This is a genomic window from Rhizobium sp. FG113, assembly GCF_057809895.1.
The window spans coordinates 1-57,671 of the sequence record NZ_JBMDKV010000005.1 but is presented as its reverse complement, the minus strand read 5'-3'; the positions used below and the strand labels follow the sequence as shown (position 1 = coordinate 57,671).

Annotated in this window: 50 protein-coding genes and 1 other RNA gene (1 of these 51 running past the window's edge); 35 read left to right on the top strand and 16 right to left on the bottom strand. The window is 62.4% G+C overall.

Annotation, left to right across the window (positions count from 1 at the left end):
- The 3 genes from ACODTZ_RS15100 to ACODTZ_RS15090 all read right to left on the bottom strand — a co-directional run.
- Positions 1-737, bottom strand: the 5' portion of a protein-coding gene (locus ACODTZ_RS15100; protein ID WP_026282822.1) for a glycoside hydrolase family 25 protein. The gene continues 61 nt to the left of window position 1, outside the view; only the first 737 of its 798 coding nucleotides appear in the window; the start codon lies at positions 735-737; its stop codon lies off the left edge, out of view.
- Between the two features lie 130 nt (positions 738-867).
- Complete coding sequence (locus tag ACODTZ_RS15095; protein ID WP_489026646.1) at positions 868-1,542, bottom strand: class I SAM-dependent methyltransferase; 675 nt, start codon at positions 1,540-1,542, stop codon at positions 868-870.
- On the bottom strand, positions 1,539-2,783 hold the full coding sequence (locus ACODTZ_RS15090) for a BtaA family protein (RefSeq protein ID WP_112944311.1): 1,245 nt from the start codon (positions 2,781-2,783) through the stop codon (positions 1,539-1,541). Before ACODTZ_RS15090 ends, ACODTZ_RS15095 begins: the two co-directional genes overlap by 4 nt.
- Before the next feature lie 179 nt (positions 2,784-2,962).
- On the opposite strand from ACODTZ_RS15090, the gene ACODTZ_RS15085 reads away from it, so the two are divergent.
- Entirely contained in the window at positions 2,963-4,354 is a 1,392-nt protein-coding gene (locus ACODTZ_RS15085) for a serine hydrolase domain-containing protein (protein WP_489026645.1), read from the top strand.
- A 20-nt stretch (positions 4,355-4,374) separates the two neighbouring features.
- Here ACODTZ_RS15085 and ACODTZ_RS15080 read toward each other — a convergent pair whose 3' ends face one another.
- From ACODTZ_RS15080 to ACODTZ_RS15070, 3 genes are all read right to left on the bottom strand, one after another.
- On the bottom strand, positions 4,375-5,289 hold the full coding sequence (locus ACODTZ_RS15080; RefSeq protein ID WP_489026644.1) for a transglycosylase SLT domain-containing protein: 915 nt from the start codon (positions 5,287-5,289) through the stop codon (positions 4,375-4,377).
- 148 nt (positions 5,290-5,437) lie between these two features.
- On the bottom strand, positions 5,438-6,073 hold the full coding sequence (locus tag ACODTZ_RS15075; RefSeq protein ID WP_111562118.1) for a LysE family translocator: 636 nt from the start codon (positions 6,071-6,073) through the stop codon (positions 5,438-5,440).
- A 59-nt stretch (positions 6,074-6,132) separates the two neighbouring features.
- A complete protein-coding gene (locus ACODTZ_RS15070) occupies positions 6,133-7,344 on the bottom strand; it encodes a pyrophosphate--fructose-6-phosphate 1-phosphotransferase (RefSeq protein ID WP_489026643.1) in 1,212 nt (403 codons plus the stop codon).
- Positions 7,345-7,745: 401 nt separating this feature from the next.
- Between ACODTZ_RS15070 and ACODTZ_RS15065 the strand changes: the two genes are divergently transcribed.
- The 18 genes from ACODTZ_RS15065 (at position 7,746) to murB (ending at position 27,740) form a co-directional block, all read left to right on the top strand.
- Positions 7,746-8,453, top strand: a complete 708-nt coding sequence (locus ACODTZ_RS15065) for a J domain-containing protein (RefSeq protein ID WP_111562117.1) — start codon at positions 7,746-7,748, stop codon at positions 8,451-8,453.
- Entirely contained in the window at positions 8,450-9,214 is a 765-nt protein-coding gene (locus ACODTZ_RS15060; RefSeq protein WP_489026642.1) for an N-acetylmuramoyl-L-alanine amidase, read from the top strand. The genes ACODTZ_RS15065 and ACODTZ_RS15060 overlap by 4 nt, the downstream gene beginning before the upstream one ends.
- Before the next feature lie 259 nt (positions 9,215-9,473).
- Complete coding sequence (locus tag ACODTZ_RS15055; RefSeq protein ID WP_489026641.1) at positions 9,474-10,145, top strand: lytic transglycosylase domain-containing protein; 672 nt, start codon at positions 9,474-9,476, stop codon at positions 10,143-10,145.
- Positions 10,146-10,263: 118 nt separating this feature from the next.
- The gene (locus ACODTZ_RS15050; protein WP_489026640.1) at positions 10,264-11,451 is read left to right on the top strand and encodes an NAD(P)/FAD-dependent oxidoreductase; all 1,188 of its coding nucleotides are present in this window, start codon (positions 10,264-10,266) and stop codon (positions 11,449-11,451) included.
- 12 nt (positions 11,452-11,463) lie between these two features.
- Positions 11,464-12,660, top strand: coding sequence for an NAD(P)/FAD-dependent oxidoreductase (locus ACODTZ_RS15045; protein WP_489026639.1), 1,197 nt, complete (start codon positions 11,464-11,466; stop codon positions 12,658-12,660).
- Between the two features lie 49 nt (positions 12,661-12,709).
- Positions 12,710-13,105, top strand: an RNA gene (rnpB, locus tag ACODTZ_RS15040) — RNase P RNA component class A.
- 823 nt (positions 13,106-13,928) lie between these two features.
- Complete coding sequence (gene mraZ / locus ACODTZ_RS15035) at positions 13,929-14,369, top strand: division/cell wall cluster transcriptional repressor MraZ (protein ID WP_489026638.1); 441 nt, start codon at positions 13,929-13,931, stop codon at positions 14,367-14,369.
- 14 nt (positions 14,370-14,383) lie between these two features.
- Complete coding sequence (gene rsmH / locus ACODTZ_RS15030) at positions 14,384-15,409, top strand: 16S rRNA (cytosine(1402)-N(4))-methyltransferase RsmH (RefSeq protein WP_489026637.1); 1,026 nt, start codon at positions 14,384-14,386, stop codon at positions 15,407-15,409.
- 1 nt (position 15,410) lies between these two features.
- On the top strand, positions 15,411-15,809 hold the full coding sequence (gene ftsL, locus ACODTZ_RS15025) for a cell division protein FtsL (RefSeq protein WP_018897561.1): 399 nt from the start codon (positions 15,411-15,413) through the stop codon (positions 15,807-15,809).
- A 2-nt stretch (positions 15,810-15,811) separates the two neighbouring features.
- Positions 15,812-17,563: a peptidoglycan D,D-transpeptidase FtsI family protein gene (locus ACODTZ_RS15020; protein ID WP_047505809.1), complete on the top strand. Its 1,752-nt coding sequence runs from the start codon at positions 15,812-15,814 to the stop codon at positions 17,561-17,563.
- Positions 17,564-17,630: 67 nt separating this feature from the next.
- Positions 17,631-19,091, top strand: a complete 1,461-nt coding sequence (locus ACODTZ_RS15015; protein WP_489026636.1) for a UDP-N-acetylmuramoyl-L-alanyl-D-glutamate--2,6-diaminopimelate ligase — start codon at positions 17,631-17,633, stop codon at positions 19,089-19,091.
- Complete coding sequence (locus ACODTZ_RS15010) at positions 19,088-20,521, top strand: UDP-N-acetylmuramoylalanyl-D-glutamyl-2,6-diaminopimelate--D-alanyl-D-alanine ligase (protein WP_047505805.1); 1,434 nt, start codon at positions 19,088-19,090, stop codon at positions 20,519-20,521. Before ACODTZ_RS15015 ends, ACODTZ_RS15010 begins: the two co-directional genes overlap by 4 nt.
- A 22-nt stretch (positions 20,522-20,543) precedes the next feature.
- Positions 20,544-21,644: a phospho-N-acetylmuramoyl-pentapeptide-transferase gene (mraY, locus tag ACODTZ_RS15005; protein ID WP_047505803.1), complete on the top strand. Its 1,101-nt coding sequence runs from the start codon at positions 20,544-20,546 to the stop codon at positions 21,642-21,644.
- 7 nt (positions 21,645-21,651) lie between these two features.
- Entirely contained in the window at positions 21,652-23,064 is a 1,413-nt protein-coding gene (murD, locus tag ACODTZ_RS15000) for a UDP-N-acetylmuramoyl-L-alanine--D-glutamate ligase (protein ID WP_489026635.1), read from the top strand.
- A gap of 1 nt (position 23,065) precedes the next feature.
- The gene (gene ftsW, locus ACODTZ_RS14995; RefSeq protein WP_026282825.1) at positions 23,066-24,220 is read left to right on the top strand and encodes a putative lipid II flippase FtsW; all 1,155 of its coding nucleotides are present in this window, start codon (positions 23,066-23,068) and stop codon (positions 24,218-24,220) included.
- A 6-nt stretch (positions 24,221-24,226) separates the two neighbouring features.
- On the top strand, positions 24,227-25,357 hold the full coding sequence (gene murG / locus ACODTZ_RS14990) for an undecaprenyldiphospho-muramoylpentapeptide beta-N-acetylglucosaminyltransferase (protein WP_489026634.1): 1,131 nt from the start codon (positions 24,227-24,229) through the stop codon (positions 25,355-25,357).
- Positions 25,354-26,769 (top strand): UDP-N-acetylmuramate--L-alanine ligase, encoded by a 1,416-nt coding sequence (gene murC / locus ACODTZ_RS14985; RefSeq protein ID WP_413395741.1) that lies wholly within the window; start codon positions 25,354-25,356, stop codon positions 26,767-26,769. The genes murG and murC overlap by 4 nt, the downstream gene beginning before the upstream one ends.
- Positions 26,766-27,740 (top strand): UDP-N-acetylmuramate dehydrogenase, encoded by a 975-nt coding sequence (gene murB / locus ACODTZ_RS14980; protein ID WP_111562107.1) that lies wholly within the window; start codon positions 26,766-26,768, stop codon positions 27,738-27,740. The genes murC and murB overlap by 4 nt, the downstream gene beginning before the upstream one ends.
- A gap of 57 nt (positions 27,741-27,797) precedes the next feature.
- On the opposite strand, the gene ACODTZ_RS14975 is transcribed toward murB, so the two are convergent.
- Both ACODTZ_RS14975 and ACODTZ_RS14970 read right to left on the bottom strand, forming a co-directional pair.
- Positions 27,798-28,895 (bottom strand): metallophosphoesterase, encoded by a 1,098-nt coding sequence (locus tag ACODTZ_RS14975; RefSeq protein WP_489026633.1) that lies wholly within the window; start codon positions 28,893-28,895, stop codon positions 27,798-27,800.
- 117 nt (positions 28,896-29,012) lie between these two features.
- On the bottom strand, positions 29,013-30,317 hold the full coding sequence (locus ACODTZ_RS14970; protein WP_111562105.1) for an MFS transporter: 1,305 nt from the start codon (positions 30,315-30,317) through the stop codon (positions 29,013-29,015).
- Between the two features lie 499 nt (positions 30,318-30,816).
- On the opposite strand from ACODTZ_RS14970, the gene ACODTZ_RS14965 reads away from it, so the two are divergent.
- From ACODTZ_RS14965 to ligA, 8 genes are all read left to right on the top strand, one after another.
- Positions 30,817-31,743: a D-alanine--D-alanine ligase gene (locus ACODTZ_RS14965; protein WP_489026801.1), complete on the top strand. Its 927-nt coding sequence runs from the start codon at positions 30,817-30,819 to the stop codon at positions 31,741-31,743.
- Complete coding sequence (locus ACODTZ_RS14960) at positions 31,731-32,663, top strand: cell division protein FtsQ/DivIB (protein ID WP_489026632.1); 933 nt, start codon at positions 31,731-31,733, stop codon at positions 32,661-32,663. Before ACODTZ_RS14965 ends, ACODTZ_RS14960 begins: the two co-directional genes overlap by 13 nt.
- Positions 32,660-33,991, top strand: a complete 1,332-nt coding sequence (ftsA, locus tag ACODTZ_RS14955; RefSeq protein ID WP_018897575.1) for a cell division protein FtsA — start codon at positions 32,660-32,662, stop codon at positions 33,989-33,991. Before ACODTZ_RS14960 ends, ftsA begins: the two co-directional genes overlap by 4 nt.
- 57 nt (positions 33,992-34,048) lie before the next feature.
- On the top strand, positions 34,049-35,770 hold the full coding sequence (ftsZ, locus tag ACODTZ_RS14950; RefSeq protein WP_111562103.1) for a cell division protein FtsZ: 1,722 nt from the start codon (positions 34,049-34,051) through the stop codon (positions 35,768-35,770).
- A 288-nt stretch (positions 35,771-36,058) separates the two neighbouring features.
- Entirely contained in the window at positions 36,059-37,015 is a 957-nt protein-coding gene (lpxC, locus tag ACODTZ_RS14945; RefSeq protein WP_111562102.1) for a UDP-3-O-acyl-N-acetylglucosamine deacetylase, read from the top strand.
- Between the two features lie 273 nt (positions 37,016-37,288).
- Complete coding sequence (locus ACODTZ_RS14940) at positions 37,289-38,155, top strand: outer membrane protein assembly factor BamD (RefSeq protein WP_026282828.1); 867 nt, start codon at positions 37,289-37,291, stop codon at positions 38,153-38,155.
- 5 nt (positions 38,156-38,160) lie between these two features.
- A complete protein-coding gene (gene recN, locus ACODTZ_RS14935) occupies positions 38,161-39,834 on the top strand; it encodes a DNA repair protein RecN (protein WP_112980921.1) in 1,674 nt (557 codons plus the stop codon).
- Between the two features lie 142 nt (positions 39,835-39,976).
- Entirely contained in the window at positions 39,977-42,139 is a 2,163-nt protein-coding gene (gene ligA / locus ACODTZ_RS14930) for an NAD-dependent DNA ligase LigA (RefSeq protein ID WP_489026631.1), read from the top strand.
- A 52-nt stretch (positions 42,140-42,191) separates the two neighbouring features.
- Here the strand turns inward: ligA and ACODTZ_RS14925 are convergent, their stop codons facing one another.
- Positions 42,192-42,725, bottom strand: coding sequence for a GNAT family N-acetyltransferase (locus tag ACODTZ_RS14925; protein WP_489026630.1), 534 nt, complete (start codon positions 42,723-42,725; stop codon positions 42,192-42,194).
- Between the two features lie 271 nt (positions 42,726-42,996).
- Between ACODTZ_RS14925 and ACODTZ_RS14920 the strand changes: the two genes are divergently transcribed.
- The 3 genes from ACODTZ_RS14920 to ACODTZ_RS14910 all read left to right on the top strand — a co-directional run bounded on the left by ACODTZ_RS14920 (position 42,997) and on the right by ACODTZ_RS14910 (position 45,206).
- Positions 42,997-43,587, top strand: a complete 591-nt coding sequence (locus ACODTZ_RS14920; RefSeq protein ID WP_489026629.1) for a 3'-5' exonuclease — start codon at positions 42,997-42,999, stop codon at positions 43,585-43,587.
- Positions 43,588-43,733: 146 nt separating this feature from the next.
- Positions 43,734-44,228, top strand: coding sequence for a CreA family protein (locus ACODTZ_RS14915; protein WP_047505780.1), 495 nt, complete (start codon positions 43,734-43,736; stop codon positions 44,226-44,228).
- Between the two features lie 108 nt (positions 44,229-44,336).
- Complete coding sequence (locus tag ACODTZ_RS14910; protein WP_489026628.1) at positions 44,337-45,206, top strand: aldose 1-epimerase family protein; 870 nt, start codon at positions 44,337-44,339, stop codon at positions 45,204-45,206.
- 85 nt (positions 45,207-45,291) lie between these two features.
- Here ACODTZ_RS14910 and ACODTZ_RS14905 read toward each other — a convergent pair whose 3' ends face one another.
- Both ACODTZ_RS14905 and ACODTZ_RS14900 read right to left on the bottom strand, forming a co-directional pair.
- Positions 45,292-45,762 carry a chemotaxis protein CheW gene (locus ACODTZ_RS14905; protein ID WP_037110830.1) on the bottom strand — a complete coding sequence of 157 codons (471 nt, stop codon included), beginning with the start codon at positions 45,760-45,762 and terminating at the stop codon, positions 45,292-45,294.
- 2 nt (positions 45,763-45,764) lie between these two features.
- Complete coding sequence (locus tag ACODTZ_RS14900) at positions 45,765-47,729, bottom strand: methyl-accepting chemotaxis protein (RefSeq protein ID WP_489026627.1); 1,965 nt, start codon at positions 47,727-47,729, stop codon at positions 45,765-45,767.
- Positions 47,730-48,033: 304 nt separating this feature from the next.
- Here ACODTZ_RS14900 and ACODTZ_RS14895 point away from each other — a divergent pair, with 304 nt between their 5' ends.
- From ACODTZ_RS14895 to ACODTZ_RS14885, 3 genes are read left to right on the top strand one after another with little or no spacing between them, the layout of a single operon-like run.
- Positions 48,034-48,636: an SCO family protein gene (locus ACODTZ_RS14895; RefSeq protein WP_209234862.1), complete on the top strand. Its 603-nt coding sequence runs from the start codon at positions 48,034-48,036 to the stop codon at positions 48,634-48,636.
- 4 nt (positions 48,637-48,640) lie between these two features.
- Positions 48,641-49,765 (top strand): FAD-dependent oxidoreductase, encoded by a 1,125-nt coding sequence (locus tag ACODTZ_RS14890; RefSeq protein WP_489026626.1) that lies wholly within the window; start codon positions 48,641-48,643, stop codon positions 49,763-49,765.
- Between the two features lie 15 nt (positions 49,766-49,780).
- Complete coding sequence (locus ACODTZ_RS14885; protein WP_489026625.1) at positions 49,781-50,659, top strand: 50S ribosomal protein L11 methyltransferase; 879 nt, start codon at positions 49,781-49,783, stop codon at positions 50,657-50,659.
- Between the two features lie 233 nt (positions 50,660-50,892).
- On the opposite strand, the gene ACODTZ_RS14880 is transcribed toward ACODTZ_RS14885, so the two are convergent.
- On the bottom strand, positions 50,893-51,042 hold the full coding sequence (locus ACODTZ_RS14880) for a hypothetical protein (RefSeq protein ID WP_018897591.1): 150 nt from the start codon (positions 51,040-51,042) through the stop codon (positions 50,893-50,895).
- Between the two features lie 285 nt (positions 51,043-51,327).
- On the opposite strand from ACODTZ_RS14880, the gene ACODTZ_RS14875 reads away from it, so the two are divergent.
- A complete protein-coding gene (locus ACODTZ_RS14875; protein WP_489026624.1) occupies positions 51,328-53,163 on the top strand; it encodes an aminopeptidase P family protein in 1,836 nt (611 codons plus the stop codon).
- Between the two features lie 47 nt (positions 53,164-53,210).
- Here the strand turns inward: ACODTZ_RS14875 and ACODTZ_RS14870 are convergent, their stop codons facing one another.
- A complete protein-coding gene (locus ACODTZ_RS14870) occupies positions 53,211-53,519 on the bottom strand; it encodes an AzlD family protein (RefSeq protein WP_018897593.1) in 309 nt (102 codons plus the stop codon).
- Between the two features lies 1 nt (position 53,520).
- Positions 53,521-54,237, bottom strand: a complete 717-nt coding sequence (locus tag ACODTZ_RS14865; protein ID WP_018897594.1) for an AzlC family ABC transporter permease — start codon at positions 54,235-54,237, stop codon at positions 53,521-53,523.
- A 133-nt stretch (positions 54,238-54,370) separates the two neighbouring features.
- On the opposite strand from ACODTZ_RS14865, the gene ACODTZ_RS14860 reads away from it, so the two are divergent.
- The gene (locus ACODTZ_RS14860; protein ID WP_477926618.1) at positions 54,371-54,619 is read left to right on the top strand and encodes a DUF2164 domain-containing protein; all 249 of its coding nucleotides are present in this window, start codon (positions 54,371-54,373) and stop codon (positions 54,617-54,619) included.
- A gap of 60 nt (positions 54,620-54,679) precedes the next feature.
- Here the strand turns inward: ACODTZ_RS14860 and pncA are convergent, their stop codons facing one another.
- Both pncA and ACODTZ_RS14850 read right to left on the bottom strand, forming a co-directional pair.
- Positions 54,680-55,309 (bottom strand): bifunctional nicotinamidase/pyrazinamidase, encoded by a 630-nt coding sequence (gene pncA, locus ACODTZ_RS14855; protein ID WP_489026623.1) that lies wholly within the window; start codon positions 55,307-55,309, stop codon positions 54,680-54,682.
- A gap of 103 nt (positions 55,310-55,412) precedes the next feature.
- Positions 55,413-56,711 carry a sugar MFS transporter gene (locus tag ACODTZ_RS14850; protein WP_489026622.1) on the bottom strand — a complete coding sequence of 433 codons (1,299 nt, stop codon included), beginning with the start codon at positions 56,709-56,711 and terminating at the stop codon, positions 55,413-55,415.
- Positions 56,712-57,671: the final 960 nt, after the last annotated feature.

Genomic DNA, 57,671 nt, shown 5'->3' with positions numbered 1-57,671 from the left:
GCGAACACGTTAATGTCAGTCGGGCCCTTGATCCCGGGGATCACGCCGGTCGAGGTGTACTGCCAGAAGGCCCAGCGACGGTTGGCGTAGGTGACCTCGGGGTGTTTCGCGACGGAACGGACCCAGAAGTGATAATCCTGGAAATAGCCGTCGAGATTTTCGCGGTGGAAATCGACCGAGGTGTAGATGATCGGGCGCTTGCCGTAATAGGCCTCGAGCCTGTCCATGAAGCGCTTGATCTCCGAGCGCACGGTCTCGGGATCGGGGCGCGTGCGGCATGTCTTCGATTCCCCGTTCCACTCGACATCGAGCACCGGCGGCAGCTTCATGGATTCCTTCGGCACGTTGCTGATGAACCAGTCCGCCTGTTCGTCGGCGGACGAGCAGAAATAATAGAAATGATAGGGGGCGTGCGGAATGCCGACCTGGCGGGCTTCCTGCCAGTATTCGCTGAAGCGCGGGTCGATGCGGTCCTTGCCTTCGGTCGCCTTGATGAAGGCGAAGTCGACGCCCGACTTGCGCACCGTCTGCCAGTCAATATCGCCCTGCCACTTGGAGATGTCGATGCCGTGGATGGCGTTTTGCTGCGGATGCTTAGGCCCGAAATCCTGCGGATCGGTGTCCTGGAAGCGCATCTTCGGCTTTATCGAGGCGGTGGAGAGATAGTCATAGCCCGAGGAGGTGCAGCCAGCGAGCATGAGGGCCAAGGGCAATACGCATAACAGAAGCCGGCGCATGGATGTTCCGTCGTGAACCGAATGATCTTTTTGCCCCACAGCCTGACCTTCGAATTGACGCGTCCAGCGCTTAGATGCCCTCTCTATTCACCATATCAACGTAAAAAATCGGTTAGTTTCAAGCTAAATATTAGCGGGCCTTAATTATTATCGCGCGCCAGGCATAGCCGCCGCCGATCGTCTTGAAGATCAGCTGCGCATTTTCCTGGTCAGCCTTGGCCTGCAGGACGTCTCGCAGCGTCGCGCGCGGCGTGACGTGGAACTTGTCGAGCCAGGAGCGCAGCAGGGCACGGAACCAGCCGGGCAGGCCTTCCTGCTGGCCGAAATCGACGATGTGCAGCTGGCCGCCGGGGGCGAGTGCCGCGAGCGATGCGTCGATCGCGCGCTCCCAATCGGGGATCATCGACAGCGCGTAGGAGATCATCACCCGGTCGAAACCATCGACGCCGAAATCCCCGGCGTCAAAAGCCGTGGCGTCGGCGACGCGGAAATCGGCCGAGGTGTTCAGCCCCGCGAAGGTCTTGCGGGCCGAGATCAGCATTTCCTGCGAGATGTCGAGGCCGTAAAGCCTGGCCTCAGGATAATGCCTGTGGGCCAGCGCCAGATTGCGACCGGTGCCGCAGCCGACCTCGAGCAGCGTGGCGCCCTTGATAAGATCGAGATTGCGGATCGTCTGGTCGCGGCCGAGGAGATAGTATTTGCGCGTCAGGTCATAGATATGGCGCTGGTAGCGATACATGCCGTCCATGAGGTCGGCATGTTTCTCCGAGGGCGCGTCCACCGGGCTCATATCCGTCCGGCTCATGGCTTCTTCACATAGATGTGGAAGCCGCCGTAGATGGCCGAGCGGTCGAGCGCGGTCAGTTCGAGCGAGCGGTCCTCGAGATAGGTCCACTGGTCGCGGATGGCGGGCGAAAGGCGGCCTTCGATGATGCTCTTTTCGGCGGCGGTGCGGAAGATGACGCGGGCGCCGTCGCGGGCGGTGCGCGAAATTTCCGACCAGACGTCGTTCAGCTGCTGATCCGTCATCCAGTCCTGCGCGTCGAGCAGGATGTAGCGGTCGCGCGAGGCGGCGGGCTCGCCGGCAAGCAGTTCGGTGAAGCTTGCATGGTGGACGCTGACGCGGTCGACATTGGCGCGGATCGCCTCGTAGTGCTCCGCCTTCAGGTAGGTCGGCAGCGGACCTTCGCCTTCATCGGCATAGCGGCGGGCGAAAGCCTGCCAGGCGAAGTAGTTTTCCTGCATCGGGAAATGACAGGTGAGCTTTTCCAGACGATGGCGCAGAACCGGCGCGATCGAATTGTCGGCGGCGAGGCTTGCGAGCTCGTCATATTGCTGCGGCGGGATGCCGAGGCCGAAGAGCGAGCTCTTGCGGCTGGTGATCCAGCGCACGACAGGCTTTTCGAACAGAGGCGCGATCTTCTCGTCGAAGAGCTGGCGCTGTTCTTCCATCGTCTTCGCCTTGGCGACGCCGGTGAGATCGATGCCATGGACGCGGGCGAGAAGGTGGGCGGCGCCGATGAAGCGGCCGAGCAGGCCCGTCTTGTAGATGTTGCGATCGAAGACGGTGACGCGGCGGCGGCCGAACTTGCGGCCGTTCCAGTAATTGCTCGTCGCTTCATCCAGATTGGCCGACAGGAAGCGATCGAAGGCCTGGCTGTTGGCGGACTGGTTCGGCCTTGCCAGGAAGCGAACGAGATCGGCGTGAGCGGGAAGGTGGCGGAAGGCGCCGAGCTTCAGCTTGTTCAGCGCGATATGGTGCGGGTTGAGATCGACGACGTCGATCGAAGCAGGGCTCTGCGAGAGATAGGCGAGCATGTTGCAGCCGCCGGAGCCGATGGTGACGATGCGGTGATGCGGCTCGAGCTCCATCGCCTTCATGTCGAGATCGGGATCTTCCCAGATCTGCGGATAGACGAGGCCGGAAAAGAGCAGCCCGAAAAGACGTTCGGACAGGCCCTCTTTCGAAAAGGCCTTGTGGCGGAGAAGAGCTGCCTTGAGTTTCCGGTTCTTGCGGAAGCCGGCATCCGGGGCAAATTCCGTCATAAGTGAGTCTCTCAACATTTAGCGTTCAGGGCGTTTAACGCGGCGGCGCTACAGTTTGATGACGTTGCCTGTGGGCGGCCTTGGCTGTGGACACCTCGCGCAATTGGGAATGGCGAGCACTTGACGGGGCTTTCTAAACGACAATTTTCCTGCTTCTCTATCGGTTCGGAGGGGCGCTTATGGGACGTGTTCTGCGTATCTTGAAGACGGCGGCTGCAGGCGTTGCCGTCATCGTCGTTGCGGGTGCGGGCTGGCTTTATGTCAGGCCGCCGGAGTTGCTGAGGATCGGCGACGGCTATGCGGCGAAGATCGTCTGCTCGAATGTCTTCCTGGCCGGACGCGACGCGAATGCCGTGCTTGCCGAAGACGTCCAGGCGCCCGGAAATCCCTTGCTGCGGTTGATTCGCGTGCATGTCGATGAGGCCGGCAAGCAGGTGACGGCGCGCATCCTCGGCCTGTTTGCCGCCAATTATGCGATCTACCGCGATGGCCTCGGCTGCACGGCCGTGCCGGATGGCGATTTCGCCGCCGCTAGGAAGGCGGTGCCCGAGCCCGTCGTCACGAAGCCTTCCGAGGACGCAACCGTGCTGCCGATCGAAAACGATGCGGCGATCTCAGCGCTGCTCGCCGATCCCCGTCTGACCGGTGAAAACATGCGCGCGGTCGTCGTCGTCCATGATGGCAAGATCGTCGCGGAGAGTTACGGCAAGGGGTTTTGTCCGCAAACGCCATTGATCGGCTGGTCGATGACGAAGACGGTCAACGCCGCGCTCGTCGGCCGGTTGATGCTCGACGGCAAGATCGATGCCGGTGATGCCGGGCTGTTTGCGCAATGGCGCGACGACAAGCGGTCGCAGATCACGCTTGGGCAACTGCTGGGGATGGAGAGCGGCCTCAGGTTCAACGAGAACTACGGCACGGTGGCTGACGTCACCCGGATGCTCTATCTCGACGCGGACCAGACGGCGCTGCCCGCAAGCCTTGATCTCGACGACGATCCCGGCACGCAGTTCAACTATTCCAGCGGAACATCCGTCCTGATCTCCCGCATCTGGATGGATCGCCTGGGCGACGAGAAGCAGGCGATCGATTATCCGAGGACGGCCCTGTTCGATCCGCTCGGCATGTCGAGCGCGGTGTTCGAGGTCGATGCGCGCGGCACTTTCGCCGGCAGCTCCTATCTCTATGCGACGGCGCGTGATTGGGTGCGGTTCGGGCAGTTCCTGTTGCAGGATGGGGTCTGGAATGGCGAGCGGCTGCTGCCCGAGAGCTTCATGAGCATGATGCGCACGCCGACGGCATCTTCCGGCGGCATGTATTCGCATGGTCAGGCCTGGCTTCGCCCGCCCGGCAGCGGCAGGAGCGGGGAGACCGGCATTCCGGCCGACGCCTTCTGGCTGGAAGGGCATGACGGGCAGAGCATGGTGATCGTGCCCTCGGCCAGTCTCGTCATGGTCAGGCTCGGCCTGACGCCGAGCTGGCTCAGATACCGGCCGGAAATTCTGCTGAAGGAGATACTGGCGACGCTGCCGTCGCCGACCCGATCGGCGTCGGCCGATCCCGCTCATTAGAGCCTTTGGGGCTGTAGGGCTTAGTAGTTGCCGTGGGCGATGTCGTCCATGCCCTTGCGCTTGGCGTCGTAGTAGTAGCCGCGGGCGTAGAGCCTGACGGCGTTGTCTTCGCTGTTGTCGGACACCAGCCATGCGCCGCGCAGATACTTCGCGGCATATTTGATGTTGGTTTCGGCGTCGAACAGGCCCTCAGGCTGGCCGTCGTAACCCATCGACTTGGCGGTGTTGTACTTGATCTGCATGAGGCCGAAGTAGCCGCGCTTGTTGTAGGCCTTCGGGTTGTACCGGCTTTCGCGATGAACGACGCGGTGAAGCAGCGTCGCGGGAACCTTGTAGATCTGCGAATATTTATCGATGATCTTGGTGATCGCGCTCTTTTCGACCGTCGGCGCGCCATCGTCGTCGCTGTCATTGTCGCTGAACATCGGCGGCGCGGTCGGCGGGTCCATCGGGCCCGATGTGTCGAAGCCGTAGTCCATCATCGAATGCGGCGTGGTGTCGATCGCCGAAAGGGCGGCAATGGCATTGTTCTGCGGGCTGGCGGCGAAAGCGAGCTCGGTCGACGGTGCGCCCGGTCGTGGTGTCGGCACCACGGACTGGATCGCGGTCATTTCAGGCGTCAGCGGGATCTGGCCGTAAGCGGCTGGCTGCAACTGCGCTGTCTGCTGTGCCGAATCGACTGCTGGCATTGCGGCGGTTGCGACGGACGCAGCGGTCTGGTCGCCGCCGATCTGTGTTTCCGGTGTGCCTTCGCCGGCTGGAATGGCCGCGAACATCGCGTCTTCGCCGGGCTTCGGGGTAGGGACGACGACCTGTTCGGCCATCAAATCCGCCTGGGATGTGTATTCGACGCTCGAGCAGCCAGCAGCAACGCAGCACAGCATCGTGGATACGATGAGATTGCGTTTCAAGCCGGAAAAACCGATCGCTGCCATACTCTCACTCTCGTGAAAACGCGCCACCCCGGCAGCGTCAAAAGTTACCAAAAACCTTAAGCCCTGAATTGCCAATTAACCTATTCGTTGCTTTGCGGCAACCCACGGAAAATTTCTTGAGCTTTTCGCGGTCGGTAACCTGAGATTTTCAGGCGGCGATGCGGCGATATCCGGCGGTCACGGCGCCGGCTGCAATGAGCAATGTGCCGCCAGTGCGATTGACCGCGCGCTGCACGGCGGCCTTGCGAATCAGGCCCCGCGCGGCGTGCGCGGCAAGGGCGTAAGTGGAGGCGTTGATGGTCGCGAGCACGAGGAAGGTGGCTTCCATGATCAGCATCTGGCCGAAGAAGGGAAGCGCAGGATTCAAGAACTGTGGCACGAAGGCGACGAAGAACACGATGCTCTTCGGGTTGAGCGCGGTCACCACATAGGCGTGGAGGAAAATCTTCAGCGATTTTTCCTCGGGCAGATTGTCATTGTCGGCCATCGGGCCGTCAATGATGGGTGCCCGCCAGAGCTTGATGCCGAGCCAGATCAGATAGGCGCCGCCGATGAACTTCAGGACGGTGAACAGCGTCGCCGATGCGGCCAGCAGCGCGCCGAGGCCGAACAGCGATGCCGTCATCGCGGTGAAGTCGCCGAGTGCCACGCCGCTCACGGTCGCAAAGGCTGTCTTGCGGCCGTGGCCGAGCGCATAAGATACGACGAGGAGAATCGTCGGCCCTGGGATAGCCAGCATGATTGCCGATGCGGCAGCAAATGCTAGCCAAGCTTCGAGCGACATGGAATCTCCTCCTCTTTCATTAGAGGACAAGCAAAGACATCATATCTCGCCTGCGTCAATCATGCGTCTTCGTATTTCTGGCCGATCTCGTCCATCAGTTCCCCGAACCACTTGACCGAGGTGTCGAAAGCCTTGCCGCCCTTGATGCGCGGGAATTCGATGGTGCGCAGCTTGCCGTTCTGGCCTTCGTCGTGGCCGGTCACGCCAGAGACCTTATTCAGCGCGCTCTCGACGGCGAGGTCGGTCATGCTCTGGATCAGACGCAGATCGTCGCCGTTTGCGGGTGCGGAGCGGGCGAAGTAGCCGGATTTCTGCACCAGCGAACGCTCGGCGTTCAACAGGCTCGCGAACTGCTTCTGGAACCAGCCGCCGACATTGATGGTGTCGATCTTCACGTGGCCAAAGGCGTCGCGCTTCACCGTTTCGCCGGCTGCCTCGCGCTCGGCGACGATGGCGTCCAGGCACGCACCTTCCGAGACGAAGACGGTCGCGTGGCCGGTGCGGTCCATGATCTCCTTCAGGCGCGCCGATTCTTCGTCGAGGTCGAACAGCGTTTCGGGGAGATAAACCGCGTCGATGCTCTTCATGCCGGCATTGGTCATCATGCCGTCTACATATTCATTGTTGCGGGTGCGCTTCAGATAGGCGCGGGCGGTTGCCGCCGTCAGCCAGCCGCAGTGGCGGCCCATGACTTCATGGATAATGAGCGTGCGCGGAGCGGCTGTCTGCTCGTTGCTGACGTTGTCGAAGAAGTGCGCGCCGACTTCGGCCGCCGTCCAGGCGCCGAGCGACTGGCGGATGGGGACAACGTCGTTGTCGACGGTCTTCGGCAGACCCACGACCGTCAGGTCGTAGCCGTTGGCGGCGAGATAGGCGGCGAGGTCGGCGGCCGTCGTGTTGGTGTCGTCGCCGCCGATCGTGTGGAGAATGCTGACGCCATCATTGGCGAGGCGCTCGGCTGCGACCCGCAGCGGGTTTTCGCCTTCCTTGACGAGGCCGCGCTTGACGCAGTCGGCGGCGTTGGTGAGCTTGACGCGGCTGTTGCCGATCGGCGAGCCGCCGTAGCGGTGCAGCAGATAGGCCTTCTCGCGCATCTCAGGCGTGATCTTGATGCTGTCGCCCTGAAGTACGCCCTGGTAGCCGGAGCGGTAGGCGATAAGTTCATGATCGGGAGCAATGTCGGTGTAGCGTTCGATCAACCCGCCGACGGCCGAAGAGAGGCAAGGCGCAAGGCCTCCTGCCGTGAGCATTGCGACTTTTTTCTTGGCCATGGGTGTCTCCGCTATCCGTGTCTAAACTTGGTTCGGTCGTGCATGGATGCGGCAGAGAAGGGATGGTGTAAAGTGTTGTTTCTGTGAAAAATGCGTGTTGCAGCGCGGTCAAGCAAGCAAGTCGCCCGTAGGCGCTGATCTAATCGGTTCAGGCAGCAATCACGGTTTGCATGGGATTGTGGAAATCGTCTGCGGGTCTGCCTGAAGGCGTCTCGATGCGGCGCGACAAAGCGTCACGAGGCCGTCGGGCTTGGGGGGCGGCAAAGAGCGCAAATGTTTCGGTTACATGCGACCATTACCGAATTGTGAAAGGTGTTTTCAACCCTGCGGCCAATCCCCGTCTTGCAAAGGCAACCTTTATTTGTTCAAGGTGTTTCTCCTTTTATTAGACGAGAGACCTGATGTCCTTCTGGGAAAAACTGCTGAACGCCATAGGCAACGCCGCGGGAAATGCGCTTTCCGCCGTGGTCGAGGCTGTTCGCACGGTCTTTGAAGGCGACCCCGAGACGCGGCGCAAGGTGGCGTTTTCGGTGGCCATCATCGCGCTGTCGGCGAAGATGGCGAAGGCCGACGGGATCGTCAGCGAGAAGGAGGTCCAGGCCTTCCGCGAGATTTTCGAATTCCCCGACGATCAGGCCGCCAACGTCGCGCGTCTCTATAATCTCGCTCGCCAGGACGTGGCCGGCTACGAGGCCTATGCGGAGCGGCTTTCGACGCTCTGCGTGACCTGTGCGGCCAACTGCCCGGTTCTGGAAGAAGTGCTCGACGGCCTGTTCCATATCGCCAAGGCCGACGGCGTCATCCACGAGAAGGAATTTGCGTTCCTGGCGCATGTGGCCGAAATCTTCCACATGAGCGAGCAGCGCTTCGAGCAGATCGCCGCGCGGCACGTGTCGATCGGCGGCGATCCCTACAAGGTGCTCGGCGTTTCGCCGTCGGACGATTTCCCGACGATCCGCCGCCGTTACCATGGTCTCGTGAGCGAGCATCATCCGGACCGGTTGATCTCACGCGGCGTGCCGGCCGAGTTTCATGCGATTGCCAATGAACGCATGGCGGCGCTCAATGCCGCCTACGAGGCGATCGAGAAGGAACGCCGCGCCGCATGACCGCCTTTGAGGCAGACTACGCCAAAGCCAGCGTACGGCCGTCGCCGAACCATGGCGAGCGCGTCGATGGGCGAAAGCCCGATATGATCATTCTCCACTATACCGGCATGCCGACCGCGGACGGAGCGCTGGACTGGCTCTGTCGCGAAGAGAGCCAGGTCTCGTGCCATTACTTCGTGCATGAGAATGGCGACGTCGTGCAGCTCGTTCCGGAGGCGCGGCGCGCCTGGCACGCCGGCAAGAGCATCTGGCAGGGCGAAACCGATATCAACTCGTCGTCGATCGGCATCGAGATCGCCAATGCGGGACATCCGGGCGGTTGCCCCGAGTATCCGCAGGCGCAGGTCGAGGCGGTGATCGAATTGTGTCGCGACTGCGGCGAACGTTGGTCCATCGTGCCGGAAAGGGTGCTCGGACACTCCGATGTCGCCCCTCGGCGCAAGCTTGATCCGGGTGAAAACTTCCCCTGGGGATTGTTGCACTCCAGGGGCGTCGGCCACTGGGTGGCGCCGGCCGCGATCACCGGCGGGCGCTTCTTCCAGCGCGGCGACCAGGGGCAGCCGGTCGAAGCCCTGCAGTCTATGCTGTCGCTCTACGGTTACGGCACTGAGATCACAGGCGAATTTTCCGACAAGATGGCCGGCGAGATCGAAGCCTTCCAGCGTCATTTCCGCCCGGAGAGGGTCGATGGGATCGCCGATTTCTCGACGATCGACACGCTGCATCGCCTGCTATCGGCCCTGCCGCGCTACGGCGCCTGAGACCGGGCGATTTGCCGGCATATACCCCTAGATTTTACGGGTTTGCCGCGCTGCCACATGTTTTCCCTATTATCTCCTCAATGCGATGGTCTAACCGCAGTCGCTAAACGGCGCCGGTTGTTTTGTTGTGTGTTGTCGACCGTCGTCAATTGAAACAGAAAAGAAATATCGCTGATACTTTGAGTATTGATGCGAATTTATGCTGCGTTCGGATTTCATTTATACGCAGCTTTTCTTTTGCTTGGAGTATCTGGACTACATGAGAAAGATTTTTTCTGCTGTGGTGTGCGCCAGCACACTGCTGATGGGATTCAATTGCGCAAACGCAGGCGAATGGGGCAATAGAGCGCAAGCGACAGAGACGACGCAGACACTCAAGACGCAAAAGACAGACAAGGCCAAAACGGCCGAAGTGGCCTCGAAGAAGGCTCCGAAAGTTCACAAGACCCAGAGGGTGCAGAAGGTCGCCAAGACCGATAATTCTCGGAAGACCGGGGCCCCGAAGACCGTGGCACTCAACACCGTCGACCGTACGTCCGGTTTCGCGATGCCCGACATGCCCGGCAGCAAGTATGCGGCGATCATCGTCAAGTACGCGAGAGAGTACAACGTTCCGGTCGAACTCGCGCATGCCGTGGTTCGTGTCGAGAGCAACTACAATCCGAATGCCCGCGGCAGCGCCGGCGAAATCGGCCTCATGCAGATCAAGCCGGCGACGGCTCGGATGATGGGTTACTCGGGTTCCAGCAAGGGTCTCTTCGATCCGGATACCAACATCAAGTACGGCATGAAGTATCTGGCGGCTGCCCACACGCTTGGTGGCGGCGAGACCTGCGATACCATCCTCAAGTACAATGCCGGCCACGCGGCGACCCGCATGAATCCGGTTTCCAAGGCCTATTGCGGCAAGGTGCTGGCGATGATCAACTGATCGCCAGCGTGGGATAGCCACGGGCGAAAGCGCTTGTGGCTGAATCACCTGAGGGCATGACTTAACAATATGATTCAACTTGCAGATCGTGCTATCTCACCGTGAAACGAGGTGAGACATGGCATGTGATTTCAAGGCGATCATAATCGGGCGCGGAATGATGGGCGCGGCTGCGGCCCGGCATCTCAGCGCGATGATCGAAGGGGTGGCGCTGATCGGCCCGAGCGAGCCTGTCGAGCGCAAGAGCCACCACGGCGTGTTCGCGAGCCACTATGACGAGGCGCGCATTACCCGCACCTTCGACGACAATATCGTCTGGGCGACGTTTGCCGCCCGTTCGCTCGACCGTTACGCCGAGATCGAGGCGAAGAGCGGCATCTCCTTCTTCACCGAAGCCGGGTGCCTGTTCGCAGGCCCGGTGCCGCAACCGGGGCAGGGCTATCTCGGACGCGCGATCGAGGTCTCCGATGGGCTCGGCGTCGAGTATGAGGTGCTGGATCCCTCTGCCTTGCGCCAGCGCTTTCCGGAGTTCACCCTGAGGAACAGCTTCAGCGGCTATTACGAGAAGCGCCGCGCCGGCCATGTCAATCCGCGCGCCCTGGTGCGCGCGCAGACGGCGCTTGCAGAGGTGGGCGGCGTCACCATCATCGATGCTGTAGTCACCAGCGTTCGGGATGCCGGCTCGCATGTCGAGGTGAGCGTCGGCGACCGCACCTATACGGCCGAGCGCGTGCTTGTCGCGGCCGGCGGTTTCAGCAATTTCAATCAGCTTCTTCCCGCGCCCGTGGACACCCGCGTCGCGGCGCGCACAGTCGTGTTCTACGAACTCGGCGAGCGCGAAAAGGCGATCTTCGGCGGCATGCCGTCGAGCATCGTCTTCGGCGATCGCGACGAGGACCATGTCTATATTCTTCCGCCGGTGCTTTATCCCGACGGCAAGACCTATCTGAAGCTTGGCGGCGATACCGAGACGCGCAGTTTCGATACGCTTCAGGATGCCGGGGCCTGGTTCCGGTCGGATGGCGACCCCGCCGAGCGCGATCTGCTGGTGGCAACTGCCCTGGAGTTGATGCCTGATCTCGCCGGTTGCCCGGTGACATCGGCGCCCTGCGTCGCGACCTTCACGCCGACCGCCTATCCCTATGCCGGTTTCACCTCCTCGCCACGCATCGCGGTGCTGACGGGCGGCAATTTCGTTGCCGCGAAGTCGTCGGACGAGCTTGGGCGGCTGGGTGCGGTGCTGCTTGCGGAAGGCGCGCTTGGCGAGGCCGATTTCGGCCCGCAGCTGACGCCTTCTTTTCAATAGATCGGGACGGTCATGAGCGTGGATTTCAAATATATCATCGTCGGCCGTGGCATGATGGGCGCTGCCGCCGCCCGGCATCTGGCGAAATCGACCGATGGCGTTGCCGTCATCGGCCCGGACGAGCCTGAGGATCGCAAGCGGCATGACGGCGTTTTCGCCAGCCATTACGACGAGGGCCGCATCACCCGCACCATCGATCCAGACCGCGACTGGGCCTTGCTCGCCAATCGCTCGATCGGCCGCTACGCCGAGATCGAGCGGGAGAGCGGCGTTTCCTTCTATTCGCCCGCCGGCTGCCTTGTGGTCGGTCCCAAGCGCGGCGGGGCGGACACCTATGTCGAGCGGACATCGTCTGCTGCCCGGTCGCTTGGTGTCGAGACGGCGCTGCTTGACGATGCCGGCCTGAAGGAGCGGTTTCCGTTCTTCGCCTTTGCCGACGGCACCGAGGGTGTTCATGAGCCGACGGGTGCCGGCTACATCAGCCCGCGCAATCTGGTCAGGGCGCAGTCGATCGCCGCCGAGAGGGCCGGGGCTTCCGTCATCCGCGAGGTCGCGGTGTCGATCCGCGACGAGGGCGGTCTGGTTGCCGTCGAGACGGCCGATGGGAGGATATACCGGGCCGAGAAGGTGCTGCTCGCCGCCGGCGGTTTTTCTATTGCGGAGAATCTCTTGCCGCAGCCTGTTGATCTGAAGGTTTATGCGCGCACCATCGCCTTCTACGAGGTCGATGAGGCGGCCGCCGCGCGGTTTGTCGGCATGCCGTCGCTGATCTCGCACGGCGTCGATGGTCTCGACGATTTCTACATGCTGCCGCCGATCCGCTATCCCGACGGCAGGTTCTACATGAAGATCGGCGGCGATCCCGATGATGTCAGGCTGGAGCGTGAGCCGGAGCTGCGGGACTGGTTCAAGACCGATGGGCGAGACAGCGTCCAGTCGCATTTGACGCGGCTGATCGAACAGGCTGTGCCGGAGCTGCGGCCGGTCTCGACATCAAGCGGCTCCTGCGTCGTCTCGTATACGCCGAGCGGGCATCCGATGATCGGCTATACCGCGTCGCCGCGCATCGGCGTTTTGACGGGCGGTTGCGGCACGGCCGCCAAGAGTTCGGACGAGATCGGCCGGCTCGGCGCGTTGCTGCTGCTCGAAGGTCGAATCAACGGACAGGGCTACGCGACGGATTTCAAACCGTATTTCCGCGAAGCCTGACGCGATATTTTGTTGGCATTCGCTCCCAGTCTCGGTTAAGGGAGCCGGGCCAGTTGGCCGGGCAGCCGCGCTTTACCAATGTCGAAAGACGGTAGGGTGAGGAAAGTCCGGGCTCCACGGAAACACGGTGCCGGATAACGTCCGGCGAGGGCGACCTCAGGGAAAGTGCCACAGAAAGCAAACCGCCTGCTTCGGCAGGTAAGGGTGAAAGGGTGGGGTAAGAGCCCACCGCGTCTCCGGCAACGGCGATGGCAAGGTAAACCCCACCGGGAGCAAGACCGAATAGGGATGACGCGGACGGCGCAAGCCGTCCGGCTGGTTTCCAGGCCAGTCATCCGGGTGGGTTGCGAGAGGCAACGTGCAAACGTTGTCCCAGAGGAATGGCTGCCACGTTCCGGTTTCGGCCGGAGCCATACAGAACCCGGCTTACAGGCCAACTGGCGATTGTCTTTTCATCGACGTCCATACGATTTCACTGGCCCTTTGGGGCTCAGTGAGACGTTGGCGGCTGGCGAAGGCACTCCTCGCAAACGGTGCTGCTCAGCGAAAGTGCCGACCATCGCTTGAGTAGTTTTCCACAGTTTACACACTGAATTTCAGAAGTCATGCCGACTTTCTTCAGTGGAGGCTGAGTATTCGGCGACTTCATTCCAGCCAACATTCCCTTGAAGCTAAAACTCGCCATGGATTTTCTCCGTGCTTTCTTAGTTTGTTCTGCAAATGGATATGTTTTTGTCTTTGTGTATGCATTATATCTAAAATACATTATTTTCCGTTAACGACATAGTAGGCATAACACGTCGGATGAACACATGCGGGTGAACGGGGAGGTGGCTCGAGGTATTCACGGCCAGATGTGCATTTAAAGTTGAGTTTTGTGATTTTCACCTGCGCGGCGTGTTCGAATTCATTTTCCGCAACCGGGGATGTTTTTCGCCACACGCTGCGGTGTCGCTCTAGGGCGCTTTGGACGCCGAGAATTCGGGCGTTCATAACCCTTTGTTAAACTTAACAGCTTATAAATTTTCGATACTGCGCTCATCGTGAGACGGGCGTTTCCCATTGACGCCCATATGGTCCCATGTTATCCCATTCCTGCACTGCGCAAGGGCAATCAAGTGCCCACCAATCGCAAAGTAAAGGCGTACTCCTCACCGGAGGCGCTGGATGGAATGTCGTCCATCCGGCTGGCGAAGCTGTGTCTGAGAAATGGGGTTCGGGGCGCCTAATCGCTGTCCGGGCTCTTTCGGGAACGGATGTTTCGTGTCATGGGCCGCTTCCTTTCACATGCGACCAACAGGATCGATTCCAAGGGCAGGGTCTCCGTGCCCGCGGCGTTTCGATCGGTGATGGCGCAGAGCAACATCCAGGATTTGTACTGCTTCCAGGATTTTGTGTTTCCGGCGATCAGCGTCGGCGGTTCGGACCTTCTCGAAAGGTTCGAGCGGCAGATCGCTGCGGAAGATCCGTTTTCGCCGGAAGCGAACGAGATGTCGCTTCTCATTCATGGGGGCGGGGTCTTCATGAAGCTCGACGCCGAGGGGCGGTTGATGGTCACGGATTTCATTCGCGACTTCACCGGTATCTCGGACGAAGTGACCTTCGTCGGTCGGGCGGATCATTTTCAGCTGTGGCAGCCGAAGGAATTTCAGGCGGTGCAGCAACGAGCACGAGAGGAGCGCAGGCTGGCGGGCAGGCGTTCTTCGTAACACGAGGGAACGGAATGGCGGCGAATCCTGACGAAGGTTCAACTGATGCCGGTGGCGGACCGGTTCGCCACATTCCGGTTCTTCTCAACGAGGTGCTGACGGCGCTCGAGCCTGCTGCCGGCAAGGTCATTCTCGACGGCACGTTTGGCGCGGGCGGCTATACGTCGGCCATTCTGTCCGCCGGTGCCGAGGTCATCGCGCTCGATCGCGATCCGACGGCGATCGCGGGCGGGCAGGCGCTGGTCGATGCACATGGCGGTCGCCTGAAGCTCATTCACTCGCAATTCTCGCGGTTGGCCGATCATGCGCCGGCCGGTGGCCTTGATGGTGTCGTGCTCGATATCGGCGTGTCGTCGATGCAGATCGACGAGGCCGATCGCGGCTTCTCGTTCCAGAAGAACGGGCCGCTCGACATGCGCATGTCGGCATCCGGCGTTTCGGCCGCAGACGTCGTCAATCGCGCCAAGGTGGCCGAGCTCATTCGCATCTTCCATTTCCTCGGCGAAGAGAGCCAGTCGCCGCGCATCGCGCATGCGATCGAAAAGCGCCGCGCCGAGAAGCCGTTCGAGACGACGCGCGATCTGGCGGGCCTGATCGAGATCGTCACGCCGCGCAAGATGAAAGACAAGATCCATCCGGCGACGCGGGTGTTCCAGGCGTTGCGCATCTTCGTCAATGACGAACTCGGCGAGCTGGCGCAGGCGCTGTTTGCGGCCGAGCAGGCGTTGAAGCCGGGCGGCCGTCTCGTGGTCGTCACCTTCCATTCGCTGGAAGACCGCATCGTCAAGACCTTCTTCTCCGATCGCGCCGGCAAGGCATCCGGCTCGCGCCACATGCCGATCGCTCACGAGCGCGCCGCGACCTTCGACCGGATCGGCAAGCCGATGGTGTCGGCGAGCGACGCGGAAGCGGAGATCAATCCGCGCGCGCGTTCCGCCAAGCTGCGTGCGGGTCTCAGAACCACGGCACCTGCGGAAGCCGCCGACATGTCGATCTTCGGACTGCCCAACCTCGCAAGCCTCGGAAAGCTCGGAGCCTGATATGCTGAGAACCTTCGACCTCGTACTTGTTGGCGTCATGACGGCCGCGGCCGCCGTGACCTATACGATCAAGCATCGGGCCGAACTCAAGCTCGAGGAGGTTCACCGCCTCGAAGCGGAGATCAAGCTCGAGAAGGACACGATCGACCTCCTGAAGGCCGACTGGGCGCTGCAATCGCAGCCGAACCGGCTGGAGCGGCTGGTCAACAACTACAATAGCGAGCTGCAGCTGCAGCCGACCGTCTCGACCTCGCTGGTGCACGCCAAGGAGCTGCCGATGCTGAAGGCGCAGGTGCCGGTGCCGGAGATTGCCGACGCCAAGACCGGCAAGCCGAAGCCGAAGGTCGTGGCGAAGCCTGTCGAGGAAGAAGACGAAATGACAACCGGATCTGTGGAGTAGAGATGTCCTTTCTTTCACGCATCATGGTTGCCAAGAGCCAGGCCCATTTCTCTTCCGGCGTCTACAGCCGGTTCGGCGGTCCATCAGGCAGCGTGTCGATCCAGGGCTCGCGCAAGAAGCGCAGCGGCCAGGCCAAGAGCCGCGTCGGCCTTCTGGCCTTCGCCTTCGTCTGCGTCTACTGCGTCATCGGCGGACGTCTCGTCGAATACGCCGTGCGCGATCCCGACGTCGTGTCCAGCATCCTGCCGCCCGATCGCCTGCTGGCGTCGCGTCCCGATATTCTCGATCGCAACGGTGAGGTGCTGGCGACCGACATTCGCACCGTCTCGCTGTTTGCCGAGCCGAACAAGATCGTCGATGCCGACGAGGCCGTCGAAAAGCTGACGACCGTTCTGCCCGATCTCGACATGAAGGGCACCTACAAGAAGCTCGCCAACCGCAATTCGCACTTCGCCTGGCTGCGCCGCCAGCTGTCGCCGAAGCAGCAGAGCCAGATCCTGGCGCTCGGCATTCCCGGTATCGGCTTCCGTCCGGAGAAGCGCCGCTTCTATCCCGGCGGTGCCACCGCCGCCCATATCCTCGGCTACGTCAACATCGACAATCGCGGCGTTGCCGGCATGGAGAAATATATCGACGACCAGGGGCTGGCCGATCTCGCCATGGTCGGCATGACCAGCGATCAGCCGCTGGAGCCGGTCAAGCTGTCGATCGATATCCGCGTCCAGAACATCGTGCGCGATATCGTCGTCAACGCGGTGAAGAATTACGAGGCCAAGGGTGCTGGCGCCGTCGTCCTCGACATCCACACGGGCGAAGTGCTCGCCATGGCATCGGCGCCGGATTTCGATCCGAACAACCCGCTCGAAGGCGCCAAGGAAGGCTGGCTGAACCGCATGTCGAACGGCACGTTCGAGATGGGCTCGACCTTCAAGACCTTCTCGCTCGCCATGGCGCTCGATACCGGCAAGGTCAACCTCAACTCCAGCTTCGACGCGACGCAGCCCTTGCATATCGGCGGCTTCACCATCCACGACTTCCACGGCCAGCGCCGCTGGCTGACGCTGCCTGAAGTCTTCCAGTATTCCTCCAACGTCGGCACGGCCCGCATCATCGACATCGTCGGCATCGATGCGCAGAAGGATTATCTGACGAAGCTTGGCCTGCTCACCAAGATGAAGACCGAGCTGCCCGAGGTGAAGATGCCGAGCCAGCCGAAGGTCTGGAAGAAGATCAACTCGGTGACCATCTCCTTCGGTCACGGTGTTTCGACGACGCCGCTGCAGACGGCTGTGGCCGGTGCCGCACTCGTCAATGGCGGCAAGCTGATCGAGCCGACCTTCCTGCCGCGCAATCGCGACCAGGCTGATGAAGTGGCCGAGGTGGTCGTCAAGAAGAGCACCAGCGACGACGTGCGCTATCTCTTCAAGGTCAACGGCGTGAAGGGCTCCGGCCGCAACGCCGATGTTCCCGGCTTCAACGTCGGCGGCAAGACCGGTACGGCCGACAAGGTCGTCAACGGCCGCTACGCCACCAACCTCAATTTCAACGCCTTCCTGGCGGCATTTCCGATCGAGAACCCGCAGTATGTCGTGCTGACCTTCTGCGACGAGCCGCACAATGGCGAAAAGGGCCAGAACATCGCGGCTTATACCGCCGCGCCGATGGTCAAGAACATCATCTCCCGTGCGGCGCCAATCCTCGGTGTGGAACCGAAGTTCGGTGACGACGGATCGGCCATGTTGGTGTCTTATTGAGTCTGGATGAATGTCGCAGCCGATTCGCCATGGGGGCTCGACGGCTCGAGAGAAAAGTGTGCGTTCGATGAAACTGAGGGACATCGCCGGAAATGCGTTTCCGGAATTGAAGGAAGAACTGAACGGCCCGGTGGGCGCGCTGGAGATTTCCGGCCTTTCCGCCGACAGCCGCAAGATCGCGCCCGGCATGGCCTTCGTCGCCGTCGCCGGCACCAAGGCTGACGGCGCGGGCTTTATCGCCGATGCCGCCGCGCGCGGTGCCGCGGTCGCGATCGCCTCGCATCCGACCGAAGCCTCCATTCCCGTTCTCGTCGTCAAAGAACCGCGCCGCTTCCTGTCGCTCGCAGCCGCGAATTTCTACGGCAAGCAGCCGGAGACCATGGTCGCGGTCACAGGAACAGCCGGCAAGACGTCGGTCGCCTCCTTCACCCGCCAGATCTGGGCCTTTGCCGGCCACCCGGCCGCGATGATCGGCACGACCGGCGTCGTCTCGCCGACCCGCAACGATTACGGCTCGCTCACCACGCCCGACCCGGTGTCGCTGCATGCGCTGCTGGCTGAGCTGACCGATGAAGGCGTGACGCATGCCTCGATGGAGGCGTCCAGCCATGGTCTCGACCAGTCGCGCCTCGATGGCGTGAAGCTTGCCGCTGCCGCCTTCACCAATCTCGGCCGCGATCACATGGATTATCATCCGACGATCGAGGACTACATGGCCGCCAAGATGCGGCTCTTCGATACGCTGCTGCCAAAGGGCAACCCCGCCGTGATCTTTGCCGACGACGCATGGTCGGAGCAGGCGATCAAGGCGGCGATCGATGCCGGCCATGTGGTGCGCACGGTCGGCCGTAAGGGCGAGTATCTGACGCTGAAGCGCGTCGAGCATTTCCGCCACAAGCAGGTCGCCGAAATCCACGCCGAGGGACAGATCTTCGAGGTCGACATTCCGCTTGCCGGCGATTTCCAGGTGGCCAATGCGCTTGTCGCCGCAGGTCTTGCCATGTCCACCGGCGTTCCGGCCAAGGTCGCCATGGCCGCGCTTGAAAAGCTGCAAGGCGCCTCAGGGCGCCTCGAGCTCGTCGGCCACACCAAGGACGGCGCGCTCGCCTATGTCGATTACGCCCATAAGCCGGACGCGCTGTCGAATGTGCTGGAATCCGTGCGTCCCTTCACGACGGGCCGCGTTATCGTCGTCTTCGGCTGCGGCGGAGATCGCGACCGCGGCAAGCGGCCGATCATGGGCGAGATCGCCTGCCGGCTCGCCGATGTCGTTGTCGTCACCGACGACAATCCGCGCTCGGAAGAGCCCGCATCGATCCGCGCCGAGATCATGGCGGCGGCTACGTGCGCCACCGAGATACCCGATCGCGCCCAGGCGATCCGCGAGGCGGTTGCCATGCTCAACTCCGGCGACACGCTGATCGTGGCCGGCAAGGGACATGAAGAGGGGCAGACGATCGGTGGCGTCACGCTGCCGTTTTCGGATCACGCCGAATTGCGCAAGGCTTTGGAGGAGCTGAAATCGTGAATTGGCTTTGGACAACGCAGGACATGATCACGGCCATGGCCGGGCGCCCGTTCGGCACCTTGCCTGAAGGGATTACCGGGATCGCGATCGACAGCCGCTCGATCCAGCCGGGTGAGGCCTTCTTCGCGATCAAGGGCGATCGGGTCGACGGTCATGACTACGCGTCGATGGCGATGGCCAATGGCGCTGCGCTGCTCGTCGTCAGCGAGGCGCGGCTGCCGGCGATGGGGCGCCTGACCGTGCCGATGATCGTCGTCGAGGACGTGCTGGTGGCACTCGGCAAGCTCGGGCTTGCGGCGCGGGCTCGGTCTCGTGCCCAGATCATCGCCGTTACCGGCTCCGTCGGCAAGACCACCACCAAGGAGATGCTGCGCCGGGTTCTGGCGCCATCTGGCAAGGTGCATGCGTCGGTCGCATCCTTCAACAATCACTGGGGCGTGCCGCTCACCTTGGCGCGCATGCCGCTCGACACCTATTTCGGTGTCTTCGAAGTCGGCATGAACCACCCGGACGAAATCCGTCCGCTGGTCAAGATGATCGAGCCGCATGTCGCGGTCATCACCACGATCGCGCCGGCGCATCTCGGCAATTTCAAGAGCATCAAGGAAATCGCGACCGCCAAGGCCGAGATCTTCGAGGGCGTCGTGCCCGGCGGCCATGCCGTGCTCAATCGCGACAACGACCAGTTCAATTTCCTCGACCGCACGGCGCAGGCCTGCGGCATCCAGCATATCCATTCCTTCGGGCAGCACGCCAAGGCCGATTTCCGCATGGCGGAGTTCAACGGCGGCGACCAGAGCTCGACCTTGTGGATCACCATCGACGGCGAAACCCATGAGGTCGCAATCGGCGCGCCCGGACGGCACATCGCCGAGAACGCGCTGGCGGCACTCGGCGTCGCCCGGATCGTCGGCGCAGACATGCAGTCGGCGATCGCGGCACTGGCAACGCTGCAGGCCGAAAAGGGCAGGGGGCGTCGCCACAAGCTCTCGATCGGCCATGGCAGCTTCACAGTCATCGACGAAAGCTACAACGCCAATCCGACATCGATGCGCGCGGCGATCGCGCTGCTTGCGAGCTCCATGCCGACAGGATCGGGACGGCGGATCGCCGTGCTCGGCGACATGCTCGAAATGGGCGACTATTCGCAGAAGGTCCACACCGATCTCGCCGGGCCGCTGCTTGCCGCCGGCATCGAACATGTCTGGCTCGCCGGCCACGAGATGCTGGCGCTGAAGGAATCACTTCCCGAGAGCGTTTCGGTCGTGCATCGCGCGCAGACCGACGAACTCATCGACCACGTACTGAACTCTGTCGCGGTAGGCGACGTGCTGATGGTAAAATCGTCATTGGGCATCGGTTTCGGCAAGATTATTGCCGCGCTCCTTGACAAGTTCCCGCCATTTGCCGACACGCAACGCGAATTTTGAGCGGGTAAACAAGGGGCCCTGAATGCTGATTTGGCTAGTCGAACTGTCGGAACACCTGAAATTTCTGAACCTGTTCAGATACATTACGTTCCGCACGGGCGCCTCTCTCTTCACCTCCGCGCTGATCGTTTTCCTGTTCGGACCGATGATCATCAATTCGCTGCGCATTCGCCAGGGCAAGGGTCAGCCGATCCGCGCCGACGGACCGCAGACGCACTTCAAGAAGGCCGGTACGCCGACCATGGGCGGCCTTATGATCCTGGCCGGTATCGTCGGTTCGTCGCTTCTGTGGGCGGATCTGTCGAACGTCTATGTCGTGGCGACGCTGCTCGTCACCCTCGGCTTCGGCGCGATTGGTTTCTATGACGACTATCTCAAGGTCAGCAAGCAGAGCCACAAGGGCTTCTCCGGCAAGGCGCGTCTCGGCATCGAATTCGTCATTGCCGGCATCGCCGTCTATTTCATGATGCGGGCGTCGCTGGCCTCGGGCCCTGCGGGCTCCACCTTCGGTTCGTCGATCGCATTCCCGTTCTTCAAGGATTTCCTGATCAACCTCGGCATCATGTTCGTGGTCTTCGGCGGCTTCGTCATCGTCGGCGCCGGCAATGCGGTCAATCTGACCGATGGTCTCGATGGTCTCGCCATCGTGCCCGTCATGATCGCGGCGGCCTCCTTCGGCGTCATCGCCTATCTCGCCGGTAACGCCGTCTTCGCGAACTACCTGCAGATCAACTTCGTCCCCGGCACGGGCGAGCTCTCCGTCGTCCTCGGTGCCGTCATCGGCGCCGGCCTCGGCTTCCTGTGGTTCAACGCGCCGCCCGCCGCCATCTTCATGGGCGACACCGGTTCGCTGGCGCTCGGCGGCACGATCGGCACGGTTGCCGTCGCCACCAAGCACGAGATCGTCATGGCGATCATCGGCGGCCTGTTCGTCATGGAAACGCTGTCCGTCATCATCCAGGTCGGCTTCTTCAAGATGACCGGACGCCGCGTGTTCCTGATGGCGCCGATCCACCACCATTTCGAGAAGAAGGGCTGGACCGAAAGCCAGGTCGTGATCCGCTTCTGGATCATCGCCGTCGGCCTTGCCATGCTTGGCCTCTCGACGCTGAAGCTGCGGTAAGACGATCATGATCCCGGTCACCACGCTCTCTGGAAAAAAGGTCGCGCTCTTCGGGCTCGGCGGTTCCGGCTTCGCCACGGCGCGCGCCCTGATCCTTGGGGGCGCGGAGGTGACGGCGTGGGACGACAATCCCGACAGCGTGACCAAGGCCGCGGCCGAGGGCATCCACACTGCCGATCTCAGGACGATCGACTGGAACGCGCAGTCGCTGTTCGTGCTGTCGCCGGGCGTTCCCTTGACGCATCCGAAGCCGCACTGGACGGTCGATCTGGCGCGTGCCGCCGGCGTCGATATCGTCGGCGATGTCGAGCTTTTCGTGCGCGAGCGCCGGGCGCATGCGCCCGATGCGCCGTTCATCGCCATCACCGGCACCAACGGAAAGTCGACCACCACGGCGCTGATCGCCCATATCCTTAAATCGAGCGGCCGCGACACGCAGCTCGGCGGCAATATCGGGACGGCGGTGCTGACGCTGGAGCCGCCGAAGGCTGGGCGCTTCTACGTCGTCGAGTGCTCGTCCTACCAGATCGATCTCGCGCCGACGCTCAATCCGTCGGCCGGTATCCTGCTCAACCTCACGCCCGACCATCTCGACCGCCATGGCACGATGCAGCACTATGCTGACGTCAAGGAGCGGCTGGTCGCCGGCAGCGACGTCGCCATCGTCGGCGTCGACGACAGCCATTGCGAAATGATCGCCGACCGCATCGAGCGGGCAGGCGGCAAGGTCACGCGCATCTCCCGCCGCCAGGTGCTTGCCGACGGCATTTATGCCGAGGGCACGAAGCTCATCCAGGCGCAGGCGGGTGCCGCACTGCCGATCGCCGACCTCGACGGTATCCCGACGCTTCGCGGCAGCCACAACGCGCAGAACGCGGCGGCAGCCGTGGCGGCCTGCCTTGCGGCCGGTGTCTCGGTCGAGGATATCCGCGAGGGGCTAGCGTCCTTCCCGGGGCTGAAGCACCGCATGCAGCCGGTTGGCCGGCGCGGTAATGTGGTGTTCGTCAACGATTCCAAGGCGACCAACGCCGATGCGGCTGCACCGGCTCTATCGAGCTACGATCGCATCTACTGGATCGCCGGCGGCCTGCCGAAGGCTGGCGGGATCACGACGCTCGCGCCGTTCTTCCCGCGCATCGCCAAGGCCTATCTGATCGGCGAGGCGGCCGCGGAATTCGCGGCCACGCTCGGCGAGGCGGTGCCCTACGAGATCTCGGGAACGCTGGACCAGGCGGTCGCGCATGCGGCCGAGGATGCGGCAAAGGACGAGAGCGGGCCATTGGCGGTCATGTTAGCACCGGCTTGCGCAAGCTTCGACCAATATAAGAACTTCGAAGTCAGGGGCGATGCATTTGTGAGCCATGTGGCAGCGCTCGACGGAATCACCATGCTGATCGGTTCGGCAACAGGAGAGAAGTGACATGGTAAGTCGTGCGGAACGCGGGGCATTGGCCGATTGGTTCTGGACCATCGACCGGTTCTTCCTGGCGATGTTCATCTTCCTGATGGGCATTGGCTTCATGCTGTCCTTCGCCGCATCGCCGGCGGTGGCCGAGCGCATCGGGCTTGAACCGTTCCACTTCGTCAAGCGCCACGCGGCCTTCATGATCCCGTCGCTGGCGGTGATGATCGGCCTGTCGTTCCTGACGCCGCGGCAGGTGCGCCGTACCGCGATCCTTCTCCTGATCGTCGCGATCGCCATGATGCTGCTCGCGCTGTTCTTCGGCGTCGAGGTCAAGGGTTCGCGCCGTTGGGTGACGCTGGCCGGTATCTCGATCCAGCCGTCGGAGTTCATGAAGCCGGCCTTCGTGGTGGTCTGCGCCTGGCTGTTTGCAGAGCATGCGCGCCAGCCGGAAATTCCGGGCAATCTCTTCGCCATCATCCTCTTCGGCATGGTCGCGGCGCTTCTCGTGGCGCAGCCCGACCTTGGTCAGACCATCCTGACGACAGCGGTGTGGGGCGGCATGTTCTTCATGGCCGGCATGCCGTGGCTTTGGATCATCGTGCTCGGCGCCGGTGGCGTCGGCGGTCTTGTCAGCGCCTATTACGTCTTCCCGCACGTGGCGCTGCGTATCGACAAGTTCATGACCGGTGAGGGCGATACGTTCCAGATCGACACGGCGCGCGAAGCGATCATCCGTGGCGACTGGTTCGGCCAGGGACCGGGCGAGGGCATCGTCAAGCGCATCATTCCGGACGCGCACACCGACTTCATCTTCTCGGTCGCGGCAGAGGAATTCGGCATCATCTTCTGCATCGCTCTGGTCTTGCTGTTTTCGGCGCTCGTTCTGCGCGGTCTGTCGCATGCCTACAAGGAGCGCAACGATTTCAACCGTTTCGCCGTCGCTGGCCTCGTGCTGCAGATCGGCATACAATCCATCATCAACGTGGGCGTCAATCTCGAGCTGCTGCCGGCGAAGGGCATGACCCTGCCGCTGATTTCCTACGGCGGTTCGTCGATGGTCGCCATCTGCGTCACGGCCGGGTTCATTCTCGCGCTGACGCGTCACAGACCGGAAAAGCGTGCGCAGGAGCGGAGCCTGTTCCGCGTCGCGCACGGCATTCCGGCGGAGTAAGACTATATGAGCAAAGGCATCGTTCTGCTTGCCGCCGGGGGAACCGGCGGCCACGTGTTTCCGGCGGAGGCCCTGGCCTACAAGCTGAAGGAACGCGGCTATTCCGTGCATCTGGTGACGGACAGCCGGGCGGAGCGCTATGCCGGCAAATTCCCGGCCGACGAGATCCATGTCGTGCCGTCAGCCACGATCGCCTCGAAGAACCCTGTTGCCGTCGCGCGTTCGCTGTGGACGCTGTGGAGCGGTATGCGGGCGGCCAAGCGCCTGATCGGGCGGTTGAAGCCTGTTGTGGTCGTGGGTTTCGGCGGCTATCCGACGGTGCCGCCGCTGCTCGCCGCCACGCGTCTCGGCGTGCCGACCATGATCCACGAGCAGAACGCCGTGATGGGCCGCGCCAACAAGGCGCTCGCCAATCGCGTCAAGGCGATCGCCGGCGGGTTCCTGCCTGAGAATGGCGGTGCCTTCCCCGAGAAGACGGTGACGACGGGCAATCCTGTCCGCCCTGCCGTCATCGAGGCGGCGAAGACGCCCTACACGCCGTCGCATGTCGGCGAGCCGTTCAATCTCGTCGTCTTCGGCGGCAGTCAGGGCGCGCAGTATTTTTCCAAGGCGATGCCGACGGCAATCAGCCTGCTCGACGACGATCTGCGCGCGCGGCTCCGGATCACCCAGCAGGTCCGTCCCGAGGACATGGACATGGTCGGCGATTGCGTCGCCAAGCTTCAGATGGGCGCCGCGTCCGACATCGCGCCCTTCTTCACCGATATGGCCGAACGGCTGGCCAAGGCGCATCTCGTCATCTGCCGCTCCGGTGCCTCGACGGTTTCCGAGATCTCGGTGATCGGCCGTCCGGCGATCCTGGTGCCTTATCCGCATGCGCTCGACCACGACCAGGCGGCCAATGCAGCGTCGCTGGCCGCTACCGGCGGCGCCAAGGTGATCGTGCAGGCCGAGCTCTCGTCCGAGAAGATCGCCTCGATCCTGACGCATACGATGAACGACCCGGAAAAGCTGGCGCGTATGGCCGCCGCCGCCAAGCAGGCGGGTAAACCTGACGCCGCGAACTTGCTTGCCGACATGGTAGAGGCTATTGCGGCGGGACGTACAATTGCAGAGTTCAAGGGGAAAAGCGCATGAAAATGCCGAAGGCCATCGGCCTCGTCCATTTCATCGGCATCGGCGGTATCGGCATGAGCGGGATCGCCGAGGTGCTGCACAATCTCGGCCATCGCGTCCAGGGATCCGACCAGGCCGATAGCGCCAACGTCCAGCGCCTGCGCGACAAAGGCATCGAGGTGTTCGTCGGTCACAAGGCCGAGAACCTTGGCGATGCCGAGGTCGTCGTCGTTTCGACCGCGATCAAGAAGGACAATCCCGAGCTCATCGCCGCGCGCGAAAAGCTGCTGCCCGTGGTGCGCCGCGCCGAAATGCTGGCCGAGCTGATGCGCTTCCGCAATGCGATCGCGATCGGCGGCACGCACGGCAAGACGACGACCACCTCGATGGTCGCGACGCTGCTCGAAGCCGGCGGGCTCGACCCGACCGTCATCAATGGCGGCATCATCAACGCCTACGGCACCAATGCCCGCATGGGTGAGGGCGAGTGGATGGTGGTCGAGGCCGACGAATCGGACGGCACCTTCCTGAAGCTTCCGGCCGACGTCGCCGTCGTCACCAATATCGATCCCGAGCATCTCGACCACTATGGCAATTTCGACGCCGTGCGCGCCGCGTTCCGCCAGTTCGTCGAGAACGTGCCGTTCTACGGCTTCGGCGTCATGTGCCTCGATCATCCCGAAGTGCAGGCGCTGGTCGGCCGCATCGAGGACCGCAAGGTCGTGACCTATGGCGAGAACCCGCAGGCCGACGTGCGCTTCATGAACGTGCGCATCGACGGCGCGCGCTCGACCTTCGACGTCGAGATCCGTCGCCGCCGCACCGGCCAGGTCATCAAGCTCGACAATCTCGTTCTGCCGATGCCCGGCCGCCACAATGTGTCGAATGCGACCGCCGCAATCGCGGTTGCCAATCGCCTGGGCATGTCGAGCGAGGATATCGCCAAGGGGCTTGCCTCCTTCGGCGGCGTCAAGCGTCGCTTCACGCTGACCGGCGAATGGAACGGCGTGCAGATCTTCGACGATTACGGTCACCATCCGGTCGAGATCAAGGCGGTGCTGAAGGCGGCGCGCGAGGCGTGCAAGGGCCGCGTCATCGCCGTGCACCAGCCGCACCGCTATTCGCGCCTTTCGAGCCTGTTTGCGGAATTCGCTGCCTGCTTCAACGACGCGGACAGCATTTTCCTGGCGCCGGTCTATGCCGCCGGCGAAGAGCCGATCGAAGGCGCCAATGCCGAAGCGCTTGTTTCGCTGATCAAATCGGGCGGGCATCGCGATGCGCGCTTCCTCGCCTCTCCCGAGTTGTTGCCTGAAATGGTCGCAGAGATTGCAAAGCCAGGCGATTTCGTGGTTCTGTTGGGGGCTGGGAGTATCACTTATTGGGCAGCAGCACTGCCCAAGCAACTGGAAGGCCTTTCGGGTAGATCCGCATGAAACAGGTGAATGGGCAAAAGCTTCTTGCGTCGCTGGGCGACGGTGTAAAGGACATCCGCGGGAGAATTACGCCGGATGCGCCGATGGACCGCGTCACCTGGTTCCATGCCGGTGGCCTCGCGGAACTGATGTTCCAGCCGCACGACGAAGAGGATCTGATCGCATTCCTGAAGATCCTGCCCGAGGATGTTCCGATGACCGTGGTCGGCGTCGGTTCGAACATCCTGGTGCGCGATGGCGGCATTCCCGGCGTGGTGCTGCGCCTTTCGGCCAAGGGCTTCGGCTCGGTTGAACTCGCGGGCGAAAACCGCGTGCGCGCCGGTGCCATCTGCCCGGACAAGCATGTCGCGGCCATGGCGATGGACAACGGCATCGGCGGTTTCCACTTCTACTACGGCATTCCCGGCAGCATCGGCGGCGCAGCGCGCATGAACGCCGGCGCCAATGGCGGCGAGACGCGTGATCGCGTCGTCGAGGTGACCGCGATCGACCGCAAGGGCAACAAGCACGTGCTGTCGAATGCCGACATGGGCTATGAGTATCGCCATTCGTCGGCCGCCAGCGACCTGATCTTCACCTCGGTGCTGTTCGAAGGCTATGCCGAGGACCGCGCCAAGATCCGCGCCGACATGGATGCCGTGCGCAGCCATCGCGAGACGGTGCAGCCGATCCGCGAGAAGACCGGTGGCTCGACCTTCAAGAACCCCGAGGGTCACTCCGCGTGGAAGCTGATCGACGAAGCGGGATGCCGCGGTCTAGTCATCGGCGGCGCGCAGATGTCGTCCTTGCATTGCAACTTCATGATCAACAACGGCCAGGCGACCGGCTACGACCTCGAATATCTCGGCGAGCAGGTTCGCCGCGAGGTGTTCGAGAATTCCGGTATCAAGCTGGAATGGGAAATCAAGCGCCTGGGCCTGTTCATGCCCGGCCGCGAAGTGCGTCCGTTCCAGGGCGTGACGAGCGAGTAGGCTTTTAAGCCCGTCGGTGCCGCAAGCTGCGGCGCCCCTTTGCACGCACGATGTGCTTTAGCCGAAATGTTTGGTGAAGGCGGTGGTGAAGGTCACCCCGCCGACATCGTCGCTTGCGTCGCCGATCGCCACATCCATGACATTCCCCTTGATACGCACGAGGCTGAAGCCGCCCATGAAGGCGGCGCGCGCCTTGAAGACATCGATGCCGCCGGCCTGGTAGGCCATGCGCGTGTCGTGCTCGTGGCCGTGGAAAATGCCGATTACGTTGTAACCTTGAAGGGTTGCGAGCAGTTGCTGACGTTCTGATTCACCCCACCAGTGCGGCGCGCCGCTGCCCTCAACGGTGAAGGTGCTCTTTGCCGGGTCCCAGCGTTCGAGCGAGAACTTGTCCCATCCATAGTGCTGGAAGATCACGACCGGGCGGCCGTCGGCGGCATAGGCTGCGAGGTCGCGCTTCATCCAGTCGAGGCTGTTGGCCGTGCCCTTGGTGTTGTCGCCGCCATAGCGCTGCGCCTGGATGAGGTGCAGTCCACCCCAGTTCCAGGAGTAGTTGTCGGAGGCCTCGTCGTAATTGTCGACGGGCACGACCGGCTTGAAGAAGACGCTCGGCTTGTGGTTCAGCTGCACGTAGTCGCGCAACTCGTCTCGGTACCAATCGACCTGCGGCGGATGGCCGTCCTGGTCGAGATCGTGATTGCCGAGTCCGACATAGACGGGGAAGTGGATGTGGTCGGCGCCCGGTCCCTGCTGATAGCGATGCGAGAACTGCAGCAGCTGCGACCCCTCCGCGAACTCCGCCATCTGGCCGCCGCCATCATCGGTCACGTCGCCGCAGACGATGACGCCCTGCGGCTTGGCGATCCGCTGGCCAGCGAGAGCAAAGCCGGTCGGCTTTCCCGATATCGCTTCCGGCCAGGTCTGGTGGTGGATGTTGTTGAGCGCCCTGATGTGGCGCAGCAGGTTGGCGTCGGTCTTGCCCTCTGCCTCGCAATTCGGGCTGAGGCCATCGCCGATGCGGCAGGCGTGGATGTCGTTGATGACGAGGAAGGTGACGTCGGTATCGGGGACGTCGGCAGCGCGGGCGAGGGGCGGGAGAGATAGCGACAGGCCGGCGCCCAGGCCATGCGTCAGCAGCGATCGTCGTGTCAGCATTCGTCTCTCCCCAACCTTTGATCGCATCGAAAATAGAGGCAGGGCGTTAACAGACAACAACGAAAAAGGCCGCGACGGTTTCCCGTCGCGGCCTCGAATTTGCGATCAGCGCTTCGATCAGACTTCGTCGCGGCCTGAGGCCAGGATGCAGATCAGCGTGATGACGGCGGAGAGGCCGAGATAGTAGCCGACGTAGAGCATGCCGTAGTTCGCCTGCAGCCAGGTGGCGATATAGGGCGCGAGCGATGCGCCGAAGATGCCTGCGAGGTTGAAGGTGATCGACGAGCCGGTGTAGCGAACGGCGGTCGGGAAGGGAGCTGCGAGCGCCGTGCCGATCAGGCCGTAGGTCATGCCCATCAGCGCCATGGCGACGATCGCGAAGACCAGGATGCTGCCTTCGCCGCCAGCCATCAGGCCGGGGAGCAGGAAGGAGAACAGGCCGATCAGCACCGTCGTCAGGATCAGCATTTCGCGGCGGCCGAAGCGCTCGGCGAGCTTGCCGATGATAGGGATGAAGATGCCGAAGGAGATCGAGCCGACGATCTGGATCTCGAGCGCGTCGAGGAACGGGATCTTCAGGACTTTGACGTTGTAGGAGAGCAGGTAGGCCGAGCCGATGTAGAACAGCACGAAGGTGGCGAGCGCCACGAAGGTGCCGAGGAACAGGCTGCGCTTGTGCTTGCGGAAGACTTCAGCAACCGGAACGGCGACGCGCTCCTGCTTGTCGATGGCCTTCTGGAAGTCAGGCGTTTCGGTGATCGAGAGACGGACCCACAGGCCGATGACGATCAGGACGATCGAGGCGATGAAGGGTACGCGCCAGCCCCAGGCCAGCAGCTGTTCCTGCGGCATGAATTGCAGCAGCACCCAGAAAATGCCCGAGGACAGGAAGAGGCCGAGCGGTGCGCCGAGCTGCGGGAACATGCCGTACCAGCTGCGCTTGCCCTCAGGCGCGTTTTCCGTTGCCAGCAGCACCGCGCCGCCCCATTCGCCGCCGAGGCCGAAGCCCTGGCCGAAACGGCAAAGCGCGAGAAGCAGAGGTGCTAGAACGCCGATCGATTCATAAGAGGGCAGCAGGCCGATGATGACGGTGGAGATACCCATCGTCAGCAGGGCCGCGACCAGCGTCGTCTTGCGGCCGATCCTGTCGCCGAAGTGGCCGAAGACCACGGCGCCAAGCGGGCGGGCGAAGAAAGCGATGGAGAAGGTCGCGAAGGAGGCGAGCAGCGCGGTGGTCGGATCGCTGTTCGGGAAGAACAGCGTCGGGAAGACCAGCACGGCGGCCGTCGCGTATACGTAGAAGTCGAAGAATTCGATGGTGGTGCCGACGACGCTTGCGATCAGAACGCGTGCCGGCGAGTTGAGCGGTGCACTGTTCGATGAAGCTGATGTCGGCGATACTGGAGATATCGCGTCTGACATTTTCATTCCAATCGGGATTTCGGTTGTATGCCTTTGGGAGGCTAGGGGCTCATAACGCAATTTTAGTTCGGCGCAAACGTTAATCGCGCAATAAACCGACAAAAACTAGGGTGCTTCCTTTTGGGGGCGTAAAGCCGGGCGCCCGATCGTGCTTCAATCCGTATTTCCAGTGGGTGCAGGCGCGATTTGAGACCAGATTTGCGCCGGCGCAATTCCTGCTGCGCCCGGCCTTCGCAGCCTGCTTGGCGCGATCGCTTAAACTTTTTGTTTCGCTTTGACATATCGGCCGTAGCGCTTGGCGCTGCGGGGTTTTCGCGTTTCGACAGTTGCGCCCGACTGTCGCAATTCATGCCACTGCAGCCAGGAAGTTAACAAAAGTAAACGCTTCGTTAACCATAATGACGCTCTAATACACGTGCGCCAGGCGAGCCAGATTCGGAAGAAAGCCAGCTTGGTGCAAGCCTTGGAATGCAAAGTACGGATTATTTTGGGGGTATCTATGAGTCGCAAGCATGTCGCTGTCCTTATGGGCGGATTTTCCTCGGAGAGGCCTGTCAGCCTTTCGTCCGGGGCGGCGTGCGCGGATGCTCTCGAGGCTGAAGGCTTCCAGGTTACCCGTATCGATGTCGATCGCGACGTCTCCGCCAAACTCTCCGCTCTCCGTCCCGATGTGGTGTTTAACGCGCTGCATGGGCCGTTCGGCGAGGACGGGCTGATCCAGGGCATCCTTGAATATCTCGAAATTCCCTACACCCACTCCGGTGTTCTGGCCTCGGCGCTTGCCATGGACAAGAGCAAGGCAAAGGGTGTCGCGGCCGCCGCCGGCATTCCTGTCGCGCAGTCGCAGGTGATCAATCGCTTCGATTTCCCCGCTGAGCATCCGATGAAGCCGCCTTATGTGGTCAAGCCGGTGCGCGAGGGTTCGAGCTTCGGCGTCGTCATCGTTCAGGAGGATCAGTCGCGCCCGCCGCAGATCATCGGTTCGGCCGAGTGGCGGTATGGCGAGGAGGTTCTGGTCGAGCGTTACGTGCATGGTCGCGAGCTCACCTGCGGCGTCATGGGTGATCAGGTGTTGGGTGTGACCGAGATCGTTCCGCAGGGTCACAGCTTCTACGACTATGATTCCAAGTATGTGGCCGGTGGTTCGAAACACGTCATTCCGGCGAAAATTTCACCGAATATTTACCAAAAAATACAATCATTGTCCCTAAGGGCGCATCAAGCAATTGGTTGCCGTGGAGTGAGTCGGTCGGATTTTCGGTACGACGATCGCTTCTCCGAAGACGGCGAAATCATCTGGCTGGAGATCAATACTCAGCCAGGCATGACTCCAACCTCGCTTGTGCCCGAAATGGCCGGTCATGCCGGCTACTCGTTTGGTGAATTTCTTCGTTGGATGGTGGAGGACGCTTCTTGTTCTCGGTAACGGTCAAAAGGATGGGGCGCCCAAGCCATCAAGCCGAGCCTTCCTATGCTGAAGGCGATGGGCGCATCGTGCTGTCGCGGCCTCTGCGTCGCGTCGTCCGCTTCCTTGTCAGCCTCGGCAGCGGCCGCATCTATATTCCTGCCCATACGGGCACGGTATCGGCGCTGGCGTTCTTCGCGGCGACGGGTCTCTACGGCATGTCTCTGGGTGGTCACACGGAAGTTGTCGCCCAGGCGACGACGGCCGCCGCCGGCTTTGCCGTCGAGGACGTGAAGGTATCCGGCAACTCCGAGACCTCCGAAATCGATATCCTCCAGCTGATCGGTCTCGACGGCACGACCTCGCTCGTGGCGCTCGATGTGGATGCGGCGCGTCAGAAGATCGCGAAGCTTCCCTGGGTCGAGAGCGTCGAGGTCCGCAAGGTCTATCCGAAGACGATCGAGGTGAAGCTCAAGGAGCGCGAAGCCTACGCGATCTGGCAGCATGGCGCCGAGCTCTCGCTGGTCGAGAAGGGCGGGGCGGTCATCGCGCCGCTTCGCGACAACAAGTTTTCGCAGCTTCCGCTGGTCGTCGGTCGCGGCGCCGAAGTGGCTGCCGCTTCGCTCGCGGACGAGTTCTCCAAGTGGCCCGATATCAAGGCGCGCGTGAAGGCCTATGTCTGGGTCTCCGGCCGTCGCTGGGACCTGCACATGGACAACGGCGTCGTCGTCAAGTTGCCGGAAGACGATGTCGACCAGGCGCTGGCGCGCCTTTCGAAATTCAACGGCGAGCAGGCGCTTCTCGATCGCGATATCGCGGCCGTCGATCTTCGCCTCTCCGACCGTATGGCCATCCAACTGACGCCTGAAGCCATGGAGCGCCGTCAGCTTGTTCTCGATCAGCGCACCAAGGATTTGAAGAAGGCGGGGCAGAATATATGAGCTTGTTCGGTTCGTCCCATTTTGGATTGCCGCGCCTGAAGCCGCTTTCGTCCAAGCGGTCGCATGTCGTTTCCGTGCTCGATATCGGTTCGACGAAAGTCGTCTGCATGATCGGCCGGCTGACGCCGCGCGAGGAGAGCCAGATCCTCCCCGGTCGCACGCATAACATCGAGATCATCGGCATCGGCCACCAGCGTTCGCGCGGTATCAAGACCGGCGCGATCTCGGATCTCGATGCGCTCGAAAGCGTCATCCGCCTCGCGGTCGATGCCGCCGAGCGCATGGCGGGTCTGACCGTCGAGAGCCTGATCGTCAACCTGACGGCCGGACGCCTCACCAGCGACATCTACACCGCCACCATCGATCTCGGCGGCCAGGAAGTCGAACTGAACGATCTGAAGAAGGTTTTGGCGGCAGCCTGCCAGCAGTCGCTGCGCCAGGATCGCGCCGTGCTGCACTCGCTGGCCACCGGTTTCTCGCTCGATGGCGAACGCGGCATTCGCGACCCGTTGTCCATGTACGGTGACGTTCTCGGCGTCGACATGCATGTCGTGACCGCCGAGCGCACGGCTCTGAAGAACCTCGAGCTCAGCGTCAACCGTGCGCATCTGTCGGTCGAGGGTATCGTTGCGACGCCTTACGCGTCCGGTCTTGCCGCTCTCGTCGACGACGAAGTCGAGCTCGGTTGCGCCGCGATCGACATGGGCGGCGGCACGACGACGATCTCGGTCTTTGCCGAAGGCAAGCTGGTACACACGGATGCCGTCGGTCTCGGCGGTCATCACGTAACAACCGATCTGGCCCGTGGCCTTTCGACCCGCATCGAGGACGCCGAGCGTCTGAAGGTGGTTCATGCCTCGGCCATGGGGAACTCTTCCGATGAGCGCGAGCTGATCTCGATCCCGCCGATCGGCGAGGACGACCGCGATCTGCCGACGCAGGTGCCGCGCGCACTGGTGTCGCGCATCGTCAGCGCCCGCATCGAGGAGACGATGGAACTCATTCGCGACCGCATTCAGCGCTCGGGCTTCAGCCCGATCGTCGGCAAGCGCGTCGTGCTGACAGGCGGCGCAAGCCAGCTGACCGGCCTTGCCGACGTTGCCCGCAAGATCCTTGCCCGCAACGTCCGTATCGGCCGCCCGATGGGCGTCTCGGGTCTCCCGACCGCTGCCAAGGGTCCGGCCTTTTCGACGGCGGTCGGCCTGATGATCTATCCGCAGGTTGCGGACCAGGAAACACATGCGTCACAGAGCGGTCTGCTCATGTCGCTTGGCGGAAATAGCAGCCGCTTCGCCCGGATGGGCCAGTGGCTGAAGGAAAGCTTCTAGAAATTGAGTGAATTGGCCGGCGTGGCGATGCGGCCATAAAGAGAAGGAACGGGTACCATGACTATCAAGCTGCATACGCCAGATATCACTGAGCTGAAGCCGCGCATCACCGTGTTCGGCGTCGGCGGTGGCGGTGGCAACGCTGTCAACAACATGATCTCCGCTGGTCTCCAGGGCGTCGACTTCGTCGTTGCCAACACGGATGCCCAGGCACTGACGATGACCAAGGCAGAGCGCATCATCCAGCTCGGCGCCAGCGTCACCGAAGGTCTCGGCGCGGGTTCGCAGCCGGAAGTCGGCCGTGCAGCTGCTGAAGAATGCATCGACGAAATCGTCGATCACCTGAACGGCACCCACATGTGCTTCGTCACCGCTGGCATGGGCGGCGGCACCGGCACCGGTGCGGCTCCTGTTGTTGCACAGGCCGCCCGCAACAAGGGCATCCTGACGGTTGGCGTCGTGACCAAGCCGTTCCACTTCGAAGGCGGCCGCCGCATGCGTCTGGCCGAAGCGGGCATCCAGGAACTGCAGAAGTCGGTCGACACGCTGATCGTCATTCCGAACCAGAACCTGTTCCGTATCGCAAACGACAAGACGACCTTCGCCGATGCATTCGCGATGGCCGACCAGGTTCTCTACTCGGGCGTTGCCTGCATCACCGACCTGATGGTGAAGGAAGGTCTCATCAACCTCGACTTCGCCGACGTCCGTTCGGTCATGCGCGAAATGGGCCGCGCGATGATGGGTACCGGCGAGGCTTCCGGCCAGGGCCGCGCGATGCAGGCTGCGGAAGCCGCGATCGCAAACCCGCTGCTCGACGAAACCTCGATGAAGGGCGCACAGGGCCTGCTGATCTCCATCACCGGCGGTCGCGACCTCACCCTCTTCGAAGTCGACGAAGCTGCTACCCGCATTCGCGAAGAAGTCGATCCGGATGCGAACATCATCCTCGGCGCGACCTTCGACGAATCGCTTGAAGGCATCATCCGCGTTTCCGTCGTCGCCACCGGCATCGACCGCGCGATGAACCAGGATGCCGGCAAGACCTTCCAGCCGGTCCAGAAGCCGATTATCCGTCCTTCGGCGGCCGTTGCTCCGGCTCCGGCCGCAGTCCAGCCTGCCCCTGTCATGCAGCAGGCACCGAAGGCCGACCAGATCGCGCAGACCATCCGCATGGCCGAAGCCGAAATGGAACGCGAACTCGACATCCACGCTCCGCGCGCGGCTGCCCCGGTTCACCAGCAGCCTGCTCCGCAGGAAACCTTCCGCCCGGCGAGCAAGATCTTCGCAGCTCCGGAAGCCGCACCGGTCATCCGTCCGGCTCCGGTCCAGCAGCAGGCACCCGTGATGCAGCAGCCGGCTCCGCAGCCTGTGATGCATCAGCCGGCGCCGGTCATGCAGCAGCCTGCTCCTGTCATGCAGCAGCAGCCGGTCCGCATGCCGAAGGTCGAGGACTTCCCGCCGGTCGTTCAGGCCGAGATCGATCATCGTTCGCAGCCGGCACCGGTGTCGCATGCGCATGAAGAGCGCGGTCCGATGGGCCTCCTGAAGCGGATCACCAACTCGCTTGGTCGCCGTGAAGAGGAAGTCGCTCCCGAGATGACGTCGGCTCCGGCAGCGTCCTCGCAGCAGCGTCGCCCGCTGTCTCCGGAAGCAAGCCTCTATGCTCCGCGTCGCGGAAACCTGGATGATCAGGGCCGTGCCGTACCGCAGGCCCGCATGATGCAGGAAGACGATCAGCTCGAAATTCCGGCCTTCCTTCGCCGCCAGTCGAACTGATAAAGACACGCAGAATCGCCACGCAACAGCCCGGGAGTTCGCTCCCGGGCATTGTTGTATCAGGCACTCCGATTTGCGCCTGATTGCCTTGTGATTTCAAATGCATGCTTTCGTAACAATGCGAAAGAAACAGTGATTTGGATTGCAGCGCGGGCACACGTATGTATGGGCTGACAAACCGTCTACGTGCGCCTTGACGCAGCACTGCGATGGAGAGAATAAGCCTTGGCGGATGAGTTTCGGCATACGGGTCGCAGCGGATCGCCAGGGATAATAAAGGCAAGATTAATGGTTATTGGCATGTTGGGTTTTCAAACGACGGTATCGCGTCCGGTCACTCTTTCGGGGATCGGCGTTCATTCTGGTGCCGACGTTTCGATTACCTTCAACCCCGCTGAAGCCGACACTGGTGTCGTATTCAATCGCATGCATGACAACGGCGAAGTCACCGAGCTTCGCGCTGTTTCCTCGCAGGTCGGCAATACCGACCTGTGCACCGTTCTCGGCTTTTCTCCGGCGCGCTCCGTCGCGACGGTCGAACATGTGATGGCCGCCGTCTACGCGCTTGGCCTCGACAACGTCGTCATCGAAGTCGATGGCGCCGAAATGCCGATCATGGACGGCAGCTCGATGCCGTTCATCGACGCCATCGAACAGGTGGGTCTGGTATCGCTCGGCGTCAAGCGCCGCTACATCCGCATCACCAAGCCGGTTCGCATCGAGCATGGCGGCTCCTGGAGCGAGTTCCGTCCCTATGACGGCATGCGCTTCGAAGTCGAGATCGATTTCGACACGCCGCTGATCGGCCGCCAGAAGTGGGAAGGCGATATGACCGCCGCCACCTTCAAGTCGGAACTGTCGCGCGCCCGTACCTTTGGCTTCATGCGCGACGTGGAACGTCTCTGGGCTTCGGGCCACGCGCTCGGTTCGTCGCTGGAAAACTCGGTCGTCATCTCCGACGATCACACCGTCATCAACGTCGAAGGCCTGCGTTACGCCAAGGACGAATTCGTGCGTCACAAGACGCTTGATGCCGTCGGCGACCTGTCGCTTGCCGGCGCTCCCTTCATCGGCTGCTACCGCTCCTATCGCGGCGGCCACAAGATGAACGCCAATGCGCTTAAGGCGCTGCTCAGCGATCCGACCGCCTATGAAGTGGTCGAGACCTCGGCACCGCGCCAGCGTGTTGCCCCGCGCGATTTCATTCGCGTCAACGCTCCTGAATTTGCTCCCTGGTCGGCTTGACCTCCGTCGCATTCTTTAGGCCAGGGCCGCCTCCTTCGGGAGGCGGTTTCTTTATGTGCAACAGCCAAGTGTGATTCCCGATAGACCTTTCGCGGCAGATATTTAGCTGGGCATAATCGAGAATTATCCGGACAAAACAGACGATTATGGGCGGGGTCGCCACAAAAATGCGTTAATGCATCATCAATGCGTTGCTCTGGCCATGCATTTGTGGCTAGAAACGCCAGCGAGGCGTGGCTGCCGTTGAGGGATGGCGGCTCTTGGGATGTTCCGATGGGTTATGCAGGGTCTGAAAGTATGATGAAGACAGCGCGTGCTTTGTTCGCATCGCTCCTGGTGCTGAGCGCAGGTGCCTTGATTTCCGGATGCCAATCGGACCCCGATATCGATATTACCAAGCTTGGCCTGCAGAGCGATCCGCCTGATGTTCTCTACAATCAGGGTCTGGCCAACATGAAGGCCGGCAACATGGCGGAAGCCGCGCGCAAGTTCGATTCGATCGACCGCGAAAATCCGTTCTCGGAATGGGCCCGCAAGGGTCTGGTGATGAGCACCTTCGTGAAGTACCGCCAGGGCCGCCTCGACGAAGCGCTGGCCTCGGGCAACCGCTACATGGCGCAGTATCCGAAGTCCAAGGATGCCGCCTATGTGCAGTATCTGATCGGTCTTACCTATTCCAAGCAGATCGTCGACGTGACGCAGGACCAGCGCGCTGCGTCGAGAACCGTCGAGGCCATGCAGGCCGTGATCGACAACTATCCAGACTCCGAATATGTCGACGACGCGCAGGCGAAGATCCGCTTTGCCCGCGACCAGCTCGCCGGCAAGGAAATGCAGATCGGCCGCTACTACATGGAGCGCAAGGAATACCTTGCCGCGATCTCCCGCTTCCGCATCGTCGTCGAGAAGTACCCGAACACGAACCAGGTCGAAGAGGCGCTCGCGCGTCTGGTCGAGGCCTATTACGCGATGGGTATCGTCGAGGAAGCCCAGACGGCCGCCGCCGTTCTCGGCCACAACTACCCCGACAGCCAGTGGTACGCGGATTCCTACAAGCTGCTGAAGAGCAACGGCGCAGAGCCGCGTGAAAATCAGGGCTCGTGGATTTCGCAGGCCGGCAAGAAACTCCTCGGTACTTAAAGCCGATGCTGATCCAGCTTTCGATCCGCGATATCGTCCTGATCGAGCGGCTGGATCTTGCCTTCGAGGCGGGTCTCTCCGTTCTGACGGGGGAGACCGGCGCCGGCAAATCCATCCTGCTCGACAGCCTGTCGCTCGCCCTTGGCGGGCGCGGCGATGGCGGTCTGGTCCGCCACGGCGAGGACAAGGGACAGGTGACGGCCGTTTTCGACGTCGGCCCCGATCACCGGGCGCGCGTGCTGTTGCGCGACAACGGTATCGACGATGACGGCGACCTGATCTTCCGTCGCGTACAGAGCGCCGATGGCCGCACCAAGGCCTATGTCAACGACCAGCCGATCAGCGTGCAGCTGATGCGCCAGGCCGGCCAGATGCTGGTCGAGATCCACGGACAGCATGACGACCGCGCTCTGGTCGACACCCACGCCCACCGCATCCTTCTCGACGCCTTCGCCGGCATCGCCGACGAGGTGGCCGGCGTCTCGCAGCTCTACCGCGTCTGGCGCGACACCGAGCGGACGCTGAAGAAGCATCGTGAGAAGGTCGAGGCGGCGGCGCGCGAGGCGGATTACATCCGCTCCTCCGTCGAGGAGCTCGACAAGCTGGCGCCACAGGACGGCGAAGAGGATGAGCTCGCCGAACGCCGCCAGAAGATGATGAAGGCCGAGCGGATCGCCGGCGATATCGCCGAAGCCTCCGAGTTCCTCAACGGCAATGCCTCGCCCGTGCCCCATATCGCCTCGCTGGTGCGCCGGCTGGAGCGAAAGAGCCATGAGGCGCCGGGCCTGCTTGAGGACACCGTGGCGCTGCTCGACGCGGCGTTGGACCAGCTGTCCAACGCGCAGATGGAAGTCGAAGCCGCACTTCGCAAGACGGAATACGACCCCAAGGAACTCGAGCGCGTCGAGGAGCGGCTTTTCGCGCTGCGCGGCGCCTCGCGCAAATATTCGGTGCCGGTCACCGAACTGCCGGCGCTGGCGATCCGCATGAGCAACGATCTGGCCGATCTCGACGCCGGCGAGGAAAAGCTTGCCAAGCTCGAGGCCGAGGTCGGCGTCGCGAAGGTCGCCTATGAGGCGGCCGCGCAGGTGGTCTCGGCCAAGCGCCACCAGGCCGGCGAGGCGCTTGCCGCAGCCGTCATGGCCGAACTTCCGGCACTGAAGCTTGAGCGCGCCCGCTTCATGGTGGAGATCGCCTCCAACCCGGAAGAGGCCGCCGCCGAGGGCATCGACGTCGTCGAATTCCACGTCCAGACCAACCCCGGCACGCGCCCCGGCTCGATCATGAAAGTCGCATCCGGCGGCGAGCTGTCGCGCTTTTTGCTGGCGCTCAAGGTGGCGCTTGCCGATCGCGGCTCGGCGCCGACGCTTGTTTTCGACGAAATCGACACCGGCGTCGGTGGCGCTGTCGCCGATGCGATCGGCCAGCGGCTGAAGCGGCTGTCGGCCAAGGTGCAGGTGCTGTCCGTCACCCACGCGCCGCAGGTGGCCGCACGGGCCGCGACGCATCTCTTGATCTCCAAGGGACCGGCTTCCGAGGGCTCCGAAAAGATCGCCACCCGCGTGGCGACGATGGAGCCGCACGACCGCACCGAAGAGATCGCCCGCATGCTGGCCGGCGCTTCCGTAACGGAAGAGGCGAGGGCGGCCGCCAAGCGGCTGTTGACGGCGGGCGAGTAGGCTGCGGGCGAGAGCGTCGGCAATGGCGATCCGTCCAGTCGATCATCGGACCGACCTGTAACCAGTTGCTGACAACCGAAAAGCGGCGCTTTTTCCTTCGTGAAAATTGCTCTAGAAAACGACTCCTCAAAGGGAGTCTGCCATGTCCGCCGCCAACCAAACGCCCGTCGAAACCCTGAGCGAAGAACAGGCCGCCGCAGAGCTTGCCTTTCTGGCAGCCGAGATCGCCAGCAATGACGAGCTCTATCATGGCAAGGACCAGCCGGCGATTTCGGATGCGGAGTACGACGCGCTGAAGCGGCGCAACGATGCGATCGAGCAGCGCTTTCCCGAACTCGTCCGCGATGACAGCCCATCGCGCCGGGTCGGCGCCGCACCGCTGCCGACTTTCGCGCCGATCACCCATTCGCGGCCGATGCTGTCGCTCGACAACACGTTTTCCGACGAGGACGTGCAGGACTTCATCGGCTCGGTCTATCGCTTCCTCGGGCAGCTGCCTGACGGCTCCATCGCGTTTACCGCCGAGCCGAAGATCGACGGCCTGTCGATGTCGATCCGCTACGAGAACCGCAAGCTGGTGAGCGCCGCCACGCGCGGCGACGGCACGACGGGCGAGAACGTCACCGCAAATGTGAAGACCATCAAGCAGATCCCGAACACGCTGCCTGCGGACGCGCCTGATATCGTCGAGGTGCGCGGCGAGGTCTATATGGCCAAGAGCGATTTTCTTGCGCTCAACGCGCAGATGGAGGCCGAGGGCAAGCAGACCTATGTCAACCCGCGCAACACGGCGGCGGGATCGCTGCGCCAGCTCGACGCCAAGGTGACCGAGAGCCGTAAGCTGCGCTTCTTCGCCTATGCCTGGGGCGAAATCTCCGAGATGCCGTCGGATACGCAGATGGGCATGGTCGAGACCTTCGGCAAATGGGGTTTTCCCATCAATCCGCTGATGAAGCGGCTGTCCTCGGTCGAGGACATTCTCGGCCATTACCGTGAGATCGGTCTTCAGCGCCCCGATCTCGACTACGATATCGACGGCGTCGTCTACAAGGTCGACCGGCTCGACCTGCAGCAGCGCCTCGGCTTCCGCTCGCGCAGCCCGCGCTGGGCGACTGCACACAAGTTCCCGGCCGAGCAGGCGTTCACGACGGTCGAGAACATCGACATCCAGGTCGGCCGTACCGGCGCGCTGACGCCGGTGGCGCGGCTGACGCCCGTGACCGTCGGCGGCGTCGTCGTTACCAATGCGACGCTGCACAACGAGGACTACATCAAGGGCATTGGCAATTCCGGCGAGCGCATCCGCGAGGACGACCACGATATCCGCATCGGCGATACCGTCATCGTGCAGCGGGCGGGCGACGTCATTCCGCAGGTGCTCGACGTGGTGATGGAGAAGCGACCGGCGGGGGCTGAGGCCTATGTGTTTCCGAAAACGTGTCCGGTTTGCGGATCGCATGCGGTGCGGGAGCGCAACGAGAAGACCGGCAAGCTTGATTCCGTCACCCGCTGCACCGGCGGGTTCGTCTGCCGCGCACAGGCGACCGAGCACCTGAAGCATTTCGTCTCGCGCAACGCCTTCGATATCGAGGGCTTCGGGACCAAGCAGGTCGATTTCTTCTTCGAGAGCGAGGACGAGGCGCTGAAGATCCGCACGGCGCCCGATATCTTCACGCTGAAGAAGCGGCAGGAGGCCTCGACGCTCACCAAGCTCGAGAATATCGACGGCTTCGGCAAGGTGAGCGTCAAGAAGCTGTTCGACGCCATCGACGAGCGCCGCTCGATCGCGCTCAACCGCTTCATCTACGCGCTTGGCATCCGCCATGTCGGCGAGACCACCGCCAAGCTGCTCGCCCGCCACTACGGCACCTACGAGGCCTTCGAGACCGCGATGAAAGAGGCCTCGTCACTTAGCGGTGACGCGTGGCAGGACCTGAACAATGTCGAGGGCATCGGCGAGATCGTCGCCCGCGCCATCGTCGAGTTCTACAAGGAGCCGCGCAATCTCGACGTCGTCGGCCGCCTGCTGGACGAGGTGATGCCCGAGGCCGCCGAGCAGATCGCCGCTTCCGACAGCCCCGTCGCCGGCAAGACCGTCGTCTTCACCGGCAGCCTGGAAAAATTCACCCGCGACGAGGCCAAGGCGCGCGCCGAAAGCCTCGGCGCCAAGGTCGCCGGCTCGGTCTCGAAGAAGACCGACATCCTGGTCGCCGGCCCCGGCGCCGGATCGAAGCTCGACAAGGCAAGGGAACTCGGCGTCCAGACGATGGACGAGGATGAGTGGCTGGCGTTGATCGGTGGGTGAGGTTTCAGGCGTTTGGTAGACGGTGATCGGTTGATTGCCGACCACCGTGCACTCATCGCAACCGCCCCATGGCATAGGCGTCGACGTATTCGCCGGCGCGATACCCGAAGGATTTCAGCAGTCCTTCCTGCTCGAAGCCGAATTTTCGGTAGAGCGCGATGGCGGGTTCGTTGTCGGTGTAGACGGTGAGCTCAAGGCGTTTGATGTCGAGCCAGTCATCCGCCGCCTCGACCATCGCCGCCAGCAGCCTTCTGCCGAAACCGCGGCCCACGAAATCATCATGCACGCCCATGCCGATGCTGGCGACGTGCTGCCGGCGCCCGGAAAAGCGGTTGAGACCTCCGCTGGCGACGATCTTGTCATCGAGCGTCACGACGAGATTGAGTGCGCCGGGCGAAGGGTTCTCCGCGCGCTTGCGAACCTCGGTCACCGATGGGTAGGGCAGACGCAGCGTGCCGGCGCGAAAACCGGGAAGGTTCGTCAACTCGGCGATTGCTTCGGCGTCCGATGAAAGCAGGGCGCGCACGCGGATGTCTCCGGCCGGTGCGGCTTTATCAGGCTGCGGATTTTCAGGGTCTCTGGGCATTCTGGCTCTCCTTTGTCGATACGAGGAGAGCCGGTTCCCAAAACCCTGCTCGCCTCGGCAGGGTTCTCGGGATGATCGCTATGCGTTCAACACAGCACAGCACCCGCGCACCCTTGATGGGGCGTGGTGATATGAAGGGTCATCATGGTTGCGTTGGCGATCATGGTGCGAGGTTGCGATATGTCGCCATTTTTGTCAACCCATCCGAGTATTTGCCTCACCGGCCGGCTGCCGGTATGTCTTGGAGATACTAGAGAATCGGACCCACTCCTTGAAAACCATCGCCATCGATTTCGAAACCGCCAACGAGAGCCGCGGCAGCGCGTGCTCGGTCGGGCTTGCCTGGATCGAGGATGGGGTGGTGACAAGGGTGGAGGAGCGGTTGATCCGGCCTCGCGAGATGCGGTTTTCCGGCATGAACATCGCCATCCATGGTATTCGGCCTGAACATGTCGAGGATGCGCCGGAGTTTCCTGAAGTGATGGACGAGTTCGTCGATGACTTCAGGGGCGCGACGATGATCGCGCACAACGCTTCCTTCGATTTCAGCGTCTGGCGCGCCTGTCTCGATGGCTACCGGCAGGCCTATCCCGAGCTCACTTATCTCTGCAGCCTGAAGATGTCGCAGCGGATCTGGCCGCATTTCCTGTCGCATCGGCTGAATATTCTGGCCGATCATCTCGGTCTGCGTTTCGTGCACCACAATGCCGCCGAGGATGCCGCCGTCTGCGCGCAGGCGGCGATTGCCATGGCGCGGCATGTGGGGGCTGCGGCGGTGCATGCGATCCCCGAATTCATTGGCATGAAGCCGGGGCGGCTGACGTCGCGCGGCTATGAGCCCTGCACCTGCCGCAAGGGCTAGCGGCGCGGGTTCCTGCTGGCGGTGAAGCCGGCGCGGTATGCCTCGCTTCCTGGGCTCGATTCATGGGCATGGGGTTTCTTGCCATGCGGCAGGCCCCGCCTATCTTAGCTTGCGCAACATTGAAGCGCCGCTGAGGGAATACCGCCATGTCCAGACTTCGCAATCTCGTCCTTTCCGCAGCCATTCTGGCTGGTGTGTCCGCAGGTGCCGCGTACGCGGATGTCGTCGGCAAGGTGGGGGTCGACTGGATCGGCAATGATATCCTTGTCGATGCGGTGGCCGATCCCGAGGTCAAGGGCGTCACCTGTCATGTGAGCTATTTCGACCGCAGCGTCATTGATCGCGTCAAGAACGGCAACTGGTTCGAGGATCCTTCGAACAGCGCTATTTCCTGCCATCAGACCGGGCCGATCGAGATCGGTGACATCGACCTCTCGAAGGGCGGGGACGAGGTGTTCAAGTCGGGCATCTCGCTGGTCTGGAAGAAGCTCGTCGTAACCCGCATCTACGACAAGCAGAACGACACGCTGATCTATCTGGCGCATTCGCGCGAGCTCACCAACGGATCGGCGAAGATGGCGATTTCCACCGTGTCGCTCTACGGGCAGACGGTGACCTGGAAAAATGGCAAGCCGCAATAGGGCGCGCAACTTTCGGTGAAGCCTGTTCTTGTCGTCTCGTGCGATATGGCAATCGTCATGCGGCGCGGATAAGGTCCGCGCCGGAGATCACATGGAAGAGGACTGACGATGGCTGGTAACTACAGGATAGCAAACGAGTTTCTGAGCGTCGACGTGTCGTCGCTGGGTGCCGAGATGCAGGCGCTTGATACCAGCGATGGGCGTTCGCTGCTGTGGAACGGCGATGCTGCCTTCTGGAGCGGGCGGTCGCCGATCCTGTTTCCGATCGTCGGCAAGGCGCCTGACGATGCGGTCGAGATCGAGGGCAAGAGCTATCCGATGAACCAGCATGGCTTTGCCCGCCGGTCGGAGTTCGCGCTTGCCGCGTCCAGCGATACGATGTGCCGCTACGAACTTGCGGCGTCCGAGGCCACCAAGGCGGTCTATCCGTTCGATTTCGTTCTGGCAGTCGAGCACAGCCTTGAGGGCCGCAGGCTGACGGTCGCCGCAGAAGTGACCAATCGCGACACGCGGCCGATGCCGTTCGGGCTCGGTTTTCACTCCGCCTTCGTCTGGCCGCTGCCGGGTGCCGAGGGGAGCGATCATGTGATCACGCTCGACAATGGCGCCGAGCCGGCGCTCATCCGCCTGTCCGGCGGGCTGTTGTCGTTCGCCAAGCATCCTTCGCCGTTCAAGGACGGGCGGCTGGTGCTTGATCACAGGATGTTCGATGAGGATGCGATGGTCTTTCCCGAGGGAGCGGGCGAGGGGCTGCGCTATAGTGCCGAGGGTGGGCCGACGCTGCATTTCAGCTTCGAGAACCTGCCAAATCTGGCGCTCTGGCAGAAGCCCGGCGCGCCCTTCATCTGCATCGAGCCCTGGCATGGCATGGCGGCCGAGAATGGCGGCTCCAAGGCGCTTGCCGAGCGGCCCTCCAGCCAGACGCTCGAAGCGGGCAAGACCGCGCGCTTTGCCTTCTCCGTCGAGATTTCGGGCTAGGCTGAGGCTGGCTGCCGATTGAAATGAAAACAGCCCGCGACGGATGCCGTCGCCGGCTGTTTCGTGTCGAGGTGCTCGATCCGGCTTACGCGGCTTCGCGGGCCAGTTCGTCGGCGATGACGGTGTCGAGATTGAGGAAGCAGACCATGGTCTTTTCCAGGGCCACGATGCCGCGGCAGAAGGCGCGCTGCTCTTCCGGGATGATTTCCGGCGCCGGCTGCAGGTCTTCGCTCTTGATGGTCATCATGTCGGAAACCTGCTCGACCAGAAGGCCGACCAGCTTGCCGGCGATGTCGGTGACGATGATGGCGGAGCGCTCGGAAGGCTCGGTCATCTTCATGCCGAGGCGGCAGGCCATGTCGATGACCGGGATGACGGCGCCGCGCAGGTTGATCAGGCCGAGAACGTAAGGCGGCGTGTGCGGCATCGGGGTCACCGGCGCCCAGCCGCGGATTTCGCGGATCGCCATGATGTCGATGCAGAATTCCTGCTCGCCGAGATGGAAGGACACGATCTCTAAATGAGAACCGGTCTGGTTGATGACAGTGCTATTCATGATCAAAATTCTTCCCAGTTGTCTCCGGCCGGAGCGGCCATGGCTCGTGCGGCGCTGCCGCCGCTGAATGCGCCCGCGACCTTGCCGATGAGGGCTCGGGCGGGAGATGATTTCGGATGCGAGGCTGCTGATGCTTCCCGCGGCGTGTGACGGGCATTCATGCCCTCGCCGATATTGAACGTGCCGATCAGCTGGATCAGGTGGTCGGCGTCGGTGGCAAGCGTATGGCTTGCCGCGTTCGTCTCTTCCACCATGGCCGCGTTTTTCTGCGTGACCTGGTCCATCTGGCTGATGGCTGTATTGATCTCGTTCAGTCCTACCGATTGTTCGCGTGCAGAGGTTACGATTGATTTAACATGTTCATCGATCCGCGAAACATCTTCGCCGATTTCGCGCAAAGCCTGTCCCGCGGCCGTCACCAGCTCGCCGCCGGTCTTCACTTCGGCGCCGGATTTGCCGATCAGCGTCTTGATGTCCTTGGCGGCGTTGGCGGCGCGCACGGCGAGTTCCCGCACTTCCTGGGCCACGACTGCGAATCCCTTGCCGGCCTCGCCGGCACGCGCCGCCTCGACGCCTGCGTTCAGCGCGAGCAGGTTGGTCTGGAAAGCGATCTCGTCGATGACGTTGATGATCTGGCCGATTTCGCGCGAGGCCGTCTCGATGCGTTCCATCGCAGCCATCGCGTCGTTGACGACGATGTCGGACTTGGCGGTGTTCTCCCGGGTGTGGGCAACCATCTGGCCGACGCTCTCGGCACGGTTGGTGGCGTTGCGCACGGTGGTGGTGATCTGGTCGAGTGCCGCCGATGTCTGTTCCAGCGAGGCTGCCTGCTGCTCGGTGCGCTTGGCGAGGTCGTCGGCGGCCGAACGCATCTGCCGGCCGTTGGCCTGGATAGAGGTGCCGTTGCGGGTGATCTCGGTCATCGTCTGGCGCAGCGTCGCGGTGGTCTGGTTGAAGTCGGCGCGCAGGCCCTCCAGCTCCGGCTTGAAGGCGTTTACGATCGTCGCGGTCACATCGCCGGCGGCAAGGCGCTTCAGGCCCTGGCCGAGCGCTGTGACGGCGGTGTTGAGCGCTTCGGTGTCGGCGAGCTTGGCGGCGTCGCGGCTGCGGCGCTCGGCGTCCGATTGCTGGCGCTCGCTTTCGCTGCGCTGTTCGAGCGCGCGCTTGTCGATCGCCGCCTGCCTAAATCCTTCGGCGGCGCGGGCCATGTCGCCGATCTCGTCGCCACGTAGGGTGGCGGGCACGGGGCTGTCGAGATCGCCATTGGTGATCCGCTGCATGCTGGCGCGAACGCTCTCGATGCCGCGGCGGATCGAGCCGCCATGGATATACTGGAGGCCGGCCATGCAGAGCATGGCGATGATGCCGAGGCCGATCTGGATGTAGACGGCATCCTCGGAGATCGCGTTTGCCTGTTCGATGCGTTTCTTGGCGATGGCGCCGCCGTCGATGGCGAGCTTGTCCAGCGTCGTGGTCAGCTTGTCGCCGCCGCTGTCGATGGCGTCGTCCAGCTGGTCGAAGGCGGCTTCAGGCGCGCCGGTCTCGACGGCATTCTTGAGGTCGCCGAGAATGCTCTGCTTGAGGGCGGCGACATCGCCGTCATAATTCGAGACGAGGGCGGCGGCGTTCATTTCGTCGGCGAGCAGGCGCATCTGGCTGGCGCCGCTCGAGAGCTGCGCGATCGAATCGTTCATCAGCTTCAGGCGTTCCGCCGTGACCACCTTGCTGTCGCGATCGACGATGGTGTCCATCGCCGCCAGAATGAGCGTGAGGTTGGCGGTGCGCATCTCGTTGATGTAGTCGACGCTTGCCTGGATTTCGTTGGCCCGATCGAGCGCCTTGCGCACCGTGATGTTTTCATACCATCCGATGCCCATCATCGCGCCGAAGCCGATCAATGCCGCGCCGGCGAGCGTTCCGAGCCTCTGGCTGACGGAAAGGCTCTTACGCACTGTCATGTCTGTCATGTGAAGACTTGTCCCCTCCCGCGATGAGCGCGGTCATGTTCTCATTCGCCAGCAAGCGGATATGCGGGAACAAGCTCCAGCCGGACATCATGTCAGTCGAACGGCGAGCGTCCTATCCGGGGCTAAATATGCCAATGACTTTTTAAGTATTTGCTAACGATAAACGGCCGGTCTGCGATTGCGATCAGCATGGGGTGAGGCAATTCATCACGGCCCGAAAAACGTGTTGTTGAATTGCGCGGCTGCCGGCGACGCGATATCAGGCAAGGGGACGGGATTGCTTTCCCGGGCGAGGAAATTATCGATGAAAACAGTGCGTATCGCCGTGTGGGTTGCCGTGTTTCTGATGGCCGGTATCCTGGGATGGCTGACCTTGAACGTGACGCAGACCAAGGAGGTCGCCTCCGACGGTCCGTTCGGCGTGCCGTTCACGCTTGTCGCCCAGGATGGCAAGCCGATCACCGAGCAGGCGTTTCGCGGCAAGCCGTCGGCGGTGTTCTTCGGCTTCACCCATTGCCCCGAGGTCTGCCCGACGACGCTGTTCGAGCTGGATGGCTGGCTGAAGCAGGTCGATCCCAATGGCGACAAGCTGCACGCCTATTTCGTCAGCGTCGATCCGGAGCGCGATACGCCCGATGTGATGAACCAGTATGTGTCGAACGTCTCCAAGCGGATCGTCGGCATTTCGGGGGCGCCCGACAAGGTGGCCGAGGTGATCAAGGGTTACCGCGTCTACGCCAAGAAGGTGCCGGTCGACGAAAACAACCCCAATGGCGACTACACGATGGATCACACGGCCTCGGTGTTCCTGCTCGATTCCCAAGGGCGTTTCGCTGGAACGATCGCCTATGGCGAAAATCCCGATACGGCGGTAAAAAAGCTGGAGAACCTCGCCAACAAGGGATGAGATCATGGCGCCGGGGCATCGCAGCATTCTGATTGCAGGCGCCGGCACGACCGGTCTCACCGTTGCCATCGAGCTCGCCCGACGCGGCTTTAGGCCGCGTGTCGTCGACAATGACGTCGGTCCCGTTCCGCTTGCCGAAAGCCGAGCTCTCGGCGTCAATGCCCGTACGCTGACGCTGCTTGGTCCATCGCGGGTGACGGATGCCATCCTGCAGGAGGCGCAGCAGATCGCGCAGTTTCGCGCGACGTCCGAGGGGAAAGGCCTGGCGACGGTCGACACCACGAAGCTGCCGGGGCGCTTCAGCGCCATTTACGCGCTCGCGCAGGGCCACACCGAACGACTGCTCTTAAGCAAGCTCGATGATTACGAGGTCGATCCCGAGTGGCAGACTGCGATCGAGAAGGTATCCGGCGATGCCAAGCCCGTCGTCACGCTGCGCAAGCCTGACGGGACGGTCGAAACCGCGACGTTCGACATCGTCATCGGGGCGGATGGCGCGCATTCGGTGGTGCGCAAGGCTGTCGGCATCGGCTTTCCGGGCGAGGCGATGGAGAGCAGCTTCTATCTCGCCGACTTTCGCTACAAAAAGGAAATCGATCCGCATTTCATCGAGATGCAGCTGGTCGATCCCGGGATGATCGGCCGGATCCCGGTCGAGCGCGATGTGCTGCGGTTCATTTCGACGCTGCCGGATTTCGAGACGAAGATCGTCCATCCCGGGCCGGTGGCGGAGCGCCTCTGGGCCTCGGAGTTTCGTATTCATTTCCGCCATGTCGAAGAAATGGCCAAGGGCAATGTGTTTCTGGCCGGCGATGCCGCCCATATCCATTCGCCGGCCGGCGCCCGCGGCATGAATCTCGGGATCGAGGATGCCTGCTGGCTCGCCTATCTGATTTCCGAGGGGCGGGAGAGCGAGTACAGCCGCCTGCGGCTGCCGGCGGTGAAGACGGTGCTGAAGCAGACGCGGCAGCTGACAAGGCTGATTGCGATGCGCAATCGACTGGCTATTTCGATCCGGAACCTTGCGGTGCCGGTGCTTTTTAGACTACCTGCATTCCAACGAAGATTGCTGACCGGCGTTGCGGGATACGACACGCCGCCGCCGCCGTGGATCGACGGCGCGTTGTAACGGGAAAGACCGACCTTGAGTGAAATCCGCCTCTATGTGACGACGACAGAAGTGCTGGCTGGGGAAGTGCTCGACCTTTTGTCCGAGGTGTTCGGCGAAGAAGACTTCGCCATCGCCACCACCGAAATCGACGAGAAGAAGGACATCTGGGAAGCCTCCGTCTACATGATGCAGGTCGATGAGGATGACGTCCGCGTCCGCGTCGAGGCGGCGCTTTCCGAAGCTTTCCCGGATATGACCGTCGAGCGCGAGGTCATTCCCGATGTCGACTGGGTGGCGAAATCGCTCGAGGGGCTGAAGCCTGTGCGGGCAGGGCGCTTCCTGGTGCATGGCTCGCACGACCGCGACAAGGTGCGCTCCGGCGATATCGCCATCGAGATCGATGCCGGCCAGGCCTTCGGCACCGGCCATCACGGCACGACGGCGGGCTGCCTCGAAGTCATCGATCGCGTGGTGCGTTCGCGCCGGGTCCGCAACGCGCTCGATCTCGGCACGGGCAGCGGCGTTCTGGCGATCGCTGTGCGCAAGCTGAAGAACATTCCGGTTCTCGCCACCGATATCGATCCGATCGCTACCCGTGTTGCGGCCGAGAACGTGCGCCGCAACGGCATCGCGTCGGGTATCGTCACGGAGACGGCGCCGGGGTTCCATTCGACGGCGTTTTCGAACCATGGTCCGTTCGATCTCATCATTGCCAACATCCTGGCGCGGCCTCTGATCAAGATGGCGCCGCAGCTCGTCACGCATCTGGCGCCGGGCGGATCGGTGATCCTGTCGGGCATTCTGGCATCGCAGCGCTGGAAGGTGCTGGCGGCCTATAATGGCGCGCATATGAGGCATGTGCGCACCATCTGGCGCAATGGCTGGGTGACCATCCATCTCGATCGGCCGTAAGGTCCGGAGCTGGGTCCGTAATAAAAAAGCCCCGAGCGCCTGATGGCCTCGGGGCTTTTGCGTTCTGGCGCTTCACATCGCGACAAAAAGAAAAGGCGGCGCCAATGGCACCGCCTTGCGACCGGTTTCCCGATCATGTCTGCGAGCTTGATGAGGAGGAGTGCTCAAGCAGACGTCTACTTATTCTGATCGCCGTTCCGGTGAGGGAGGAGGAGAGCGGAGCGGCGCGTTGCTCAGAATGCGTAGCTTCTTGCGGCGCCCGCGAGAATGGTGCGGGGGCCTTCGTTCAGCGGGCGACGAGCGCCGATGATATGACGGACAGTCTGGCGCTCGCCAGCCTGTACCGGGCTGCTGTAAGCGGAGCGCGACAGAGAGGCAGTCATTTCAAAATTCCTTTTGTTTCCGGTTCACTTTGAACCATTCGATGAGCGCCTTATAACCGATTGAAAAAATCGAGGCAGAGGGTTTGTCTCATGGGAGCCATGCAGCCAATGCATAAAGCGTGCCAAGCCGGTGAATTGCGCCTCATTTCCGCCCAAATATTACGCGGCTTTCGGTCATCGGCGAGACGCGGTTTTTCTCCCGTTCGCGTGATTTTCCGATAACATAGCGGCATTCCGCCTGCCGGATTCGTGTTGAATGTCGGACCAAACATCAGGTTTTTGAGCATGTACCAGTCTTTCGAAGTCACCTCCACGCCACAATTCGGCCGCGATCGCACCTCTGCGCTGCGTGCAAGTTTCGACGAACTTGCGATTGACGCCTTTCTTGTCCCCAGGGCGGACGAGTTCAACGGCGAATATGTGCCGGCCTGTTCGGAGCGGCTGGCGTGGCTGACGGGCTTCACCGGCTCGGCCGGCATGGCGCTGGTGACGCGCGTTGAGGCGATCGTGTTCGTCGACGGACGCTATGTGACGCAGCTTGCCGAGCAGGTGGACGGTTCGGTGTTTAAGGGTGGCGATCTCGTCAACGAGCCGCCGCATCTGTGGCTCGGCAATCACGGCGCCAAGGGGCTCCGCCTCGGGATCGACCCGTGGCTGCATTCCGGCGCTGAGGTCAAGCGGCTGGAGAAGGCGCTGGACGCAATCGGTGGCTCGCTGGTCATCCTTCCGCACAATCCGCTCGACAGGCTCTGGGCCGACCGGCCGCAGGAGCCGCTGGGTGCCGTGGCCATCCAGAACGTGGCGCAGGCCGGTATTCTCGCCGATGAGAAGATCGCCAAGATCGCGGCCGATCTTAAAGCCAAGGATATCAAGGCGGTGCTGATCGCCGATCCCTCTTCGGTTGCCTGGATCTTCAACATTCGCGGCGCCGACGTGCCGCACACGCCGCATCCGCTGGCGCGCGCCATCATCTATGCCGACGGCAAGGCCGACCTGTTTCTCGACAAGCGCAAGACGGGGATCGAGCAGGAGGCTTACCTAGCTCAGATGTGCGTGCAGCTGCCGCCATCGGCGCTTGAGGAAAAGCTTTCGGCGGTCTCCAGGGATGGCGACCGGGTGCTCGTCGATCCCGATCTCACCTCCTACGGGCTCGCCAGCATCATTCGCGCGGCTGGCGGTGTCGTGGTCGAGGGCAATGATCCGGCAAAGCTGCCGCGGGCTGTGAAGAACAGCGTCGAGATCAACGGGTCGGCGGCAGCGCACCTGCAGGATGGTGCGGCGATGGTCGAGTTCCTGTGCTGGCTGGCGCAGACCAAGCCCGGCACGGTGACCGAGATCGAAGTCGCCGAGAAGCTTGAGGCGGCGCGCGCCAAGGTCGGGCAAAGCATGCAGAACCCGCTGAAGGACATCTCCTTCGACACGATTTCCGGTGCCGGACCGCACGCGGCGATCATGCACTACCGGGTGACGACCGAGAGCAACCGCAAGCTTGAGGCGGGCGAGCTGTTCCTGATCGATTCCGGCGCGCAGTATATCAACGGCACCACCGATATCACCCGCACGGTGGGCGTCGGCACGGTCTCGGAAGAGCAGAAGCGGTTCTTCACGCTGGTGCTGAAGGGGATGATCCAGATCAGCACGGCGCGGTTCCCGAAGGGGACGCGCGGCTGCGATCTCGATCCGCTGGCGCGCATCGCGCTGTGGCGGGCAGGGGCCGATTTCGGCCATGGCACGGGTCACGGCGTCGGCTCGTATCTCTCGGTGCATGAAGGGCCGCAGCGTATCTCCCGGATGTCGACGCAGGAGCTTCTGCCGGGAATGATCCTCTCCAACGAGCCGGGCTACTACCGGCCGGGCGCGTTCGGGATCCGCATCGAGAACCTGATCTACGTGCGCGATGCCGAGCCCGTCGATGGTGGCGACATGCCGGTGCTGAGCTTCGAGACGCTGACCTTCTGCCCGATCGACCGCAGCCTCGTCATTCCGGAGCTTCTCACCCATGACGAGCTGCACTGGTTCAACGACTATCACGTGAAGACGCGTGAAGCGCTGATGCCGCTGATCCATGACCACGAGGTCAAGGCGTGGCTGGAAAACGCGACGCTGCCGCTGGAATATTGAGAACTATTGAAACTGTGGGGGCGGCGACCGTTTGATCGGTCGCCGCGTCAGCCGCCGATCGTGTGGCGCCAGGCCATGACGACCGCCCAGGCGGCGACCAGCATCCATGTGTGCGAGACGCGCAGGCCGACCAGAAGGGCGACGACCAGTGCCAGCTTGGTTTCCCAGCCGCCGGTGAAGAAGGCGGGGGCGACGAGCGTGGTCAGAACCGCTGCCGGCACGGCGGCAAGGGCCGCTTCCATCCTCGGCGGAATGCGCTTCATCGTGGTGATCAGGATATAGCCGCCGATGCGCGTCGCATAGGTTGCGACGGCGGCCGCCAGGATGATCAGCAACATGTGGGGATCGAAGGTCACGTCACACCTCGTGCAGATCGGATTCGAGTTCCTGCGCCGTCGGCGGCGGCGGGAACAAGGCGGCAAGCAGGATGCCGGCGGCAGCGCCAAGGCTCACATGCCAGGGCGAGCCGACATAGTGATAGGCGACGACCGAGGCGACGGCGCTGACGGCTGCCACGGGGATGAAGTTGTCGCGGTGGCGGAAATCGAGAACGATGCCGAGGAAATAGGCCGGCAGCAGGATATCCAGCCCGATCGACTTCGGATCGCCGATATAGCGGCCAAGTGTGCCGCCGAGCAGGCTGACCAGCGTCCACGGGACGTAGATGATCAGGCCAAAACCGAGATACCAGGAGAAGGTCACCGGCTTTCCGGCTTCGCCGCGCTTCACCGTTTCGGCGAACTGCGGGTCGACAAGCAGGAAGAAGGTGAAGAACTTCTGCAGCTTGGTGAAATGCTTGATGTAAGGCGCGATCGCCGCCGAATAGAGCACGTGGCGGAAATTGACGGCGAGGATGGAGGCGACGATCAGCCATGCCTGGACGTCATGGCCGAAAAGCTCGAGACCGACCATCTGGCTGGCGCCGGCATAGACGGTGGCGCTCATGAAGGTGAGTTCGAACAGCGACATGCCGTGATCGGCGGCCAGCGCGCCGAACAGCGCGCCAAACGGGGCGGAGGCCAGCGCAATCGGGAAACCGCCGCGCAGGCCGTCGATAAAATTCGCGCGTGACATCGGCGATCATCCTCCTGGAATTTGGAACCCCTCTAAGGGGAGGCGGCTATGGCCGCAAGCGAATTTCCTTGATTGACCGATCGATTTCGCTGAACGGTGCCAATGCAGTAGCCGTGAAGCAAAAGAGGGGATGATGAAGCCGATCGAATTTTCCAAGGACGAGAAGGCGGCGCTGATCGCGCGCATCCAGCACCACTTCGACCGTGAGCTCGACCAGCCGATCGGCCTGTTGAAGGCCGAGCTGGTGCTTGATTTCTTCGCCAAGGAAGTGGGGGCCGCCTATTATCGAAAGGGTATCGACGATGCACAGGCGGCGTTGGCGCGGCGCATCGATGATTTCTCGGATGATGTCTATCAGTTGCAGCGCGAGGCGGGAGATTAGAGCATTTGTTATTACGCAATTCCGGACGCAAAACCGCGCTGCACTTTTGCTGGAATTGCTCTAGGCTTCGCCGATCAGCTGCTCGCTGGTGACGATGTCGATGCCGCTTTCGCGCATTTCCTTGATCGCTGCCGTCACACCTTCCGGCGTGATGCCGCGGCTGGCGTCCTCGATGAAGCGCACCTTGACGCCGGGGAGCATTTCGAGCGCATCGAGCGCCGAGAACTTGACGCAGTAATCGGTGGCGAGGCCGCAGAGGTCGAGCTCGGTGACGCCTTGTTCCTTCAGATAGTCGTCAAGGCCGGTGATGGCGTCCTGGTCATTGTCGCGGAAGGCGGAGTAGCTGTCGACGTGGTGTTTCTCGCCCTTCTGGAAGATCACATCGATCTCGGGCACCCTGAGCTCGGGATGAAGCTCGGCGTCTTTCGTGCCCTGTACGCAATGGTCCGGCCACATCATCTGCGGCTTGCCTGAGAGTTCGTGGAGTTCGAAGGGTTGTTTGCCTTCATGAGAGGAGGCGAAGCTGCCGTGGCCTTCCGGATGCCAGTCCTGCGAGGCGACGATCAGGTCGTATCGGTCGCTCGCGATCAGCCGGTTGGCGATCGGGACCACCTTGTCGCCATCGGGAACCGCGAGGTTTCCGCCGGGGCAGAACCCGTTCTGGATGTCGATCAGCAGCAAGGCCTTCATTGGCAGTTTCTCCACCTATTGTTGCGCGGCAACATGCCAAGACGTGTGTGATGGCGCAAGAGTGGAAACGCCCCGCCAGTGCGGCGGGGCGCGATTTTATCGATCAGGCGTGACGCGCGATCTGGTGCGATACCGGGCGGTGACCCTTCAGGCCGTAGAAGACGATGTATGCGTAGCACACGATCGGCATCAGGAAGGCGAGGTGGATGCCGATGGTGTCGGCAAGAACGCCCTGGAGGACAGGCAGGAGCGCGCCGCCGACGATCGCCAGGCACAGGATGCCAGAGCCCTGGCTGGTAAACTTGCCGAGGCCATAGAGGCCGAGCGAGAAGATCGTCGGGAACATGATCGAGTTGAACAGGCCAACCGCGAGGATCGCCCACATGGCGGTGTGACCGGTCGTGAACACGGTGACGAGCAGCAGGATGATGACGGCGGCCGCGTTGAAGGCGAGCGCCTTGCCATCGTCGACATAGCGCATGGCGACCGCGCCGATGAAGCGACCGACCATGGCGCCACCCCAGAAATAGGAGACGTAATGGGCGGCGTCGGCTTCCGAGAAGCCGGCGATGTCGGGCTGGCTCATGAAGTTGACGAGGAAGCTGCCGATGCTGACTTCGGCGCCGACATAGACGAAGATGCCGATGGCGCCGAGGACGAGGTGGCGGAACTGCCAGGCAGAACCACCGCCGACGATCGGTTCGATCTCCTCATCGCCTTCGACCTGCGGCAGCTTGAGGGCCGCGAATACGGCTGATAGCACCAGGAAGGCGGCTGCAAGCAGCATGTAGGGGAACTTCACGGCGCCGGCTTCAGCGACCCTGATCGCGTCGAGCTGTTCGGGCGTGGCGCCGGAAACGGCAGCGGTGGCCGCCGACAGGATCAGGAAGGCACCGAAGATCGGCGCGACCGTCGTGCCGAGCGCGTTGAAGGCCTGGGTCATAGTCAGGCGGCTTGCGGCGGTATCCGGCGGGCCGAGAACGGTGACGTATGGGTTGGCCGCGACCTGCAGCAGCGTGACGCCGCATGCGAGCACGAAGAGTGCGCCGAGGAAGAGGCCGTAGACGCGGTAGCTTGCGGCCGGAACGAAGAGCGCGCAGCCGATGGCGGCGACGATCAGGCCGAGCACGATGCCCCACTTATAGCCGATACGCTTGACGATCGCGCCCGATGGCAGCGAGGCGATGAAATAGGCGCCGAAGAAGCAGAGCTGAATGAGCATCGACTGCGTGTAGTTCAGCTGGAAGACGTTCTTCAGATGCGGAACGAGAATGTCGTTCAGGCAGGTGATGAAACCCCACATGAAGAACAGCGATGTCAGGGCAATGAGCGCAAACTGATAATTGGCTGCCGGAGACGACGCGGACGTCTTCGCAGCATTGCTTGTTGTTATACTGGCCACTTTGGTACCTCCTGTTGTGGACGCCGGGTATTTTCCTTTGAATGCCGTTGTCAAAACGGGCCGGCGGTGGCTCGGCGGGGCGCTCTGGGAGAAAGCGTACAGCAAGCCACGATGCGTCATATACGCGCAATTCTCAGATTTCGATAGTATTCAAAGTATTTTGTTGTGCTTTGCGGTAAAATGTTTCGCATTTGCGAGATGAGGGGTGGGGAGAGGGTGGTTTTGGGTGTTTTGTCGCGAGCTACCTCTCGGTTGTGCCGCGTGTTACCCCCCTCTGTCCTGCCGGACATCTCCCCCACAAGGGGGGAGATCGACTCGTGGCGACGGCATCCCCAAACAATGAGCGTGGAGCGAGCGGGCACGCCCAGCCAATCTCCCCACCTGTGGGGGAGAGGCCCGGCAGGGCAGAGGGGGGTATCACACGGCAGAACGCCAACCGTCATTAAACACCACGCACGCCAAACCCGCGCGCGAGGCAAAACCTCGCGACGGTCGGCGTCATGAAACGGGAAGGGCAGGCGGGTTGTGGTCGGTGGTATTGGTTGTCAGGCTGTCCGCCTGCCCGATCACCTCGGTTTCCGGTTCGCCCGACCCGACAGGAGCGTCTCTCGGATCGGTCTTGCCGGTGGATCATCGGCCCTGACGGCGTCTAATCCCCTTGGCAACCATCACCGCACGCCGGATTTCGAGCGGTACGGGCTTCCGGTTCGCGACCCGGCTCCCTGTGCGGTGACGAGGGAAGTATGGCGGGGCGGCGCGGGGTGGGGATGAGAAAAGCGTGGGGTTGGCGGTAGGGTGTTGAGTGGGTTGAGGGATTTGTTTTGTGGGGTGGGTAGTTGTGCCCGTGAGGTGGGGTGGTGGTATGGGGAGGGTTCGATGTCGCTGATGTCGGTGCCGCCGAGCCATACCCCCCTCTGTCCTGCCGGACATCTCCCCCACAAGGGGGGAGATCGACTCGCG

Coding starts and splice junctions, on each gene's coding strand:
- ACODTZ_RS15095 (WP_489026646.1), bottom strand. CDS start 1,542: ATGAGCCGGACGGATATGAGCCCGGTGGACGCGCCCTCGGAGAAACAT.
- ACODTZ_RS15090 (WP_112944311.1), bottom strand. CDS start 2,783: ATGACGGAATTTGCCCCGGATGCCGGCTTCCGCAAGAACCGGAAACTC.
- ACODTZ_RS15085 (WP_489026645.1), top strand. CDS start 2,963: ATGGGACGTGTTCTGCGTATCTTGAAGACGGCGGCTGCAGGCGTTGCC.
- ACODTZ_RS15080 (WP_489026644.1), bottom strand. CDS start 5,289: ATGGCAGCGATCGGTTTTTCCGGCTTGAAACGCAATCTCATCGTATCC.
- ACODTZ_RS15075 (WP_111562118.1), bottom strand. CDS start 6,073: ATGTCGCTCGAAGCTTGGCTAGCATTTGCTGCCGCATCGGCAATCATG.
- ACODTZ_RS15070 (WP_489026643.1), bottom strand. CDS start 7,344: ATGGCCAAGAAAAAAGTCGCAATGCTCACGGCAGGAGGCCTTGCGCCT.
- ACODTZ_RS15065 (WP_111562117.1), top strand. CDS start 7,746: ATGTCCTTCTGGGAAAAACTGCTGAACGCCATAGGCAACGCCGCGGGA.
- ACODTZ_RS15060 (WP_489026642.1), top strand. CDS start 8,450: ATGACCGCCTTTGAGGCAGACTACGCCAAAGCCAGCGTACGGCCGTCG.
- ACODTZ_RS15055 (WP_489026641.1), top strand. CDS start 9,474: ATGAGAAAGATTTTTTCTGCTGTGGTGTGCGCCAGCACACTGCTGATG.
- ACODTZ_RS15050 (WP_489026640.1), top strand. CDS start 10,264: ATGGCATGTGATTTCAAGGCGATCATAATCGGGCGCGGAATGATGGGC.
- ACODTZ_RS15045 (WP_489026639.1), top strand. CDS start 11,464: ATGAGCGTGGATTTCAAATATATCATCGTCGGCCGTGGCATGATGGGC.
- mraZ (WP_489026638.1), top strand. CDS start 13,929: ATGGGCCGCTTCCTTTCACATGCGACCAACAGGATCGATTCCAAGGGC.
- rsmH (WP_489026637.1), top strand. CDS start 14,384: ATGGCGGCGAATCCTGACGAAGGTTCAACTGATGCCGGTGGCGGACCG.
- ftsL (WP_018897561.1), top strand. CDS start 15,411: ATGCTGAGAACCTTCGACCTCGTACTTGTTGGCGTCATGACGGCCGCG.
- ACODTZ_RS15020 (WP_047505809.1), top strand. CDS start 15,812: ATGTCCTTTCTTTCACGCATCATGGTTGCCAAGAGCCAGGCCCATTTC.
- ACODTZ_RS15015 (WP_489026636.1), top strand. CDS start 17,631: ATGAAACTGAGGGACATCGCCGGAAATGCGTTTCCGGAATTGAAGGAA.
- mraY (WP_047505803.1), top strand. CDS start 20,544: ATGCTGATTTGGCTAGTCGAACTGTCGGAACACCTGAAATTTCTGAAC.
- murD (WP_489026635.1), top strand. CDS start 21,652: ATGATCCCGGTCACCACGCTCTCTGGAAAAAAGGTCGCGCTCTTCGGG.
- ftsW (WP_026282825.1), top strand. CDS start 23,066: ATGGTAAGTCGTGCGGAACGCGGGGCATTGGCCGATTGGTTCTGGACC.
- murG (WP_489026634.1), top strand. CDS start 24,227: ATGAGCAAAGGCATCGTTCTGCTTGCCGCCGGGGGAACCGGCGGCCAC.
- murC (WP_413395741.1), top strand. CDS start 25,354: ATGAAAATGCCGAAGGCCATCGGCCTCGTCCATTTCATCGGCATCGGC.
- murB (WP_111562107.1), top strand. CDS start 26,766: ATGAAACAGGTGAATGGGCAAAAGCTTCTTGCGTCGCTGGGCGACGGT.
- ACODTZ_RS14975 (WP_489026633.1), bottom strand. CDS start 28,895: ATGCTGACACGACGATCGCTGCTGACGCATGGCCTGGGCGCCGGCCTG.
- ACODTZ_RS14970 (WP_111562105.1), bottom strand. CDS start 30,317: ATGTCAGACGCGATATCTCCAGTATCGCCGACATCAGCTTCATCGAAC.
- ACODTZ_RS14965 (WP_489026801.1), top strand. CDS start 30,817: ATGAGTCGCAAGCATGTCGCTGTCCTTATGGGCGGATTTTCCTCGGAG.
- ftsA (WP_018897575.1), top strand. CDS start 32,660: ATGAGCTTGTTCGGTTCGTCCCATTTTGGATTGCCGCGCCTGAAGCCG.
- ftsZ (WP_111562103.1), top strand. CDS start 34,049: ATGACTATCAAGCTGCATACGCCAGATATCACTGAGCTGAAGCCGCGC.
- lpxC (WP_111562102.1), top strand. CDS start 36,059: ATGGTTATTGGCATGTTGGGTTTTCAAACGACGGTATCGCGTCCGGTC.
- ACODTZ_RS14940 (WP_026282828.1), top strand. CDS start 37,289: ATGGGTTATGCAGGGTCTGAAAGTATGATGAAGACAGCGCGTGCTTTG.
- recN (WP_112980921.1), top strand. CDS start 38,161: ATGCTGATCCAGCTTTCGATCCGCGATATCGTCCTGATCGAGCGGCTG.
- ligA (WP_489026631.1), top strand. CDS start 39,977: ATGTCCGCCGCCAACCAAACGCCCGTCGAAACCCTGAGCGAAGAACAG.
- ACODTZ_RS14925 (WP_489026630.1), bottom strand. CDS start 42,725: ATGCCCAGAGACCCTGAAAATCCGCAGCCTGATAAAGCCGCACCGGCC.
- ACODTZ_RS14915 (WP_047505780.1), top strand. CDS start 43,734: ATGTCCAGACTTCGCAATCTCGTCCTTTCCGCAGCCATTCTGGCTGGT.
- ACODTZ_RS14910 (WP_489026628.1), top strand. CDS start 44,337: ATGGCTGGTAACTACAGGATAGCAAACGAGTTTCTGAGCGTCGACGTG.
- ACODTZ_RS14905 (WP_037110830.1), bottom strand. CDS start 45,762: ATGAATAGCACTGTCATCAACCAGACCGGTTCTCATTTAGAGATCGTG.
- ACODTZ_RS14900 (WP_489026627.1), bottom strand. CDS start 47,729: ATGACAGACATGACAGTGCGTAAGAGCCTTTCCGTCAGCCAGAGGCTC.
- ACODTZ_RS14895 (WP_209234862.1), top strand. CDS start 48,034: ATGAAAACAGTGCGTATCGCCGTGTGGGTTGCCGTGTTTCTGATGGCC.
- ACODTZ_RS14890 (WP_489026626.1), top strand. CDS start 48,641: ATGGCGCCGGGGCATCGCAGCATTCTGATTGCAGGCGCCGGCACGACC.
- ACODTZ_RS14880 (WP_018897591.1), bottom strand. CDS start 51,042: ATGACTGCCTCTCTGTCGCGCTCCGCTTACAGCAGCCCGGTACAGGCT.
- ACODTZ_RS14875 (WP_489026624.1), top strand. CDS start 51,328: ATGTACCAGTCTTTCGAAGTCACCTCCACGCCACAATTCGGCCGCGAT.
- ACODTZ_RS14865 (WP_018897594.1), bottom strand. CDS start 54,237: ATGTCACGCGCGAATTTTATCGACGGCCTGCGCGGCGGTTTCCCGATT.
- ACODTZ_RS14860 (WP_477926618.1), top strand. CDS start 54,371: ATGAAGCCGATCGAATTTTCCAAGGACGAGAAGGCGGCGCTGATCGCG.
- pncA (WP_489026623.1), bottom strand. CDS start 55,309: ATGAAGGCCTTGCTGCTGATCGACATCCAGAACGGGTTCTGCCCCGGC.